58 protein-coding genes and 4 pseudogenes (1 of these 62 only partly in view) are annotated in these 56,466 nt (G+C 64.0%); 13 read left to right on the top strand and 49 right to left on the bottom strand.

Going from position 1 to position 56,466, the window contains the following annotated elements:
• From purU to putP, 6 genes are all read left to right on the top strand, one after another.
• Positions 1-701, top strand: the 3' portion of a protein-coding gene (gene purU, locus AC2W7L_RS14010) for a formyltetrahydrofolate deformylase (RefSeq protein ID WP_486004926.1). It extends 151 nt beyond the left edge of the window; 701 of the gene's 852 nt are visible here — the last part of the coding sequence; its start codon lies off the left edge, out of view; it ends in the stop codon at positions 699-701.
• A 204-nt stretch (positions 702-905) separates the two neighbouring features.
• On the top strand, positions 906-2,528 hold the full coding sequence (locus AC2W7L_RS14005) for a phenylacetate--CoA ligase family protein (protein WP_486004925.1): 1,623 nt from the start codon (positions 906-908) through the stop codon (positions 2,526-2,528).
• On the top strand, positions 2,515-2,937 hold the full coding sequence (locus AC2W7L_RS14000; protein WP_486004924.1) for a hypothetical protein: 423 nt from the start codon (positions 2,515-2,517) through the stop codon (positions 2,935-2,937). The genes AC2W7L_RS14005 and AC2W7L_RS14000 overlap by 14 nt, the downstream gene beginning before the upstream one ends.
• An 11-nt stretch (positions 2,938-2,948) precedes the next feature.
• The gene (locus AC2W7L_RS13995) at positions 2,949-4,100 is read left to right on the top strand and encodes a hypothetical protein (protein WP_486004923.1); all 1,152 of its coding nucleotides are present in this window, start codon (positions 2,949-2,951) and stop codon (positions 4,098-4,100) included.
• Positions 4,097-4,930: a hypothetical protein gene (locus tag AC2W7L_RS13990; protein WP_486004922.1), complete on the top strand. Its 834-nt coding sequence runs from the start codon at positions 4,097-4,099 to the stop codon at positions 4,928-4,930. Before AC2W7L_RS13995 ends, AC2W7L_RS13990 begins: the two co-directional genes overlap by 4 nt.
• A 445-nt stretch (positions 4,931-5,375) precedes the next feature.
• Positions 5,376-6,896 (top strand): sodium/proline symporter PutP, encoded by a 1,521-nt coding sequence (gene putP, locus AC2W7L_RS13985; RefSeq protein WP_486004921.1) that lies wholly within the window; start codon positions 5,376-5,378, stop codon positions 6,894-6,896.
• Positions 6,897-7,348: 452 nt separating this feature from the next.
• Here the strand turns inward: putP and rplQ are convergent, their stop codons facing one another.
• The 6 genes from rplQ to infA form a co-directional block, all read right to left on the bottom strand.
• Positions 7,349-7,900, bottom strand: coding sequence for a 50S ribosomal protein L17 (gene rplQ, locus AC2W7L_RS13980; RefSeq protein WP_486004920.1), 552 nt, complete (start codon positions 7,898-7,900; stop codon positions 7,349-7,351).
• A 23-nt stretch (positions 7,901-7,923) separates the two neighbouring features.
• Entirely contained in the window at positions 7,924-8,922 is a 999-nt protein-coding gene (locus tag AC2W7L_RS13975; RefSeq protein WP_025777903.1) for a DNA-directed RNA polymerase subunit alpha, read from the bottom strand.
• Positions 8,923-9,075: 153 nt separating this feature from the next.
• Complete coding sequence (gene rpsK, locus AC2W7L_RS13970; protein WP_025777904.1) at positions 9,076-9,480, bottom strand: 30S ribosomal protein S11; 405 nt, start codon at positions 9,478-9,480, stop codon at positions 9,076-9,078.
• A gap of 51 nt (positions 9,481-9,531) precedes the next feature.
• Positions 9,532-9,900, bottom strand: a complete 369-nt coding sequence (gene rpsM / locus AC2W7L_RS13965; protein ID WP_025777905.1) for a 30S ribosomal protein S13 — start codon at positions 9,898-9,900, stop codon at positions 9,532-9,534.
• 214 nt (positions 9,901-10,114) lie between these two features.
• Positions 10,115-10,228 carry a 50S ribosomal protein L36 gene (rpmJ, locus tag AC2W7L_RS13960; RefSeq protein WP_009884960.1) on the bottom strand — a complete coding sequence of 38 codons (114 nt, stop codon included), beginning with the start codon at positions 10,226-10,228 and terminating at the stop codon, positions 10,115-10,117.
• A 58-nt stretch (positions 10,229-10,286) separates the two neighbouring features.
• Positions 10,287-10,508, bottom strand: coding sequence for a translation initiation factor IF-1 (infA, locus tag AC2W7L_RS13955; protein WP_009379245.1), 222 nt, complete (start codon positions 10,506-10,508; stop codon positions 10,287-10,289).
• A 368-nt stretch (positions 10,509-10,876) separates the two neighbouring features.
• Between infA and AC2W7L_RS13950 the strand changes: the two genes are divergently transcribed.
• Positions 10,877-12,022, top strand: a complete 1,146-nt coding sequence (locus AC2W7L_RS13950) for a MalY/PatB family protein (RefSeq protein WP_486004919.1) — start codon at positions 10,877-10,879, stop codon at positions 12,020-12,022.
• A gap of 32 nt (positions 12,023-12,054) precedes the next feature.
• Here AC2W7L_RS13950 and AC2W7L_RS13945 read toward each other — a convergent pair whose 3' ends face one another.
• Both AC2W7L_RS13945 and AC2W7L_RS13940 read right to left on the bottom strand, forming a co-directional pair.
• Positions 12,055-12,396 (bottom strand): hypothetical protein, encoded by a 342-nt coding sequence (locus AC2W7L_RS13945; RefSeq protein ID WP_486004918.1) that lies wholly within the window; start codon positions 12,394-12,396, stop codon positions 12,055-12,057.
• Complete coding sequence (locus tag AC2W7L_RS13940; RefSeq protein ID WP_486004917.1) at positions 12,393-12,938, bottom strand: hypothetical protein; 546 nt, start codon at positions 12,936-12,938, stop codon at positions 12,393-12,395. The genes AC2W7L_RS13945 and AC2W7L_RS13940 overlap by 4 nt, the downstream gene beginning before the upstream one ends.
• Before the next feature lie 78 nt (positions 12,939-13,016).
• Between AC2W7L_RS13940 and AC2W7L_RS13935 the strand changes: the two genes are divergently transcribed.
• Positions 13,017-13,256, top strand: a complete 240-nt coding sequence (locus AC2W7L_RS13935; protein WP_486004916.1) for a hypothetical protein — start codon at positions 13,017-13,019, stop codon at positions 13,254-13,256.
• A gap of 36 nt (positions 13,257-13,292) precedes the next feature.
• Here the strand turns inward: AC2W7L_RS13935 and map are convergent, their stop codons facing one another.
• From map to rpsL, 27 genes and pseudogenes are all read right to left on the bottom strand, one after another.
• Complete coding sequence (gene map, locus AC2W7L_RS13930; protein ID WP_486004915.1) at positions 13,293-14,129, bottom strand: type I methionyl aminopeptidase; 837 nt, start codon at positions 14,127-14,129, stop codon at positions 13,293-13,295.
• A pseudogene (locus AC2W7L_RS13925) lies at positions 14,126-14,691 on the bottom strand (adenylate kinase). The gene map and the pseudogene AC2W7L_RS13925 overlap by 4 nt, the downstream one beginning before the upstream one ends.
• Before the next feature lie 49 nt (positions 14,692-14,740).
• Positions 14,741-16,042, bottom strand: coding sequence for a preprotein translocase subunit SecY (gene secY, locus AC2W7L_RS13920; RefSeq protein WP_167194671.1), 1,302 nt, complete (start codon positions 16,040-16,042; stop codon positions 14,741-14,743).
• Positions 16,043-16,357: 315 nt separating this feature from the next.
• Positions 16,358-16,810, bottom strand: a complete 453-nt coding sequence (gene rplO / locus AC2W7L_RS13915) for a 50S ribosomal protein L15 (protein WP_152348421.1) — start codon at positions 16,808-16,810, stop codon at positions 16,358-16,360.
• A 1-nt stretch (position 16,811) separates the two neighbouring features.
• Positions 16,812-16,994 carry a 50S ribosomal protein L30 gene (gene rpmD / locus AC2W7L_RS13910; protein ID WP_025777914.1) on the bottom strand — a complete coding sequence of 61 codons (183 nt, stop codon included), beginning with the start codon at positions 16,992-16,994 and terminating at the stop codon, positions 16,812-16,814.
• Positions 16,994-17,587 (bottom strand): annotated as a pseudogene (rpsE, locus tag AC2W7L_RS13905) (30S ribosomal protein S5); the annotation flags it as partial. The gene rpmD and the pseudogene rpsE, both read right to left, overlap by 1 nt.
• An 85-nt stretch (positions 17,588-17,672) precedes the next feature.
• Positions 17,673-18,053: a 50S ribosomal protein L18 gene (gene rplR / locus AC2W7L_RS13900; protein WP_025777916.1), complete on the bottom strand. Its 381-nt coding sequence runs from the start codon at positions 18,051-18,053 to the stop codon at positions 17,673-17,675.
• Between the two features lie 2 nt (positions 18,054-18,055).
• On the bottom strand, positions 18,056-18,592 hold the full coding sequence (rplF, locus tag AC2W7L_RS13895) for a 50S ribosomal protein L6 (RefSeq protein ID WP_025777917.1): 537 nt from the start codon (positions 18,590-18,592) through the stop codon (positions 18,056-18,058).
• A gap of 17 nt (positions 18,593-18,609) precedes the next feature.
• Complete coding sequence (gene rpsH, locus AC2W7L_RS13890; RefSeq protein ID WP_025777918.1) at positions 18,610-19,008, bottom strand: 30S ribosomal protein S8; 399 nt, start codon at positions 19,006-19,008, stop codon at positions 18,610-18,612.
• Positions 19,009-19,075: 67 nt separating this feature from the next.
• A complete protein-coding gene (rplE, locus tag AC2W7L_RS13885; RefSeq protein WP_039206325.1) occupies positions 19,076-19,645 on the bottom strand; it encodes a 50S ribosomal protein L5 in 570 nt (189 codons plus the stop codon).
• Entirely contained in the window at positions 19,645-20,013 is a 369-nt protein-coding gene (gene rplX, locus AC2W7L_RS13880) for a 50S ribosomal protein L24 (protein ID WP_092015649.1), read from the bottom strand. Before rplX ends, rplE begins: the two co-directional genes overlap by 1 nt.
• Positions 20,014-20,015: 2 nt before the next feature.
• On the bottom strand, positions 20,016-20,384 hold the full coding sequence (gene rplN / locus AC2W7L_RS13875; RefSeq protein ID WP_025777921.1) for a 50S ribosomal protein L14: 369 nt from the start codon (positions 20,382-20,384) through the stop codon (positions 20,016-20,018).
• Between the two features lie 145 nt (positions 20,385-20,529).
• Complete coding sequence (gene rpsQ, locus AC2W7L_RS13870; RefSeq protein WP_025777922.1) at positions 20,530-20,817, bottom strand: 30S ribosomal protein S17; 288 nt, start codon at positions 20,815-20,817, stop codon at positions 20,530-20,532.
• Positions 20,817-21,068, bottom strand: a complete 252-nt coding sequence (gene rpmC / locus AC2W7L_RS13865; RefSeq protein WP_025777923.1) for a 50S ribosomal protein L29 — start codon at positions 21,066-21,068, stop codon at positions 20,817-20,819. The genes rpsQ and rpmC overlap by 1 nt, the downstream gene beginning before the upstream one ends.
• Positions 21,069-21,070: 2 nt before the next feature.
• Positions 21,071-21,487 (bottom strand): 50S ribosomal protein L16, encoded by a 417-nt coding sequence (rplP, locus tag AC2W7L_RS13860; protein ID WP_025777924.1) that lies wholly within the window; start codon positions 21,485-21,487, stop codon positions 21,071-21,073.
• Between the two features lie 3 nt (positions 21,488-21,490).
• Positions 21,491-22,306, bottom strand: a complete 816-nt coding sequence (gene rpsC, locus AC2W7L_RS13855; RefSeq protein ID WP_139468552.1) for a 30S ribosomal protein S3 — start codon at positions 22,304-22,306, stop codon at positions 21,491-21,493.
• Positions 22,306-22,692: a 50S ribosomal protein L22 gene (rplV, locus tag AC2W7L_RS13850; RefSeq protein ID WP_025777926.1), complete on the bottom strand. Its 387-nt coding sequence runs from the start codon at positions 22,690-22,692 to the stop codon at positions 22,306-22,308. The genes rpsC and rplV overlap by 1 nt, the downstream gene beginning before the upstream one ends.
• Before the next feature lie 42 nt (positions 22,693-22,734).
• Positions 22,735-23,016 (bottom strand): 30S ribosomal protein S19, encoded by a 282-nt coding sequence (gene rpsS, locus AC2W7L_RS13845; RefSeq protein WP_025777927.1) that lies wholly within the window; start codon positions 23,014-23,016, stop codon positions 22,735-22,737.
• A gap of 15 nt (positions 23,017-23,031) precedes the next feature.
• Positions 23,032-23,868 (bottom strand): 50S ribosomal protein L2, encoded by an 837-nt coding sequence (gene rplB, locus AC2W7L_RS13840; RefSeq protein ID WP_169251730.1) that lies wholly within the window; start codon positions 23,866-23,868, stop codon positions 23,032-23,034.
• Positions 23,869-23,898: 30 nt separating this feature from the next.
• Positions 23,899-24,198, bottom strand: coding sequence for a 50S ribosomal protein L23 (rplW, locus tag AC2W7L_RS13835; protein ID WP_025777929.1), 300 nt, complete (start codon positions 24,196-24,198; stop codon positions 23,899-23,901).
• A complete protein-coding gene (rplD, locus tag AC2W7L_RS13830) occupies positions 24,195-24,848 on the bottom strand; it encodes a 50S ribosomal protein L4 (protein ID WP_025777930.1) in 654 nt (217 codons plus the stop codon). Before rplD ends, rplW begins: the two co-directional genes overlap by 4 nt.
• Before the next feature lie 5 nt (positions 24,849-24,853).
• Positions 24,854-25,528 carry a 50S ribosomal protein L3 gene (gene rplC / locus AC2W7L_RS13825; RefSeq protein WP_025777931.1) on the bottom strand — a complete coding sequence of 225 codons (675 nt, stop codon included), beginning with the start codon at positions 25,526-25,528 and terminating at the stop codon, positions 24,854-24,856.
• An 11-nt stretch (positions 25,529-25,539) separates the two neighbouring features.
• Complete coding sequence (gene rpsJ, locus AC2W7L_RS13820) at positions 25,540-25,848, bottom strand: 30S ribosomal protein S10 (RefSeq protein WP_009379191.1); 309 nt, start codon at positions 25,846-25,848, stop codon at positions 25,540-25,542.
• A 510-nt stretch (positions 25,849-26,358) separates the two neighbouring features.
• Positions 26,359-27,552, bottom strand: a complete 1,194-nt coding sequence (gene tuf, locus AC2W7L_RS13815; RefSeq protein WP_167194667.1) for an elongation factor Tu — start codon at positions 27,550-27,552, stop codon at positions 26,359-26,361.
• Between the two features lie 116 nt (positions 27,553-27,668).
• Positions 27,669-29,772: pseudogene (gene fusA, locus AC2W7L_RS13810) on the bottom strand (elongation factor G).
• Between the two features lie 99 nt (positions 29,773-29,871).
• Positions 29,872-30,342 carry a 30S ribosomal protein S7 gene (gene rpsG, locus AC2W7L_RS13805; RefSeq protein WP_039206341.1) on the bottom strand — a complete coding sequence of 157 codons (471 nt, stop codon included), beginning with the start codon at positions 30,340-30,342 and terminating at the stop codon, positions 29,872-29,874.
• On the bottom strand, positions 30,342-30,716 hold the full coding sequence (gene rpsL, locus AC2W7L_RS13800; RefSeq protein ID WP_025777935.1) for a 30S ribosomal protein S12: 375 nt from the start codon (positions 30,714-30,716) through the stop codon (positions 30,342-30,344). Before rpsL ends, rpsG begins: the two co-directional genes overlap by 1 nt.
• A gap of 556 nt (positions 30,717-31,272) precedes the next feature.
• Here rpsL and AC2W7L_RS13795 point away from each other — a divergent pair.
• Positions 31,273-31,749, top strand: coding sequence for a Fur family transcriptional regulator (locus AC2W7L_RS13795; RefSeq protein ID WP_486004914.1), 477 nt, complete (start codon positions 31,273-31,275; stop codon positions 31,747-31,749).
• A 144-nt stretch (positions 31,750-31,893) separates the two neighbouring features.
• The gene (katG, locus tag AC2W7L_RS13790; protein WP_486004927.1) at positions 31,894-34,077 is read left to right on the top strand and encodes a catalase/peroxidase HPI; all 2,184 of its coding nucleotides are present in this window, start codon (positions 31,894-31,896) and stop codon (positions 34,075-34,077) included.
• A gap of 98 nt (positions 34,078-34,175) precedes the next feature.
• On the opposite strand, the gene AC2W7L_RS13785 is transcribed toward katG, so the two are convergent.
• The 6 genes from AC2W7L_RS13785 to AC2W7L_RS13760 all read right to left on the bottom strand — a co-directional run bounded on the left by AC2W7L_RS13785 (position 34,176) and on the right by AC2W7L_RS13760 (position 40,697).
• Entirely contained in the window at positions 34,176-34,700 is a 525-nt protein-coding gene (locus AC2W7L_RS13785; RefSeq protein WP_486004913.1) for a hypothetical protein, read from the bottom strand.
• A gap of 414 nt (positions 34,701-35,114) precedes the next feature.
• On the bottom strand, positions 35,115-36,626 hold the full coding sequence (locus AC2W7L_RS13780; RefSeq protein ID WP_486004912.1) for a sensor histidine kinase: 1,512 nt from the start codon (positions 36,624-36,626) through the stop codon (positions 35,115-35,117).
• Positions 36,623-37,339: a response regulator transcription factor gene (locus AC2W7L_RS13775; protein WP_486004911.1), complete on the bottom strand. Its 717-nt coding sequence runs from the start codon at positions 37,337-37,339 to the stop codon at positions 36,623-36,625. The genes AC2W7L_RS13780 and AC2W7L_RS13775 overlap by 4 nt, the downstream gene beginning before the upstream one ends.
• Positions 37,340-37,354: 15 nt before the next feature.
• The gene (locus AC2W7L_RS13770; protein ID WP_486004910.1) at positions 37,355-38,311 is read right to left on the bottom strand and encodes a mannosyltransferase YkcB-related protein; all 957 of its coding nucleotides are present in this window, start codon (positions 38,309-38,311) and stop codon (positions 37,355-37,357) included.
• Positions 38,293-39,495, bottom strand: coding sequence for an ArnT family glycosyltransferase (locus AC2W7L_RS13765; protein ID WP_486004909.1), 1,203 nt, complete (start codon positions 39,493-39,495; stop codon positions 38,293-38,295). Before AC2W7L_RS13765 ends, AC2W7L_RS13770 begins: the two co-directional genes overlap by 19 nt.
• A complete protein-coding gene (locus AC2W7L_RS13760; RefSeq protein ID WP_486004908.1) occupies positions 39,492-40,697 on the bottom strand; it encodes a glycosyltransferase in 1,206 nt (401 codons plus the stop codon). Before AC2W7L_RS13760 ends, AC2W7L_RS13765 begins: the two co-directional genes overlap by 4 nt.
• Before the next feature lie 147 nt (positions 40,698-40,844).
• Between AC2W7L_RS13760 and AC2W7L_RS13755 the strand changes: the two genes are divergently transcribed.
• Together AC2W7L_RS13755 and AC2W7L_RS13750 are read left to right on the top strand one after the other, a co-directional pair.
• Positions 40,845-41,531 (top strand): DUF1707 SHOCT-like domain-containing protein, encoded by a 687-nt coding sequence (locus tag AC2W7L_RS13755; RefSeq protein WP_486004907.1) that lies wholly within the window; start codon positions 40,845-40,847, stop codon positions 41,529-41,531.
• Entirely contained in the window at positions 41,528-42,553 is a 1,026-nt protein-coding gene (locus tag AC2W7L_RS13750) for an ATP-dependent 6-phosphofructokinase (protein ID WP_486004906.1), read from the top strand. The genes AC2W7L_RS13755 and AC2W7L_RS13750 overlap by 4 nt, the downstream gene beginning before the upstream one ends.
• 120 nt (positions 42,554-42,673) lie before the next feature.
• On the opposite strand, the gene AC2W7L_RS13745 is transcribed toward AC2W7L_RS13750, so the two are convergent.
• The 3 genes from AC2W7L_RS13745 to AC2W7L_RS13735 form a co-directional block, all read right to left on the bottom strand.
• Positions 42,674-46,546 (bottom strand): DNA-directed RNA polymerase subunit beta', encoded by a 3,873-nt coding sequence (locus AC2W7L_RS13745; RefSeq protein WP_486004905.1) that lies wholly within the window; start codon positions 46,544-46,546, stop codon positions 42,674-42,676.
• A 68-nt stretch (positions 46,547-46,614) separates the two neighbouring features.
• Positions 46,615-50,094: a DNA-directed RNA polymerase subunit beta gene (gene rpoB, locus AC2W7L_RS13740; RefSeq protein WP_167194639.1), complete on the bottom strand. Its 3,480-nt coding sequence runs from the start codon at positions 50,092-50,094 to the stop codon at positions 46,615-46,617.
• A gap of 217 nt (positions 50,095-50,311) precedes the next feature.
• Positions 50,312-51,370: a GNAT family N-acetyltransferase gene (locus tag AC2W7L_RS13735; RefSeq protein ID WP_486004904.1), complete on the bottom strand. Its 1,059-nt coding sequence runs from the start codon at positions 51,368-51,370 to the stop codon at positions 50,312-50,314.
• A 99-nt stretch (positions 51,371-51,469) separates the two neighbouring features.
• On the opposite strand from AC2W7L_RS13735, the gene AC2W7L_RS13730 reads away from it, so the two are divergent.
• Complete coding sequence (locus AC2W7L_RS13730; RefSeq protein WP_486004903.1) at positions 51,470-52,270, top strand: MBL fold metallo-hydrolase; 801 nt, start codon at positions 51,470-51,472, stop codon at positions 52,268-52,270.
• Between the two features lie 28 nt (positions 52,271-52,298).
• Here AC2W7L_RS13730 and AC2W7L_RS13725 read toward each other — a convergent pair whose 3' ends face one another.
• The 5 genes and pseudogenes from AC2W7L_RS13725 to AC2W7L_RS13705 form a co-directional block, all read right to left on the bottom strand.
• Positions 52,299-53,516 carry a hypothetical protein gene (locus AC2W7L_RS13725; protein WP_167194629.1) on the bottom strand — a complete coding sequence of 406 codons (1,218 nt, stop codon included), beginning with the start codon at positions 53,514-53,516 and terminating at the stop codon, positions 52,299-52,301.
• Positions 53,513-54,322, bottom strand: coding sequence for a hypothetical protein (locus AC2W7L_RS13720; protein WP_486004902.1), 810 nt, complete (start codon positions 54,320-54,322; stop codon positions 53,513-53,515). The genes AC2W7L_RS13725 and AC2W7L_RS13720 overlap by 4 nt, the downstream gene beginning before the upstream one ends.
• Complete coding sequence (locus AC2W7L_RS13715; RefSeq protein ID WP_486004901.1) at positions 54,322-55,554, bottom strand: hypothetical protein; 1,233 nt, start codon at positions 55,552-55,554, stop codon at positions 54,322-54,324. Before AC2W7L_RS13715 ends, AC2W7L_RS13720 begins: the two co-directional genes overlap by 1 nt.
• 161 nt (positions 55,555-55,715) lie before the next feature.
• Positions 55,716-56,102: a 50S ribosomal protein L7/L12 gene (rplL, locus tag AC2W7L_RS13710; protein ID WP_039206363.1), complete on the bottom strand. Its 387-nt coding sequence runs from the start codon at positions 56,100-56,102 to the stop codon at positions 55,716-55,718.
• A gap of 59 nt (positions 56,103-56,161) precedes the next feature.
• Positions 56,162-56,466: pseudogene (locus AC2W7L_RS13705) on the bottom strand (50S ribosomal protein L10); the annotation flags it as partial.

Genomic DNA, 56,466 nt, shown 5'->3' with positions numbered 1-56,466 from the left:
AGTTCTCGACGTCCGCGGAGACCTCGGCCCGGACCGTGGAAGACGCCCTCGCCGAGGTGGCTCCCCGGTTCGCGATGACCGTGAGTCTGCAGCCGGTGGAGAAGAAGACTCGCACACTCATCATGGTGTCCAAGGCCGCCCACTGCCTCAACACTCTGCTGTTCAGGCATTCGGCCGGTCAGCTGCCCATCGACATCGTCGGCATCGCCGGCAACCATGACGATCTGCGACCGCTCGCCGAATTCCACGGCCACGACTTCCACCATATTCCGATCACCCGGGACACGAAGGCCGAAGCCGAGGCGAGGCTCTCCGCCCTCGTCGACGACCTCGATGTCGAACTCATCGTCTTGGCCCGGTACATGCAGATCCTCTCCCCCGAACTCTGCGACCGCCTCGAAGGTCGAGTCATCAACATCCACCATTCGTTCCTGCCGAGCTTCAAGGGCGCGAAGCCCTACCACCAGGCGCATGCCCGAGGTGTGAAGATCATCGGGGCGACCGCCCACTATGTCACCAGTGACCTCGACGAGGGTCCGATCATCGAACAGGATGTGGCCCGCGTCGATCACAATCAGGCGATCGCCGATTTCGTCCGTCACGGTCAGGACGTCGAGGCGGCCGTGCTCGCCCGGGCCGTTGCCTGGCACGCGGAGGGCCGTGTCCTCATGGACGGCCACCGCACGGTCGTCTTCGACTGACCCGTCACCTCCCCGAGGCGGCAGAACCGGTACCGGACCGCCTCGGTGAGAGGATCGACCGTTTCGGACCACCTCGCCGAGGTGATCCGTCGTTCGGTGGGCCGCCTCGGTGATGGTCGGGGTTCGCAACGTCGTGTGATGCGGTTCTGGCACATCTTCCGAATTTCCATATCAATGGCCCGAAGGCTGGGTTAGCCTCGAACCATGAGAGAGACCCACCTCACTCCAGAAGCCGAACTCCGTCGGCTGCCGATCCCCCGCGGTCCGGTGAACCTGGCCCGCCAAGCCGTGCTGCGATTGGCGAATGTCGGACTCACCGCCGCCTATGGCGCCTACCGAGCTCACCCGGCGATCTGGCGATTCACCGCACGCCATTACAACCCGAGACTCGAACCGTTCGCGAAGCTCAATGCGTGGATGATCTGCCAGCAGGCCTCCCTCGATGTGCCCGCATACCAGGACTACCTGGCGCGCTCCGGTTTCGAATTCCGGTGGTGGGACCTCGAGGCCTACACACCGACGTCGAAGGACGAGTTCGTCCGCCGCTACAGCGAGGAACATCGCTGCTGGGACGGTCGCATCGACCGCGTCGGCACCGTCGTCGACGAGTCCTCGGGTTCCTCGGGCACCCCGTTCAACTGGATGCGGTCGAAGAAGGAGCTCGACACCGTCCATAAGAACGTCGCCGGCTACGTCACGATGCTCTTCGACCACAAAGACCTGTTCTGCATCAACGCCTTCTCGATGGGGGCCTGGGCGACGGGAACGAATACGGGACTGGCCATGGCCAAAGTGGCAATGGTGAAGAACACGGGTCCGGACCTCGAGAAGATCCTCGACACGATGCAGCACTTCGGACCGAACCACACCTACCTCATCAGCGCCTATCCTCCGTTCCTCAAGCATCTCGTCGACCGGATGGACTCCGAACCCGAGAGATGGGCCGACTTCCGGCTCAATGGGTTCGTCGGCGGGGAGGCGATGACAGAGGGTCTGCGCGACTACCTCGAGGTGCGTTTCGACCGGGTGTACTCCGGGTACGGCGCCAGCGACCTGACGATCGGGATGGCCGGCGAATCCGACCTCTCGGTCGTCATCCGCCGGGCGCTGGCCCACGATCTCGACTTCCGTGCCGATGTCCTCGGTGCCGACGAGTCGCGTGTGCCGATGGTCTTCCAATACAACCCGTTGGAGACCTACCTGGAGACCACCGACGACGGTGAGCTGGTCGCCACGATCAACTCGGCTGCGGTGATGAGTCCGCGGCTGCGCTACAACATCGGCGACGAGGCCACGCTCATCGACTTCCCCACCATGGTCTCACTCACACGCCGCCATCCGGATCTGGCTCGGGCATGCTCGGCGGCATTCGCGGGCAACGGGATGAAGCTGCCGTTCGTGCTGCTGTTCGGGCGCGCGGATTCGACGATCTCGTATATGGGTGCCAACATCTATCCGCTCGACATCGAGAACGGACTCTACAGAGACAATCCCCAAGCCCACCTCATCGAGTCCTTCCGCATCGAACTGCGCGAGATCGCCGGCCATGAACAGCGCCCCGCCCTGCACATCCAACTGCGGGAAGAGGCTCCGACCATGGACGCAGCCGCACGGCAGAAGCTGGCCGGGACGATCCGTGCCGGGGTGCTCGGGCACCTGGCGTCGGTGTCGAGGGACTTCGCGCAGAGCCTGGAGGAGGACCCGTCGACCGCGGAGATCCACGTCGAGATCCACGACCACGCCACCGGGCCGTTCGAAACTGCGACCACGAAGATCAAGAACGTCTATGTTCAGAGAACACAGGAGGGTGACGATGCGATCGAATGATTTCTCCCAAGCTCCGCCCCAGGCCCGAGCCGAAGCGTTCTTCCTCGGAGCGAACCGCTACCGCAATCCGCTGGCGATGGTGGGCCAGCTGCGGCGGTGGCCGCGAGTGGCCAAGGGGCTGAAGGCCGCACCCGGATATCTGTGGCATCGCAGCTACTTCGAGTTCCCCGACCGGATCGGGCTGATGGTCGCCTTCACCACCCATGACGACCTTCTGGCATATGCGCGCACCCCCGAGCATCGGGAGATCATGAAGTGGCTCGTCGGCAGCGGCAAGGACTCTCCGGCCCGCGGCGGCTTCATCCGGATCCTCACGGCAGAGGAATGGGGATACACGAATGGCGAGTTCCGAGCCGAGGACGGCCGACTGGGCATGATCGACGAATTCACGAAGCTCAGTTCGGAATGAGACCGCGGCGGGTGAGCTCCCGGGCCGATCTCGCTGAGTTCATCGACCTGGGCCCACGCCTGGCGCGGGAGCGCGGCGAAGAGGACCATTATGTGCCTCTCTTCGCCGCCGATATCCGCGACTGGTTCGCAGGCCGAGGCTGGTTCGACGAACCTGTCGAGCTGTGGCTGTTCGACACCGACCAGGGAGAAGCGATCGCCCGAGTCATGTGTCACCGGTCGGCTGCCTTGGCAGCCGAACTGGACTCCAGTGGTGCGACCGCGCCGCCTCTCTTCTTCGGCGCAGCAGAAGCCGTCGACGCGGAGGCGCTGAGCGGGCTGATCACGTTCCTCGTCGAGCGAGCCGAGCAGGTGGGAGCGTCACGGATCTTCGGTCCGGTCTCTCCCCTGCCCAATGTCACCGGAGGTCTGCTCACCGACGGAGTCGATCGTCCCGGCTTCTTCGACACCGCATGGAATCCCGCCTTCTTCTGGCCGACTTTCGCCGCAGCCGGGTTCGATGTCTGGGGTCCCGCGCATACATGGGAGGTGCCCGTAAGATCCATTCCAGCGGCCCGAGCCACCGCGGTCACCTCCGCCGAATGGCATCGCCGGGGACTGCGTCGCCGACACGTCTCTCGATTCGGTCTGCGCCGCTTCGCCGACCGGCTGCTGCCGACTCTCAATGCGGCCTTTTCCGCTCTGCCCTATTACACAGCCATCTCGCCGGAACAGCTGCGCTCGCAGATGCAGGGCCTGTCCGCCCTGATGGACCCGGATCTCGTCATCGAGATCGCCGGTGCGGATGATCCCGCCGATGCCCCGCCTCGCTGCTTCGCACTCGTCGTCCCCGACCCGGTGCCGATCCTGCGCCGCCACGGCGGCCGCCTCGGTGTGCGAACCGTCCCCGACCTGCTCCGGCACCGTCGCACGATGAGGGACGCCGTGCTCATCATCCAGGGCACCGATCCCCGCCATCAGGGGTCGGGCCTGCTCAGCCTCGCAATCAGGGACCTCAACTCCGCGCTGATCGCCAAAGGATACCGACGGCTGCGGGTGACGTTCATCGCGGAGGACAATCCCGCCTCGGCGGCGGTTTTCGCCCGGTCCGGCGGCAGGGAGATGCACCGGCTCGTGTTCGTCGATCGAACCCTGGCTCCGCCCTCGCCGGAGGAGCACCGTTGACGCTGACCACCTCCCTCGTCGAGTCGCTCCTCACCGTCGCCGGCTCCGCCCCCTCTGCCCACAACACCCAGCCCTGGGTTCCCGAAGTCACGAACTGCACGCCCGAGGGCGCGGAGGTCCGGGTCGGCGTCGACCCTGCCCGCCTGCTGCCGCGCGGGGACCCGCGCAGCGAGGATCTTCACCTGGGCATGGGCTGCTGGCTGGAATCGCTGGCAATCGCCGCCGCCGAGGCGGGGGTGCACACCGAATCCGTCACCGTTCGAGGACGCGGTCCCACCTTGGACATCCACCTGCGCCTGACCACCACGGAATCCTCGGCCGACCCCACGGTGAGGGGCTCGGAGGCGACGGCACGGACCGCATGGCCCCGTTTCGGGGTCGCCGACCTGCACCATCGTCAGGTCGACCGCGGCCCCTTGGAACGGTCGGAAGCCAGTTTCGCGAAGGCCATGTTGGTCTGCCGCACCGCCATCGCCGAGACCGGGGTGTGCCTCGTGGAAGTCCCCGACCGCACATGGCGCGGATGGCTGCGCCGTGCAGCGCTGCATTCCTATGGCGACCGGGCGGTGTTTGCCGAGACTCTGCGCTGGCTGCGCTTCGATGCCGGCGACCCGCTCTACCACCAGGACGGACTCACCGCCGAGTGTCTGCGCATCTCCCCGCTCGGTGCCCGGGCCGCGGCGGTTCTCGATCGCCCATGGCTGCATTCCCTGATCACCGGCCTGGCCTCGGCGGGACTCGCACCCGTCGCTTCGGCAGACTCGGCGATACGGCGGTTGGCACGCTCGGGTCACGTCGCGACTCGCGCGCCCGTCACGTTCGCTGAATGACAGTCTTCCGCCAGCCTCTGCGGCGACGTTACCTTCAACGGCAGCTCGTCCCGAGGGACGGCGTCCGCACCATCTGATCCTGTCCGTCCCCGATCGGCCAGCACTGTCGGTCGCGGACGAAGTCGAGGTCGGACGAGTCCTGCTCCGAATCTGGCTGACGCTCGACCGGTACGGGCTGCGCGTCGACGTCCATTCCGAGCTCAAGGACAGCCCGACCGTCCGAAGCGAACTGGCGGCCTGCCTCCGCGGTCGGCCGATCGCCGCCTTCACGGTGGGAGCATCCATGACTCCGGTCCCCCGAGCGCCCCGATTGCCGATCTTCTAGTCCTGCCTCCGGAGGCAGATGGAGGTGTATCCTCACAGGAGATGGGCGCACAGGGAATTCACACCCGCGACCTCTTGTGCTGTAAGGTCGGCTCGGCCTATCAAAAGGAGCTGAGCTCAGATGTCGGAAACCACTTTCCGCACGATTGCGATCGTCCTCTACTTCATCGGCATGCTGGCCATCGGCTGGTTCGCGTACCGTAAGACGAAGAACAATCTCGATGACTATATGCTCGCCGGGCGCGGACTGCGACCCAGCGTTGCGGCCCTGAGCGCTGGTGCATCGGATATGTCCGGCTGGCTGCTGATGGGGCTGCCCGGGGCCATCTACGTCTCCGGCCTCATCGAGGCCTGGATCGCCATCGGCCTGACGGTCGGTGCCTGGGTCAATTGGAAGATCGTCGCTCCGAGGCTCCGCGCGTTCACGGAGAAGGCGGGCGACTCGATCACCATCCCCAGCTTCTTCGAACAGCGGCTGAAGGATCGGACACGACTGCTGCGCATCGTCTGCGGCATCATCATCCTCGTCTTCTTCACCTTCTACGTCTCGTCGGGCATGGTCGCGGCCGGCAAGTTCTTCGAGTCGAGCTTCGGGCTCAACTACCTCGGTGGAATGCTTCTCGTCGCCGCGATCACGATGATCTACACCCTCTTCGGCGGATTCCTCGGTGCGACCCTCACCGACGTCGCCCAAGGGCTGCTGATGTTCGCCGCTCTGGTGGCCGTGCCGATCGTCGCCGTCATCAACGCCGGTGGCCCCTCGACCGTGATCAGCAACGTCTCCGAGATCGATCCCGGACTGCTCAACCTCTTCGGCTCCGAAGGCTTCTGGACCTTCGCGACCATCACCTCCGTCGTCTCCGCCCTGGCGTGGGGACTCGGCTACTTCGGACAGCCGCACATCATCGTTCGCTTCATGGCTCTGCGCACTCCCGCCGACGCCACCGTCGCCAGACGCATCGGCGTCGGTTGGATGGCGATCTCCGCGCTCGGAGCCATCGCCACCGCCATCGTCGGCATCTCCTACTTCTCCCAGCACGCGAACATGGAACCCGCCGACGCCGAGACCATCTTCCTCGACCTCGCACAGATCCTCTTCCACCCGTTCATCGCCGGCCTCGTGCTGGCTGCGGTGCTGGCCGCGATCATGTCGACGATATCCTCGCAGCTCGTCGTCACCTCGTCGGCTCTCATCGAGGACCTGTTCAAGATCGTCGCGCGGCGCACCGGATCCACGCGGACTTTCCAGGACAAGACCTACGTGCTGCTCGGCCGCCTCGGTGTGCTCGTCGTCGCCGTCATCGCAGTGGTCCTCGCGATCTCACCGTCGAACAGCATCCTCGACCTCGTCGCCTTCGCATGGGCAGGCTTCGGCGCCTCGTTCGGCCCGATTGTCCTGCTCACCCTGTTCTGGAAGCGCCTGAGCAACTGGGGCGCCCTGTTCGGTCTGCTCTCCGGTGCCGTCGTGGCCTTCGTCTGGGGACAGGTGAGCACTCCGCTGACGGACGCGATCTACGAGATCATCCCCGGCTTCGCAGTCAACCTCCTCGTCGCGGTCGTCGTCAGCCGCTTCACCTATAAGCACGACGAGGCCTCTGACATCGAGTTCGACGAATCCGTGGCGCTCTCCCGCGTGAAGTGAGACGCAACTCCACCAGCACACGCTGAGCGAAGGCCGGGGCATGATTGCGCCCCGGCCTTCGTCATATCGAGACGTCAGTCTGACCCATGGCTTACCCACCGTCGGTGCGCTGAACGGATCGCGGTACATCCGCAGATGCCCGCCCCAGAAGAGAGGACGCCGGTCACTCATGCGGTGACATTACGTTGAGAGCCACAGGTTGCGTACCGGAACAATCGCTTTTCGTCCCAATCATCTGGATCGAAACCGATGATTGGAACGAAAAGCAAGTGAGCACGCCGAGGTGGCCGGACAGGTGCGTGGTAACCGACCCCGCCGAGGCGGCCCGATAGGTTCGTACATCGGCACCCAGAGGCACCGGTGAATACACTTCAGCGGCACCTGTGTGGGTGCCCGCCTGAAGTGTGTGACGTCGGGCTTCGGAGTACCGAGCCGGATGTCGGTCGAGAAGCTTACTTCTCCTCGACAGCCTCGGAGGACTCTTCAGCGGTCTCGGCATCGGCCTCGACAGCGTCAGCCTCGACAGCGGCGTCTTCGGCCGGAGCCTCGTCGACGACCTCGGCCTCAGCCGGTGCCTCTTCTGCCGGAGCGGCAGCAGCGGCGGTAGCCTGCTCGGCTTCCTTCACGGTTGCCTGCTTGGGCGAGTAGGGCTCGAGGACCAGTTCGATGACGGCCATCGGGGCGTTGTCGCCGGGGCGAGGACCGATCTTGGTGATACGGGTGTATCCACCGGGACGCTCGGCCATCGTTTCGGCGATCGAGGTGAAGAGCTCGTGCACGATCGACTTGTCGGAGATCTGGCCGAGCACGCGACGACGTGCGGCCAGGTCACCCTTCTTGGCGTTCGTGATCATGCGCTCGGCAACCGGGCGCAGGCGCTTGGCCTTCGTCACGGTCGTCTTGATCTGCTTGTGCTCGAACAGCTGGGCTGCCAGGTTGTTGAGCATCATGCGCTCGTGTGTGGGCGATCCGCCGAGGCGGGGACCCTTGGTTGGGGTTGGCATTGTCAGTTACTCCTAGGTCTTAATCAGTACTGTTCGTCTTCGACGTAGGACTGGTCCTCATCAACGAGGCCGGCTTCGAATCCGGCAGGACTGTCCTTGAGGCTCAGGCCGAGCTCGTTGAGCTTCGCCTTGACCTCGTCGATCGACTTCGAACCAAAGTTGCGGATATCCATCAGGTCGGCTTCGCTGCGAGCAACGAGCTCACCGACGGTGTGGATGCCTTCGCGCTTGAGGCAGTTGTAGGAGCGCACGGTCAGGTCGAGGTCTTCGATCGCCAGCGCCAGATCGGCGGCGAGTGCCGCGTCCACAGGCGAGGGTCCGATCTCGATGCCTTCAGCTTCGACGTTGAGCTCTCGAGCCAGGCCGAAGAGCTCGACCAGCGTCTTACCCGCAGATGCGATGGCATCGCGCGGGGTCATCGAGGGCTTGGTTTCGACGTCGAGGACCAGACGATCGAAGTCGGTGCGCTGTTCGACACGCGTGGCTTCGACCTTGTAGGTGACCTTGAGAACCGGGGAGTAGATCGAATCGACCGGGATCCGGCCGATCTCTGCATCCGCGTTCTTGTTCTGAGCGCTCGAAACGTATCCGCGTCCGCGTTCGATGGTCAGTTCCATATCCAGACGACCCTCACCATTCAGCGTGGCGATGTGCAGGTCCGGGTTGTGGATCTCGACTCCGGCAGGAGCAGACACATCGGCAGCGGTCACGGTGCCAGGTCCCTGCTTGCGCAGGTAGGCGACGACCGGTTCGTCGAATTCGGACGATACGACCAGGGACTTCAGGTTGAGGATGAACTCGGTGACATCCTCCTTGACTCCCGGCACGGTGCTGAACTCGTGGAGCACTCCGTCGATCCGGATGGACGTGACGGCGGCACCAGGGATCGAGGACAGCAGGGTCCGGCGAAGCGAGTTGCCGAGGGTGTAGCCGAATCCGGGCTCGAGCGGTTCGATGGCGAACCGTGAGCGGTTATCGGAGACGACTTCTTCCGTGAGCGTTGGGCGCTGTGCAATGAGCACGTGGGCTTCCTTTCAGCGAACATCCGCTATATGACGTTCGCACTGCACGTCATGGCCGTAAGGGCCATGAAGAACGGTTCGGGTTATCTGGGAATCCGTTCTGCGACCGATGTCGGGCTCATACCCGCCATCCGTTGCAGTTCCACGGAAGGATCAGCCGCGGCGGCGCTTGGGGGGACGGCAGCCGTTGAACGGAACGGGGGTGACATCCTGGATGGTTCCCAGTTCCAGGCCGGCAGCCTGCAGCGAACGGATAGCCGTCTCGCGGCCCGAGCCCGGTCCCTTGACGAACACGTCGACCTTCTTCAGGCCGTGTTCCTGCGCCCGGCGCGCAGCCGATTCAGCAGCCATCTGAGCGGCGTACGGGGTCGACTTGCGCGAACCCTTGAAGCCGATCTCACCTGAGGAGGCCCAGGAGATGACAGCACCGGTCGGATCGGTGATCGACACGATGGTGTTGTTGAAGGTTGATTTGATGTGAGCCTGGCCGGCAACGATATTCTTCTTCAGCTTGCGGCGAGGCTTGCGCACTGTAGCGGCGCGTGACTTGGGAGGCATATGTCCTACTCCTGATCGAGGTGGTTGGCGTCGGCCAACCGGGTGAGCGTGTTACTTCTTCTTACCGGCCACGGTGCGCTTGGGGCCCTTGCGGGTACGCGCATTCGTCTTGGTCCGCTGACCGCGAACCGGCAGACCGCGGCGGTGACGCAGGCCTTCATAGCTTCCGATTTCGACCTTGCGGCGGATATCGGCGGCCACCTCACGACGGAGGTCACCCTCAACCTGGAATGTGCCCTCGATGTAGTCACGCAGCTGGACGAGCTCTGCGTCGCTCAAGTCCTTCACACGGGTATCAGGGCTGATTCCCGTTTCGGTCAGGGTCTGGCGCGCACGGGTGCGGCCCACACCATAGATGTAAGTCAAGGCGACTTCCACGCGCTTTTCACGCGGGATGTCGACTCCGGCAAGTCGTGCCATAGGTACTGTCTCCTGTTGTTGTTTCGGAGGTGCTGATGCAAACCTGTCCTTGGTCGCCCAAGGTCTCCGGCCCCCGACCGGAGGTATCGTCCCGTATCCGCTCCACCGAAGTTCTCACTTCTCGTGGTCTCGGACGCAGATGGCGAGGTTTGCGCGGGTGTGGTGCTGCTGAAGCCCCTCTCTGAGGAGCTTCGATCTGCTCAGAACGAGCTGCTCAGCCCTGGCGCTGCTTGTGGCGCGGGTTGGAGCAGATGACGATGACCCGGCCGTGACGGCGGGTAATCTGGCAGTTCTCGCAGATCTTCTTGACGCTGGGCTTAACCTTCATCGTTTTTCCTTCTTTCGGTCTCTGCCCGGCAGGACAGGACGCGAATGATCGAAGATCCTTACTTGTAGCGGTAAACGATTCGTCCACGCGAGAGATCGTATGGAGACAGCTCCACAATGACCCGGTCCTCGGGAAGGATGCGGATATAGTGCTGACGCATCTTTCCGGAGATATGTGCGAGCACCTTGTGCCCGTTGCTCAGCTCAACCCGGAACGATGCGTTCGGCAGAGCCTCGACAACGGTGCCTTCGATCTCAATGACCCCTTCTTTTTTGGCCATATCGTTCGCTAACCTCGTATTCCCGCGAAACCTTCGCGTTCGACGTAATCGTGTATCACCGACTCAATGCCGGTGACCCCTCGGCCTGCAGTCCTCGTCACCACATGAAAAGAAGTGGATGGCAGAAGCCGCCCACATCTGGAAAAGGGTGAGTTGAATGAGAACAGACCAATCATCAACCCTACACTACGGAGAAAGATTCTTCCACACGGTGTTCGCTTCTCAGCGTGAAGTCCCTTACAATCCCATCTTCGCCGAGGCGGCCCTCCATTCCCATGACCTCCGACGACGGACGCACCCCACCGTCCGCGCCCCGACTGCTAGCGTGAGAACCGCACCCGACGCAGTCCCCGAAGAGGAGAACCGAGATGTCCGATTTCGATGCCATCACCGAGGAATCCCTGGTCGCGAAGGGCGGCCGCAAGTGGTCGTCGTTCCCCGGCTCCATCGGCGCCTTCATCGCCGAGATGGACTTCGGGGTCGCCCCCGCTGTGCGTCAGGCGCTGCAGACCGTCGACGAGCGCGACCTCTACGGCTATGCTCCCGCCGATGCCGTCGCCGATCTGCGAACCGCGACTTCGAGCTTCTGCTCCGAGCGCTACGGCTGGCGGATCCCCGTCGGCCACATCGAACCGGCCAGCGATGTCCTCGCCGCGTTCCTCGGCGTGCTCACCCATCTCACCCCGGCCGACACTCCGATCGTGCTGCCGACACCGGCCTATATGCCGTTCTTCGACGTCGCGCGCGTGACGGGACGCGAGCTCATCGAAGTCCCGATGCTGCGGTCGGAGACCGGATGGTCCCTCGACCTCGATGCCATCGCCGCTGCCTTGACTCCCGGCGCGACGTTCGTCCTGTGCAACCCGCATAATCCCATCGGCAAGGTCTACACGGAGGCCGAGCTGATCGCCCTCGCCGACGTCATCGAGGCGGCCGGCGCCCGGGTGTTCTCCGATGAGATCCACGCGCCCGTCATCTATGCCCCCGCGCGGCACATGCCCTATGCCACACTCACCGAGGCGACCGCCGCCCACACCGCCACCGCGACGGCTGCGTCGAAGGCCTTCAACATCCCGGGTCTCAAATGCGCTCAGCTCATCCTCACTTCCCCCGCTGACCGCGAGATCTGGGCGAAGAAGGGACAGTTCGTCTCCGGTGCGGCCTCGAACCCGGGGATCCTGGCGACCACGGCAGCGTATACCCGTGGCGGCGACTGGCTGAGCGAGGTCAACGGCTACCTCAAGGGCAATCGCGACCACTTCACGGATCTCGTCGGCTCACTGCTGCCGAACGCCGCCTATATCGAACCGGAAGGCACCTATCTGGCGTGGTTGGATCTGCGCGGCTACGGTTTGGAGTCCGGTCTGTCCGATCACATCCGATCCCGCGCCGAGGTGGCCGTGACCGAAGGGCGGCTGTGCGGTGAGGTCGGGGCCGGTCATATCCGGTTCAACTTCGCCCTCCCCCGTCCCCTGCTCACCGAAGCGGTAACGAGGATCGCCCGGATCCTCTGAGCTACTGCCCGAGTCCGTCTCCTTTCGGCGGCTCAGCGCTCCGGCAGCCACTCGACGAGGTCGAACGACGAGCTGGCTCCCGCGCACTCACGGATCTGCTGATCGAACCGCAGATAGTATTCGAGGTTGCACTGCTGCATCAGAGCACGGAACCGCACGGCCGGCTGACTGCCCTCGACAAGGGCCTCGGGCAGCAGCGGGTGGCTCATCACAGCGCGGGCGACATCGAAGTACAAATCGAAGAAGCCTCTCAGGCTCAGCCCTGGGCATCCGGCGCCCGGGGCTGATCCGCCGGAACTCAATGCGTTCATGCGCTGCTCGATCGGAGGCAGCTGGGCGAGGGCGGCGTCGAGCTCGAACGCACGCGTCGTCATTCTGCGGCGGCCGCGATGGAATCAGGTGTCAGCTCTCCCGCCTCAGACCAGCAGGAACCGGGCATCTCTGGCAGACGCGCCGTGAGGTGAGTGCTTCGGTCAGCGAAGCCGATGAGTATTCCCGGTCGGAGCTGCCTGTATCCCAGGCTCCGGGCGATGTACTGCAGTCGGTCCCGCAGCCCACGCTCGGCTTCCGGAACGGAATACACAACGGTGTGGAAGCGACCTTCATACTCGGGAAAGACATGATCACCGGCGATATCGCCGAAATCCGAGAGGATGTGTTCGCTCAGCCGGTAGACGGAGACCCGCCCGACTCGTTCGCTGCTGATGATGCCTCGTTGGACCATCCGCACGAGCTGATTGTGCACGCTGGAGGACGAATACCCGTGTTCAGCAAGCACACGGACGATGACGGGCCCCGGCAGTCCGCTCGCCTGCAGACACCCGAAAGCGGAGATCACGTCGAAGGCGATCCGTGTCATCCGATACCGATCGCCCACATCTGTCCGACGTTTCGGGACATCGTGGACACTCGTCATGGCCAGATCCTACCGTGAAAACACAAGGATCGGTGCCGACAGGACCGAGATCGCAGCGACGCGACGAGGAGCCACGACATGGATGACGAGAAGCACTCGATCGATCAGCGCGCGTACCAGATGTCCCGCACATCCGGACTGCTAGCGGGAGCCATCACGGCCTTCATCGCCTTCTGCGCATTCCAGATCTTCGGATTCACCATCGCCGAGACCGCGACGTGGATGTTCGCACTCGGGCTGATGGCGGCATCCGGAACATTCGCCGCAGTCTACTTCGTCGGCAGATCTGCCCTGAGACGGCAGATGTCGGCGACCTGAGCTCTCCCCCTCGGGCGCATCCCCCGGGTGCTCCCCTCAGACGCCCTTCGGAGGCACGGGAGTGATTCCGAACGGCGCCAGCCCGGCCGCTCCCCCGTCGGCGGCTGTGAGTACCCAGACTCCCCCTTCGTGGCGAGCCACGCTGTGTTCCCAGTGGCTCGCCCGTGAGCCATCCGCTGTGACGACCGTCCAGTCGTCGGAGAGCGTGCGTGTGTCCGCTCCTCCAGTGGTGAGCATCGGTTCGATCGCCAGGCACATTCCGGGCTTGATCTTCGGGCCGTTCGAGCGTGCACGGTAGTTGAGCACCTCGGGAGCCATATGCATGGAGGTGCCGATGCCGTGGCCGGTGAACTCTTCGACGAGGCCCAGATGAGGGTAGGACTCGGAGACGAAGTCATCGATGGCGTCTCCGATATCGCTGACCTTCGCACCAATTGCGAATGCGGCGATGCCGGCCCACATCGCCGCCTCGGTAGCGGATGAGAGTTCACGGTCGGCGGCAGTGCCGGCGTCGTCGCCCCCGACGATCATCGTCAGAGCCGAGTCCCCGTGGAATCCTTCGACGATTGCGCCGCCGTCGATCGAGACCATGTCGCCGGCTTCGAGGACACGGGCACCCGGGATGCCATGGACGATCTCCTCGTTCACGGAGATGCACACGACAGCGGGGAATCCCTGATAGCCCTTGAAGTTCGAGCGGGCGCCGGCGGCGTCGATGACGGCTTCTGCGGCGGCGTCCACCTCGGCGGTGGTGGCCCCGGGAACGGCCGCGGACCGGGCCGCTGAGAGCACATTTCGTGTCAGCTGCCCGGCCCGATGCATGAGCTCAAGCTCCGCGGGAGTCTTCAGCTCGATACGTGGTCCGAAGATCATCGAATGGTCGACAGGATGCGTTCGGTGATGTCGTTGACTTCGCCCAGTCCGTCGACCTGACGCAGCAGTCCGCGGCTGCGGTAGATATCGGTCAGCGGCTGCGTCTGCTCTTCGTAGACATCGAGGCGGTGGCGGATGACGTCTTCGCTGTCATCGCTGCGCCCCTCGGTCTGAGCACGGGCGAGCAGACGAGCGACGACCTCGTCGGTGTCGGCCGTGAGTTCGACGACGTGTTCGATGGCTTTGTCCTCGGCCGCGAGGATCCGGTCGAGCTCATCGACCTGGGCGCTGGTGCGAGGGTATCCGTCGAGGAGGAAACCAACGGCAGCATCATCCTGTGCCAGACGGTCGGCAACCATGGAGTTCGTGACCTCGTCGGGAACGTACTCTCCGGCGTCCATATAGCGTTTGGCCAGTTTGCCCAGTTCGGTCTCGCCCTTCACGTTCGCCCGGAAGATGTCTCCGGTCGAGATGGCCGGGACGCCGAGCGCCTCGGACAGGCGTGCGGCCTGGGTGCCCTTGCGGCGCCGGGAGGGCCGATCAGGATGATGCGTGAACTCATAAGGTGTCCTTCCAATGGGATGTCCGCTGTACGTCAGCGTCCGGTCGAATCAGCGCAGCAGGCCCTCATAGTGGCGCTGCTGCATCTGCGCGTCGATCTGCTTGACCGTTTCGAGGCCGACGCCGACGACAATGAGCAGGGAGGTGCCGCCGAACGGGAAGTTCTGGTTGGCGTTGATGAGCACCAGTGCGATCAGCGGGATGAGGGCCACGAAGGCAAGGTAGAGCGAGCCGGGGAAGTTGATGCGGCTGAGTACGAAGCTGAGGTATTCGGCAGTCGGGCGACCGGCACGGATGCCGGGAATGAAGCCGCCGTACTTCTTCATATTGTCCGCGACCTCTTCAGGATTGAAGGTGATGGCCACGTAGAAGTAAGCGAAGAAGATCGTCAGCAGTGCGTACACGGTGATGTAGATCGGGTGATCACCGCGGGTGAAGTAGGTGTTGATCCATTCGACCCACTTCGACTCGGGATCGAAGAACTGCGAGATCAGGCTCGGCAGGTAGAGAACCGAAGAGGCGAAGATGACGGGGATGACACCGGCCATGTTCACCTTGATCGGGATATAGGTCGAGGTTCCGCCGAACATCCGACGGCCCACCATGCGCTTAGCGTACTGGACGGGAATCCTGCGTTGCGACTGCTCGACGAAGACGACGAGAGCGACGAGAACGAGACCGACGGCCATGACAATGAGGAAGATGTCGACGCCCTGCTCACGGAAGATCGCGCCGAGCGAGGACGGGAACGCCGATGCGACGGAGGTGAAGATGAGCAGCGACATTCCGTTGCCGACGCCGTGCTCGGTGATCTGTTCGCCCAGCCACATGATCAGGCCGGTGCCTGCGGTCAGCGTGAGGACGAGGACGGCGATGCCCCACCAGGTGTCGTTGGCGATGAGGTCCTGGCAGCCTTCGACATTGCCGAACAGTGCGCCGGAGCGGACGGTCGCAACGAGAGTCGTCGAGTTGAGGACCGCGAGGCCGATGGTGAGGTAGCGAGTGTACTGAGTCAGCTTCGCCTGCCCGGAGGCGCCTTCCTTGTGGAGCGCTTCGAAGCGAGGAATGACCACTCGCAGGAGCTGGACGATGATGCTCGCGGTGATGTAGGGCATGATGCCCAGAGCAAAGATCGACAGCTGCAGCAGCGCACCGCCGCTGAAGAGGTTGATCATGGCGAATCCGCCCTCATTGAGCTGAGGCGAAGCCACGCATTCCTGCACCTTGGTGTAATCGATACCAGGCGAGGGAATGAACGAGCCGAGTCGGAAGATGACAAGAATGCCCAGGGTGAAGAGGAGTTTCTTCCTCAAGTCGGGCGTTCTGAAGGCCCTCCGGATTGCGCCGATCAAGCGTCCTCCTCGTTGGGGGATGAAAAGTCAGAGTCGTGGTCGCGACCTGGCGATTGAGACAAATACCTGCAAAAGACTACCAGGGTATGCCCTCCAGGCCGAAACCGGCGAAGCCCGATGCGGAGACCTCTCAGGCCGTGTTCCGGGCGACATCGCAGCGGTCGCGGGCGGTGGTCGAAGTGTCATCGGAGCGGTCTCGGACTGCTCACGGATGATCTCTGTCTCAGTTCCTCGGGATGCAGAAAGGGGGCGGCCACCGAAGTGACCGCCCCCTTTCCAGCATTGAAGCCGGGAAACCCTTCCGAATGGAACGGATCAGGCCTCGTTGGCGCTTCCGCCTGCAGCCTTGATCTTCTCGGCTGCTGAGCCGGAGAACTTGTCTGCAGTGATGTTCAGAGCCACGGTGATCTCACCGGTGCCGAGAACCTTGACGGGCTGCTTTGCGCGCACAGCGCCCTTCTCCACGAGATCGGCGACGGTGACGTCTCCGCCCTCGGGGAACAGGCTGGACAGCTTGTCGAGGTTGACAACCTGGAACTCCACCTTGGCGGGGTTCTTGAATCCACGCAGCTTCGGCAGTCGCATGTGCATCGGCGTCTGGCCACCCTCGAAGCCGTGCGGAACCTGGTAACGGGCCTTCGTGCCCTTGGTTCCGCGTCCGGCGGTCTTACCCTTCGAAGCCTCACCGCGACCCACGCGGGTCTTGGAGGTCTTGGCTCCGGGAGCAGGGCGCAGATCGTGCAGCTTCAGCGAGTCGTTGTTCGACATATCAATCGACCTCTTCCACAGTCACGATGTGGCGGACAGCGTTGATCATTCCCCGGATCTCGGGGCGATCTTCCTGCACCACAACGTCGTTGGTCCGCTTGAGACCGAGCGAACGCAGCGTGTCGCGCTGGCTCTGACGGTATCCGATTGCGGACTTGCGCTGAGTAATCTTGAGCTTTGCCATCAGGACTTCGCCCCACTTTCAGCAGCTGCTCGCAGCAGTGCGTGCGGAGCAACCTCGTCGACGGGCAGGCCACGGCGAGCCGCAACCTCTTCCGGACGCTCAAGGCCCTTCAGTGCGGTGATCGCGGCGTGCACGATGTTGATCGCGTTCGCCGAGCCCAGCGACTTGGACAGAACGTCCTGGACGCCTGCCGCATCGAGGACCGCACGAACGGGTCCACCGGCGATGACACCGGTACCGGGAGCAGCCGGACGCAGCAGGACGACGCCTGCGGCTTCCTCGCCCTGGACCGGGTGCGGAATGGTCTTCTGGATGCGGGGAACGCGGAAGAAGTTCTTCTTCGCTTCCTCGACACCCTTGGCGATGGCGGCAGGAACTTCCTTCGCCTTGCCGTAGCCCATGCCGACCATACCGTCGCCGTCACCGACCACGACGAGAGCCGTGAAGGAGAACCGACGTCCACCCTTGACGACCTTCGACACACGGTTGATCGTGATGACGTGTTCGATGAACTGGTTCTTGTCTTCACGGTCGTTGCGACCGCCGCGTCCACGGCCTTCGCCGCGTCCGCGACCCTGACCGCCCTGTCCACCCTGGCCGCGGCACGGGAGGAACGGTCACCGCTGTTGTCGGTGCGGGTTTCAGCAGCTGCCTGCTGTTCCTTGTTCTCTTCAGTGCTCATAGGGCCAATCCTCCTTCACGGGCACCTTCGGCGATTGCCTGCACACGGCCGTGGTAGGCATTGCCTCCGCGGTCGAAGACGACGGATTCGATACCGGCGTCCTTTGCACGCTGAGCAACCAGCTCGCCCACCTTGCGGGCCTTGCCGGTCTTATCGCCTTCGAATGTCCGCAGATCGGCTTCCATGGTGGAGGCCGAGACCAGGGTCTTGCCGACGGTGTCGTCGATGACCTGGACGAAGACGTGGCGCGTAGAGCGAGTCACTGACAGGCGCGGGCGCTCGGTCGTACCGCTGACATGCTTGCGCAGTCGAGCGTGACGACGCTTGCGAGCAGCTGCCCTGCCCTTGCCGTAGCTTTCCTTCTTGCCAAAGGCCATCTTTACTTACCAGCCTTTCCGACCTTGCGACGGACGATTTCGCCGGCGTAGCGCACACCCTTGCCCTTGTAAGGCTCAGGCTTGCGCAGCTTCCGGATGTTCGCAGCGGTCTCACCGACGAGCTGCTTGTCGATTCCGTGTACAGCGACCTTGGTCTGACCGTCGACGCTGAAGGAGATTCCCTCCGGCGGTTCGACGACGATCGGGTGGCTGTAGCCGAGGGCGAACTCGAGGTTCGATCCCTTGGCCAGGACACGGTAACCGGTTCCGACGATCTCGAGGGCCTTGGAGTAGCCATCGGTCACACCGACGATCATGTTGTTGATGAGCGTGCGGGACAGTCCGTGCAGCGAACGCGATTCGCGCTCTTCGTCCGGACGGGCCACTGTGATGACACCGTCTTCGAGCGATACGGTGATCGGCTCGGCGATGGTGACGGACAGTTCGCCCTTAGGTCCCTTGACGGCGACATCCTGGCCGTCGACCTTGACCTCGACGCCGCTGGGAACGGAGATCGGGTTCTTGCCAATACGTGACATGTTCTTCTCTCCTTCCTTTACCAGACGTAGGCGAGGACTTCCCCACCCACACCCTTCTTGGCGGCCTGACGGTCCGTCAGGAGACCTGACGAGGTCGACAGGATGGCGATGCCGAGGCCGCCGAGAACCTTGGGCAGGTTCGTGGACTTCGCGTAGACGCGCAGTCCCGGCTTCGACACACGGCGCAGGCCGGCGATCGAACGTTCCCGGTTGGGTCCGAACTTCAGGTCCAGGAGCAGCGTCTTGCCGACTTCGGCGTCTTCGACGCTCCAGCCGGTGATGTAGCCCTCGGTCTTGAGGATCTCGGCGATGTTCGACTTGAGCTTCGAGAACGGCATGCTGACGTCCTCGTGATAAGCCGAGTTGGCGTTGCGCAGACGCGTAAGCATATCTGCGACTGGATCAGTCATTGTCATTTGGGCACTTGCCCTTCCTCGTTACGGTTTCCGCCCACATACTGTGCTTGGACCTGCAACGTAGCGATTATTTTTGCTTGAACGGGAACCCGAGGTGACGCAGCAGTGCACGTCCCTCATCGTCGGTTGCCGCGGTGGTGACGACGGTGATATCCATACCGCGGACGCGGTCGATCCGGTCCTGGTCGATCTCATGGAACATGGACTGCTCCGTGAGGCCGAAGGTGTAGTTACCGTTTCCGTCGAACTGACGATCCGAGAGTCCGCGGAAGTCGCGGATACGCGGCAGTGCCAGAGTGATGACGCGGTCGATGAACTCCCACATCCGGGCTCCGCGCATGGTGACGTGAGCGCCGATGGGCTGACCCTCGCGCAGCTTGAACTGCGCGATGGACTTGCGGGCACGGGTCACGACGGGCTTCTGACCGGTGATCAGAGTCAGGTCGTTGATCGCGCCTTCGATCATCTTGGAATCGCGTGCTGCGTCACCCACACCCATGTTCACGACGACCTTGGTCAATCCGGGAACCTGCATGGGGTTGGCGTAGTTGAACTCTTCCTGCAGCTTCGCAACGATCTCTTCGCGGTAAATCTGCTTGAGACGCGGTGCGGGACGGCTGGTGGTTGTTTCCGTCATCAGATCTCCTCCCCGGTGCGACGCGAGAAGCGAACCCGAATGGTCTTGGTGCGACCGTCGCGTTCGACGCTCTCCTCGCGGTATCCGACGCGGGTGGGCTTGTTGTCCTTGGGATCAACGAGCGCCACGTTGGACACGTGGATGGGGGCTTCGTGGGTCTCACGGCCACCAGCGGTGCCGCCGGCCTGAGTCTGCGTAGCCTTCTTGTGCTTGATCACGCGGTTGACGCCCTCAACGAGGACGCGGTTGCGTTCGGGGTAGACGGCAAGGACCTTGCCCTGCTTCCCACGATCGCCACCACGGGACTGCCGAGCGCCGGCGATGACCTGGACGAGGTCGCCCTTCTTGATATTGAGCTTGTTCGCCATGCTCACAACACCTCCGGTGCCAGGGAGACGATCTTCATGAACTTCTTGTCGCGGAGTTCGCGTCCCACGGGTCCGAAGATACGGGTGCCGCGCGGCTCCTCATCGTTCTTGAGGATGACAGCTGCATTCTCATCGAACTTGATGTAGGAGCCGTCGGGACGACGACGTTCCTTGGCAGTGCGAACGATGACGGCCTTGACGACGTCACCCTTCTTCACGTTGCCGCCCGGGATTGCATCCTTGACGGTTGCCACGATGGTGTCACCGATCGAGGCGTAGCGCCGACCGGAGCCACCCAGGATCCTGATTGCCAGGATCTGCTTGGCGCCAGTGTTGTCGGCGACTTTGAGTCGCGACTCTTGCTGAATCACTATTTTCTCCTGTCGTCGCGCTGGTTCTCACGCCTTGAGCGCGAGCCTTGCGGAACGGATTCATTGACATTTCACCCCGTTCCCGGTAGCCGCCCGCGGCCTGCAGGAGGCCGCGGGCGGGACCGGGTGGGTGGGGTGGCGTTGACTACTTGGCGCGTTCGACGATTTCGACGAGCCGCCAACGCTTCGCGGCCGAAAGGGGCCGCGTCTCGGCCACGAGGACGAGGTCGCCGATACCGGCGGTGTTCTCTTCGTCGTGAACCTTGTACTTGACCGACTTGCGCATGACCTTGCCGTAGAGGCGGTGCTTCATGCGCTCCTCAACCTCGACGACGATGGTCTTGTCCATCTTGTCGGATACAACGTAACCACGTGCGGTCTTGCGGGAGTTGCGTTCCGCAGCAGTGGCCTCGGTATTCGTGGTCTCCGCCATCACTTGCTCTCTTCCTTGGCATCAGCGGGGTTCGGACGGATGTCCAGCTCCCGTTCGTTGAGCACGGTGTAGATACGAGCGATGTCGCGACGCACGGCCTTGAGGCGACCGTGACTCTCCAGCTGACCGGTGGCCGACTGGAAACGCAGGTTGAACAGCTCGGCCTTGGCCTTCTTGAGCTCTTCTTGCAGACGCTCGTTGTCGTAACCGTCCAGCGCGTCGATGGAAAGGTTCTTCGAACCGATAGCCATTCTCACTCACCACCTTCGCGGGCCACGATACGGGCCTTCAGCGGAAGCTTGTGGATCGCCAGGCGCAGAGCCTCGCGAGCAACTTCCTCGGACACACCGCCGAGTTCGAACATGACTCGACCGGGTTTGACATTGGCGATCCACCACTCCGGCGAACCCTTACCGGAACCCATGCGGGTCTCGGCAGGCTTCTTCGTCAGCGGGTGATCAGGGTAGATGTTGATCCACACCTTGCCGCCGCGCTTGATGTAGCGCGTCATGGCAATACGTGCGGCCTCGATCTGACGGTTGGTGACATAGGCCGGCTCGAGAGCCTGGATGCCGTAGTCACCGAAGGACACCGTCGTGCCTCCCTTGGCGGCGCCGCCCCGGTTGGGGTGGTGCTGCTTGCGGAATTTCACTCGACGAGGGATCAGCATATCTCAGCCCTCCGATCCGGCCTCAGCCGCGGGGGCTTCGGCACTGTTCTCAGTATTACGGGCCTGGTCGCCGCGGCGCGGTGCGCCTTCCTGACCACGTCCGCGGCCTCCACGACCGCGCCCACGGCCACGCGGGCCACGAGCAGCAGGAGCCTTGGCCTGCTCGGCGGCAAGCTCCTTATCGGTCATGTCGCCCTTGTAGATCCACACCTTGACGCCGATGCGTCCGAAAGTGGTGTGGGCTTCGTGAACGCCGAAGTCGATGTTCGCGCGCAGCGTGTGCAGGGGCACACGTCCTTCGCGGTAGAACTCGGAACGGCTCATCTCAGCACCGCCGAGACGGCCGGAGCACTGCACGCGGATGCCCTTGGCACCTGCGCGCTGGGCGCTCTGGATCGCCTTGCGCATCGCACGGCGGAAGGCCACGCGGCTGGCGAGCTGCTCGGCAACGCCCTGGGCGACAAGCTGTGCGTCGACCTCGGGATTCTTCACCTCAAGGATGTTGAGCTGAATCTGCTTGCCGGTGAGCTTTTCGAGCTGACCGCGGATACGGTCTGCTTCGGCTCCGCGACGGCCGATGACGATGCCCGGGCGTGCGGTGTGGATGTCGACGCGGACACGGTCACGCGTGCGCTCGATGTTGACCTTCGAGATGCCGGCCCGTTCGAGGCCGGTGTTCATCATCTGGCGGATCTTGACATCTTCGAGCACGTAGTCACGGTAGCGCTGCCCCGGCTTGGTCGAGTCAGCGAACCACTTCGACTTGTGATCCGTGGTGATTCCGAGTCGGAATCCATTCGGATTGATCTTCTGGCCCATTAGCGGTTCCCCTTCCGGCTCTTGCGCTGAGGCAGGTCGTCACCGCTGGCCAGGACCACTGTCACGTGGCTGGTGCGCTTCTCGATGCGGAATGCACGACCCTGGGCACGCGGACGGAACCGCTTCATGGTCGGCCCCTCATCCACGAAGGCTTCGGAGATGACCAGTTCGTTCTCGTCGAACGCAACGCCTTCCTCGTCGGCCCGGACACGCGCATTGGCGATGCCGGAGGCCACGAGCTTGTAAATCGGATCTGATGCCGACTGTTCTGCAAACTTCAACACTGCAAGTGCTTCGGTCGCCTGCTGACCACGAATGAGGTCGATGACGCGCCGAGCCTTGCGAGGCGTAACGCGCAGGTACCGCGCCTTAGCCTTGGCTTCCATCGCTTCCTTCTCTCTTCTCTAGGATCGAAAGAGTGCCCCGCCTCAGCGGCGGCGCCCCTTGCGATCGTCCTTTTCGTGGCCACGGAACGTCCGTGTCGGTGCGAACTCGCCGAGCTTGTGTCCGACCATCGACTCAGTGATGAAGACGGGGACATGCTTGCGTCCGTCATGTACTGCGATGGTGTGTCCCAGGAAATCCGGGATGATCATCGAGCGACGAGACCATGTTTTGATGACATTTTTGGTGTTCTTCTCGTTCTGACGAGCCACCTTCTGGAAGAGGTGTTCGTCGACGAAAGGACCCTTTTTGAGGCTACGAGGCATAAGTCAGTACTCCAATCAGCGCTTCTTGCCGGTCCGGCGACGGCGCACGATGTACTTGTCGCTCTCCTTGTTCGGCCGGCGTGTGCGGCCCTCCAACTGACCCCACGGGCTGACTGGGTGACGACCACCCGAAGTACGGCCCTCGCCACCACCATGCGGGTGGTCGATCGGGTTCATCACGACACCGCGGACGGTCGGGCGCTTGCCCTTCCAACGCATGCGGCCTGCTTTGCCCCAGCTGATGTTCGACTGCTCGGCATTGCCGACCTCGCCGACCGTTGCACGGCAGCGCGCATCGACGTTGCGGATTTCGCCCGAAGGCATCCGCAGCTGTGCGAAACGGCCGTACTTCGCCACGAGCTGCACGGACGAACCGGCAGAACGAGCGATCTTGGCACCGCCACCGGGACGCATTTCAACTGCGTGCACCACGGTGCCGACTGGGATGTTGCGCAGGGCAAGGTTGTTGCCCGGCTTGATGTCTGCACCCGGACCGGCTTCCACCTGTGCGCCCTGCTTGAGGTTCTGCGGAGCGATGATGTAGCGCTTCTCTCCGTCTGCATAGTGCAGCAGAGCGATGCGAGCCGTACGGTTCGGGTCATATTCGATGTGTGCGACCTTCGCCGGAACGCCATCTTTGTCATGGCGGCGGAAGTCGATGACACGGTACTGACGCTTGTGACCGCCACCCTGGTGGCGGGTGGTCACGCGTCCCTGGCTGTTGCGGCCGCCGCGCTTGGGCAGCGGGCGCAGAAGCGACTTCTCCGGTGTAGACCGGGTCACTTCGACGAAGTCGGCGACCGACGAGCCACGGCGGCCCGGGGTCGTCGGCTTGTGCTTACGGATTCCCATGAGTCTTGTCCTTCTTTGACGAAGGATCGCTTAGAGCGATCCACCGAAGATGTCGATCGATCCGTCCTTGAGGGCGACAATGGCACGCTTGGTGTCCTTGCGCTTTCCCCAACCGGTGCGGGTGCGGCGGCGTTTGCCCTGACGGTTCAGGGTGTTCACCTTGGCGACCTGCACATCGAAGATCGTTTCAATGGCTTGCTTGATCTCGGTCTTGTTCGAGTCCTGGTCGACGAGGAAGGTGTACTTGCCTTCGTCCATCAGGCTGTAGGTCTTCTCCGAGACGACCGGAGCGACGATGATGTCGCGCGGGTCCTTGAAGTTCAGACTCATGATGCGTCCTCCGATTTGCGGTTTCCGCTCAGGAACGCGGCCAGAGCTGCCTCGGTGAACACGATGTCATCGGCGAGCAGCACATCATAGGTGTTGAGCTGATCGGAGGTGAGCACGTGAACGTGGGGCAGGTTGCGCACGCTCAGGTAGGTGAGCTCGTCGTCACGCTCGAGCACCACGAGAGTGTTCTTGCGCTCGGACAGGCCGGCCAGTGCGGCCTTCGCCTGCTTGGTCGACGGGGCGTCGCCGGTGACCAGGTTCTTCATCACGAAGACCTGATCGAGGCGTGCACGATCAGACAGGGCTCCGCGCAGGGCGGCGGCCTTCATCTTCTTGGGGGTCCGCTGCGAGTAGTCGCGCGGGACCGGTCCGTGCACGATTCCACCGCCGTTGTACTGAGGAGCGCGGATCGAACCCTGACGGGCGTTGCCGGTTCCCTTCTGACGGTAGGGCTTGCGACCGCCACCGCGAACTTCGGAGCGGGTCTTCGTCTTGTGCGTACCCTGACGGGCCGCAGCCAGCTGTGCAACGACGACCTGGTGGATCAGGGGCACGTTGGTCGGCACGCCGAAGACCTCGGCGGGCAGATCAACCGAGCCGGCCTTGGCACCAGCGGCATCGATGACGTCGACTGTCTTGACATCAGTCATTACGTTCAGGCCTCCTTCACGGCCGAGCGAACGAGGACGACTCCACCCTTGGGGCCGGGAACGGCACCCTTGATGAGCAGGAAGTTGTTCTCGTTGTCCACGGCGTGGATCGTGAGGTTCTGGGTGGTGTGCTTGACAGCGCCCATACGGCCGGCCATGCGCATACCCTTGAACACGCGACCAGGTGTCGCGGCTCCGCCGATCGAACCTGGCTTGCGGTGGTTGCGGTGCTGACCGTGGGAGGCGCCGACACCGGCGAAGCCGTGACGCTTCATAACACCGGCTGTGCCCTTGCCCTTGGTCTTCGCGGTCACATCGACCTTGATTCCGGCTTCGAACGTGTCGACGCCGAGTTCCTGGCCGAGCTCGTAGTCAGCAGCGTCTGCAGTGCGCAGTTCGACGAGGTGACGGCGTGGGGTCACGCCGGCCTTCTCGAAGTGGCCTGCGGTCGGCTTGTTGACCTTGCGAGGATCGATCTCGCCGAACGCGATCTGCACAGCGGGGTAACCATCGGTTTCCTCGTTGCGGACCTGAGTTACGACGTTGTTTCCGGTGGCCACAACGGTCACCGGCACGAGGTTGTTCTGCTCATCCCAGACCTGGGTCATGCCCAGTTTGGTTCCCAGCAGGCCCTTGACCTTGCTGGTGGTCGGGAGAGCGGATGAACGAGTGTTCGCCATTGCTGCCTCCCTTAGAGCTTGATCTCGATGTTGACGTCGTCAGCGAGGTCGAGACGCATCAGCGAGTCGACTGCCTTCGGCGTCGGGTCGACGATGTCGATCAGACGCTTGTGCGTGCGCATTTCGAAATGCTCACGGCTGTCCTTGTACTTGTGCGGCGAACGGATGACGCAGTAAACGTTCTTCTCCGTTGGCAACGGCACGGGGCCCACAACAGTCGCACCTGCGCGAGTGACGGTGTCCACGATCTTGCGTGCAGCACTGTCAATCACAGCGTGGTCGTACGACTTGAGCCGAATGCGGATCTTCTGTCCCGCCATGGCGTCGTCTCTTTCTTTAGTTGCTTCCGGCCATCAACTCGCAGAGACCTGAAAGCCCTCTGCCGTCTGTGCCGGCTGACCATGACCGACCCCCGAGGTCGGGCGTGTCGGCTAATCCTGGCGGAGAAATTCTCACTTCTCCCCCAGCGCCGACGGCGCTTCTACTCATTGGCTGCTCGGTCCGAACCCGCATGGTGCAGATTCATCGATCCGATAGTGTTTCGGGCTGTTCGCGGTATCACTACCGCAGTGCAGGGGTCAACGCCCAAAACGCAACTTCACTATCTTGTCATAGAGCACTTCACCCACGCAATTCCGGGAACGGTGCCTGTGAGGGAACTCTCAAGGACGGCGCGAACCCGATTCATGCCGGCCCTCAATCAGACGGCGCAGCGCAACTCCCCCAAACAGCATCATCTGACCGGTCGTCGGCAAGTGCGTCCCGAACATGCGGAAGGGCCGCAGTTCCGAAGAACTGCGGCCCTAGCCGGTGGTGCTCAGTGAGTCAGATCAGGCGTTGATCTTGGTGACTCGACCGGCGCCGACGGTGCGTCCACCTTCGCGGATAGCGAAGCGGAGGCCGTCCTCCATAGCGATCGGCTGGATGAGCTCGACCGACATGTCGGTGTTGTCGCCGGGCATGACCATCTCGGTGCCCTCGGGCAGCGTGATGACGCCGGTGACGTCCGTGGTCCGGAAGTAGAACTGCGGACGGTAGTTCGAGTAGAACGGGTTGTGACGTCCGCCCTCGTCCTTGCTCAGGATGTAGACCTGAGCTTCGAACTTGGTGTGCGGGGTGATCGAACCCGGCTTCACGATGACCTGACCGCGCTCCACGTCTTCGCGCTTGGTTCCGCGAAGCAGCAGACCGACGTTCTCACCTGCACGGGCATCCGGCAGGGTCTTGCGGAACATCTCGATAGCGGTGACGGTCGTCTTGGACGACTTCTCCTTGATGCCGACGATTTCGATTTCGTCGTTCGGCAGGAGGACGCCGCGCTCGACACGACCGGTGACGACGGTTCCACGACCGGTGATCGTGAAGACGTCCTCAACGGGCATGAGGAACGGCTTGTCGACGTCGCGCTCCGGCTCCGGAACGTTCTCATCGACGGCAGCCATGAGATCCTGGACGCTCTTGACCCACTTCTCGTCGCCTTCCAGCGCCTTGAGAGCGGACACAGGAATGACCGGAGCGTTATCTCCGTCGAATTCCTGGCTCGAGAGCAGATCGCGAACCTCGAACTCCACGAGCTCGAGGAGCTCTTCGTCGTCGACCATGTCGGACTTGTTCAGCGCGCACACGATGTAGGGAACGCCGACCTGACGGGCGAGCAGGACGTGCTCACGCGTCTGGGGCATCGGACCGTCGGTGGCGGCGACAACGAGGATCGCACCGTCCATCTGAGCGGCACCCGTGATCATGTTCTTCACGTAGTCGGCGTGACCCGGTGCGTCGACGTGAGCGTAGTGACGCTTCTCCGTCTGGTACTCAACGTGCGAGACGTTGATGGTGATGCCGCGCTCCTTCTCCTCAGGTGCGTTGTCGACCTGGTCGAAGGCGCGAGCCTCATTGAGATCCGGGTACTGATCCGCCAGGACCTTGGTGATCGCAGCGGTCAGGGTGGTCTTTCCGTGGTCAACGTGGCCGATGGTGCCGATGTTGACGTGCGGCTTAGTCCGTTCGAAACTAGCCTTTGCCACTGGGTTCCTCCTCGTGGTTGTCAAAAGATATGCGGTTCATATCTTAGACCTTTTGTTGGTTATCTTTCATTCCGGCGACCATGTTCTTGATCACCGGGGCGACCGGAATTCGGAGATTACTCTCCGCCGCGCACCTTCTGGATGATCTCCTCGGCAACAGCCTTCGGGACCTCCGCATAGCTGGAGAAGGTCATCGAGTACACCGCGCGGCCCTGGGTCTTCGACCGCAGGTCACCGATGTAACCGAACATCTCCGAGAGCGGGACTACAGCCTTGACGACCTTCACACCGGAAGCATCGTCCATCGACTGGATCTGTCCACGCCGGGAATTCAGGTCGCCGATGACGTCACCCATATATTCCTCAGGGGTACGCACCTCGACGTCCATGACCGGTTCGAGAAGAACCGGGTTCGCCCGCTGGACGGCCTCCTTGAAGACCATCGAACCGGCGATCTTGAATGCCATCTCCGAAGAGTCGACATCGTGGTAGGCGCCGTCGACCAGGGTGGCCTTGACACCGACCATCGGGTAACCGGCCAGGGCACCGAGCTGCATGGCGTCCTGGATGCCGGCGTCGACGCTCGGAATGTACTCGCGCGGAACGCGTCCGCCCGTGATGGCATTCTCGAACTCGTAAATCGTATCGCCTTCGACCTCGAGAGGCTCGAAGGTGACCTGGACCTTCGCGAACTGTCCCGATCCACCCGTCTGCTTCTTGTGGGTGTAGTCGTACTTCTCGACAGTGCGACGGATGGTCTCACGGTAGGCGACCTGCGGCTTGCCGACGTTGGCCTCAACCTTGAACTCGCGACGCATCCGGTCGACGAGGATGTCGAGGTGCAGCTCGCCCATTCCGCGGATGACTGTCTGACCGGTCTCCTCGTCAAGCTCGACCTGGTAGGTCGGGTCTTCCTTGACGAACTTCTGGATGGCCGAGGACAGCTTCTCCTGGTCGCTCTTGGTCTTCGGCTCGATGGCCACGGAGATCACAGGCTCCGGGAAGGTCATCGATTCGAGAGCGATCGGGTTGGCCGGGTCGCTGAGCGTATCGCCAGTCGTGGTCTCCTTGAGACCGATGAAGGCGTAGATATGACCGGCGAAGGCCTCTTCGACAGGGTTCTCCTTGTTGGAGTGCATCTGGAAGAGCTTGCCGACGCGTTCCTTCTTGCCTGAAGTCGTGTTGAGCACCTGCTCACCGGACTTCACGTGACCGGAGTACACGCGCACATAGGTCAGCGAGCCGAAGAACGGGTGGGAGGCGACCTTGAAGGCCAGAGCCGAGAACGGCTCGTCCGTCGAAGGCTTGCGGGTCAGTTCCTCTTCTTCGTTGCTCGGGTTGTGTCCGATCATCGGAGGCACGTCGAGCGGCGAAGGGAGGTAGTCGATGACCGCGTCGAGCATGGGCTGCACGCCCTTGTTCTTGTACGCGGAACCGCACATGACCGGGAAGGCCTCGGACTTGATGACGAGTTCGCGGATGCCGGCCTTGACGTCAGCTATCGTGAGCTCTTCGCCCTCGAGGTACTTCTCCATGAGCTCTTCCGAGCTCTCGGCGACGTCCTCGACGAGCTGCGCACGGTACTGAACAGCCTTGTCCTTGAGATCCTCGGGGATCTCGATCTCGGTGATGTCCTGACCCATCTTGGTCTCATCGGGCCAGACATAGGCCTTCATCTCAAGCAGGTCGACGATACCGGCGAAGTCGCTTTCGGCACCGATCGGCAGCTGGATGACCAGCGGCTTCGCGCCGAGGCGCTCCTTGATGGTGTCGACGGTGAAGTAGAAGTCAGCACCGAGCTTGTCCATCTTGTTGACGAAGCAGACGCGCGGAACATCGTACTTGTCGGCCTGACGCCACACGGTCTCGGACTGGGGCTCAACGCCCTCCTTGCCGTCGAACACAGCGACGCGCCGTCGAGGACGCGCAGCGAACGCTCCACCTCGACCGTGAAGTCAACGTGACCGGGGGTGTCGATGATGTTGATCTGGTTGTTGTCCCAGTAGCAGGTCGTCGCGGCCGACGTGATCGTGATGCCGCGTTCCTTCTCCTGGTCCATCCAGTCCATGGTGCCGGCGCGTCGTGGGTCTCGCCCATCTTGTAGTTCACGCCGGTGTAGAAGAGGATGCGTTCGGTCGTAGTTGTCTTACCGGCATCGATGTGGGCCATGATGCCGATATTACGGACCTTGTTCAGGTCGCTGAGCACGTCAAGTGCCACGGTGTCTCTCTCTCAATCGATGATTTGCTCGACTCCCCTGCGCTACCGGCCGACAGAACTCGCGGACGAGGTCCGCCGACCGGCGCACAGGGCAGGCGATTACCAGCGGTAGTGGGCGAAGGCCTTGTTGGACTCGGCCATCTTGTGAGTGTCCTCGCGGCGCTTGACTGCTGCGCCGAGGCCGTTGCCGGCGTCCAGGATCTCATTCATGAGTCGTTCGGTCATGGTCTTCTCACGGCGCTGGCGGGAGTATCCCACGAGCCACCGCAGAGCCAGGGTGGTCGAACGAGCCGGACGAACATCAATCGGCACCTGGTAGGTCGCGCCGCCGACACGGCGGGAGCGGACCTCGAGGGACGGACGGATGTTGTCGAGAGCCTTCTTCAGGTTGACAACGGGGTCGTTGCCGTTCTTCTCGCGGGTGCCTTCGAGGGCACCGTAGACGATCCGCTCTGCGGTCGAGCGCTTGCCGTCGAGCAGGATCTTGTTGATCAGCTGCGTGACGAGCGGTGAGCTGAAGACCGGGTCAACGACGATCGGTCGCTTGGGTGCAGGACCTTTACGTGGCATTACTTCTTCTCCCTCTTCGCACCGTACTTGCTGCGGGCCTGCTGGCGACCCTTGACGCCCTGGGTGTCGAGCGAACCGCGGACGATCCGGTAGCGGACACCGGGCAGATCCTTGACGCGGCCACCGCGCACGAGCACGATCGAGTGCTCCTGCAGGTTGTGTCCCTCGCCCGGGATGTATGCGGTCACTTCGATCTGGCTCGAAAGCTTGACACGAGCGACCTTGCGAAGAGCCGAGTTCGGCTTCTTGGGGGTAGTGGTGTACACACGGGTGCACACTCCACGACGCTGCGGGCTGCCCTTGAGGGCAGGAGCGTCCGATCCTGCTGTATTGACATGCCGTCCCTTGCGGACGAGCTGTTGGATAGTCGGCACTAAGCGTTCTCCATTTGCTTCTCGATAGACCTAATTCCCAATTTCGGCCACGACCGCAGTCGTCTCTGTGAACCGTGGGACATATCCGACCGGACACCGGGTGAAGCTCGGCTCCCGATGCCAGTAACCACGCGAGTCATCGACCCCTGCGCCCGGGTGTGTCGCAAGGACACGGTAGCGCAGCGACGACTTCTCGGCGGCCTGCAGCGACGACTTCTCTCAAGGATTCCGGGTCTCACAGAACGCCCGGCAGGATCGATCGACGACGCAGATAACACAATCAGTCGCCTCCCAGAATATCTCTCTCGAGCACGTCTGGTCAAAATGGCGATCATCCATCCTACCGCGCCCTGCCGCGGAAATCACGCGGCACCGCCCATGCCCGAGAAACCACCCGTCTCACCTCGGGCGACGCGCACCCGAGGCGGGCCCCGCAACCGCCGTCGGATAGCAGCGGCCACGCAACCGCACACCCGGCGGCTCGGGTCGGCCGCCTCGGCGAGGGTTCACCGAATCTTTCCTTGACTCATTCAAAAGAAGCAGGCATTCTGGTGCTGTGAACGGGACGAAGCATGAACACGACGAAGACGCTGCCGCGGCTCTGCGGCAGACGTCGCTGCGTGTGACGAAACAGCGGGTCGCAGTGCTCGATGCCGTGCGGGACCATCCGCATGCGAACACCGACACCGTGATCCGTTCCGTCCGCGAATCGCTGCCGGCGGTCTCCCACCAGGCCGTCTACGATTCGCTCCACACTCTCACCGAGGTGGGGCTCGTCCGCTGCATCCAGCCTTCGGGCTCTGTGGCTCGGTACGAGCGTCGCATCGGGGACAACCATCACCATATGGTGTGCCGATCGTGCAGTCTCATCGTCGATGTCGACTGCACTGTCGGACAGGCGCCGTGCCTGACTCCGTCTCACGATGCCGGCTTCATCATCGAACAGGCCGAAGTGACGTTCTGGGGCCTGTGCCCCGACTGCGCGACCGCCGGTGCTCAGCCGACCGGCGACGATCAGTTCTCGGCCGTGTGATTCCCGGCTTCCGTTCACCACCACCCGTCTTCTCCCGAGGACACGACTATGCCCTTTCTGCGAGGGTTGCCCATCCCGTCATCCGAGTCGTCGAATGCGACTCGACTGTGAAAGGAACACGATGACCCAGACGACCACCGGCGGCTGCCCGGTCGCCCACACTTCCACGGAGCCGTCGACGCGCCGGATTCCGACCAGCTGGTCAACCCCGTCCAGGGTGATGCCAACGCTCAGTGGTGGCCCAACCGCCTCAACCTCAAGATCCTTGCCAAGGGTCAGCCGGCACGTGACCCCATGGATCCCGACTTCGACTACGACGCGGAGTTCAACAGCCTCGACTACTACCAGCTCAAGGCCGACATCGAAGCCCTGCAGAAGGACAACCAGGGCTGGTGGTCCGCTGACTTCGGACACTATGGTCCGTTCATGATCCGCATGGCCTGGCACTCGGCCGGCACCTACCGTGTGCAGGACGGCCGCGGAGGCGGCGGCGAAGGTCAGCAGCGCTTCGCTCCGCTGAACTCCTGGCCCGACAACGTCTCGCTCGACAAGGCCCGCCGCCTGCTGTGGCCGGTGAAGAAGAAGTACGGCAAGAAGATCTCCTGGGCAGACCTCTTCATCCTCGCCGGAAACGTCGCACTCGAGTCGATGGGCTTCAAGACCTTCGGCTTCGCCGGCGGTCGCAAGGACGTCTGGGAACCCGACAACGACGTGTACTGGGGCTCCGAAAGCGAGTGGCTGGGCACCGACAAGCGCTACGTGGGCAACCGCGAGCTGCAGAAGCCCCTGGCTGCGACCACCATGGGACTCATCTACGTCAACCCCGAAGGCCCCGAAGGCGAGCCCGATCCGCTCAAGGCCGCGATCGACATCCGCGAAACCTTCGGACGGATGGCCATGAACGACGAGGAGACCGTCGCTCTCATCGCCGGTGGACACACCTTCGGCAAGACGCACGGTGCCGGCCCCGAATCGCATAAGGGCGCCGATCCGGAGGCCGCCCCGCTCGAAGAGCAGGGCCTGGGCTGGAAGTCCGACTTCGGCACGGGACAGGGCAACGACTCGATCGGCTCGGGCATCGAGGTCACCTGGACCTACCACCCGACCCGGTGGGACAACGAGTTCTTCCACATCCTCTTCGCCTACGAGTGGGAGGTCTTCGAGAACGAGGGCGGTCACCTGCAGTGGCGTCCCAAGGACGGCGGCGGGGACGACATGGTCCCGATGGCCCAGGGCGACGGACGCCGCGAGCCCCGCATGCTCACCACCGACCTGTCGCTGCGCTTCGATCCCATCTACGAGAAGATCTCCCGCCGCTTCAAGGACGACCAGAAGGCATTCGAGGACGCCTTCGCCCGCGCCTGGTTCAAACTCACCCACCGCGATATGGGCCCGGCGACCCGTTACCTCGGCCCCGAGGCTCCGACCGAGGAGCTCATCTGGCAGGACCCGGTCCCGGCCGGCACCCCGCTCGATGACGCCGGCCTCGAAGCCGTCAAGGCCGCTGTCCGTGAGTCCGGTCTGACCGTCTCGCAGCTCGTATCGACCACCTGGGCCGCCGCGTCGTCCCACCGCGTCTCGGATATGCGCGGCGGAGTCAACGGCGGTCGTCTGCGCCTCGAACCGCAGCGCAGCTGGGAGGCCAACGAGCCTGCCAAGCTCGCCGAGGTGCTCCCGGTACTCGAGGGCATCGCCGAGTCCACCGGAGCATCGTTTGCCGATGTGCTGGCGATCGCCGGTGCCGTCGGCATTGAGTCCGCTGCCGCTGCGGCCGGTCACCCGGTTACGGTTCCGGTCTCCACGGGTCGCGGCGACGCCACCCAGGAGCAGACCGATGTCGACTCGTTCAGCTACCTCGAGCCGACCCACGACGGCTTCCGGAACTACCTCACCGAGGGCCTTCCGCTCAAGGCCGAGTACCTCCTGCTCGACAAGGCCAGCCTGCTGGGTCTGACCCCGCCCGAGCTCACGGTCCTCATCGGCGGACTCCGCGTCCTCGGTGTGAACTACGAGGACTCCGAGCTCGGTGTCTTCACCGACCGGCCCGGAGAGCTGACGAACGACTTCTTCGTCAATCTGCTCGAGCTCGGCAACGTCTGGAAGCCCGTCGGACCGTCCGAGACCGCCAACGTCTACGAGTGCTACTCCCCCGAGGGCGAGAAGCTGTGGACCGGCAGCCGAATCGACCTGCTGTTCGGCGCGAACTCCGAGCTGCGCGCGATCGCCGAAGTCTACGGCTCCGACGACGCGAACGGAAAGTTCGTCGCCGACTTCGTCAAGGCCTGGACGAAGCTCGTCGAAGCCGACCGCTTCGACCTCAGGCGCTGATCCCGCGACGGTCGCCAAGGTGACCGACGCGTCAGCAATGACGATGCCCCCACCGATCGGTGGGGGCATCGTCATTGCTGCGCTGATATCAGCAGCGTTCACTCGTCCCGGTTGAGCACGGCGAATCCGGTGAAGATCTGGTCGAAGTGCGTGACGGCTGCGTTCTCGATCGTCGTCTCGTCGGTGCCTGCGGAGGTGGTGTCAGCGCTCGCGTCCGATCCGTCGGAGTCGGAGGCGCTGCCGTCCGAGCTGGATCCATCGGAGCTGGACCCGTCGGAGGAGTCCCCGGAGTCGGTGCTGCCGTTCTGGTTTCCCGGCATTCCGTTGGACTGTCCGCCGGGCATGCCTCCGCCGTCGGACTGTCCGCCGCCGTCCTGAGCACCGCCTTGCTGGCCGCCCATTCCGCCGGGTCCGTTCTGACCTCCCGGGCCCTGGCTCGTCCCCGAATCATTCGACGCTGTTGCCGCCGATACCCCGATCGCTCCCCCGGCGAGACCGCCGACGACGAACAGGGCCGAACCGGCGAGCACCGCCGGGACGAGCGGGACTCTCCGCTTCTGCTTCCGCGGTCCTGCGGTGCTGCCGAACTGTGTACTCTGCGCAGACTGTTCGTAGGGGTTCACCCACGGCCGCGGTCCGGCCGAACTCTCCGGCTGTGGAACGGCTGCCGAGCGATTGGTTCGGTCGGACCATCCGTTCGCACTGCCCTGGACGGTCGGATCCGATTGCATTGCCAGCTGGGGCCGGCGTGGGGGCCTGTCGCGCCCTGGACATTCCCCTGAGACCCGCTTGGCTTTCCGTGTGGTGCATCGCCTCGCATGTTCCTCTGCGCGGCGGTGCTGGCCGCGGGGTCCGCAGCCGTTGTGGGGTCCGGAGACGGCGTCGTACTCCCCGCGCTGTCGTGGTCCCGGGTGGCGTCGCGGTCGGGGCTGTGGTTCTCGGTCATGGAATCTCCTCTGGTTGTCAGTGATTCCACTTTCGGTCCCTGCGCTGTAGCCCTTCCCAGTCGTGCCTGTGGCCAGCCTGTGCGATTCGGCTCAGGCAACGGGCAGGCGCAGTTCGAAGGTCGTTCCTGCCTCCGTGCTCGACATCGAAATGCTGCCGTGCATGAGATCGACGAGACCAGCGGCGATCGCCAGCCCCAGCCCAGAGGAACCTCCCTTGGCTCCGTCGTGCCGTGCCCGCGAGGGATCCCCACGCACGAAGCGGTCGAAGACTCGGTCTCGAATCTCGGGCGGAATGCCCTGACCGTCGTCACTGATGCGGATCGCCACGACGTCGCTCGGCAGCTGCCCCGACACCGGTTTCCGCATCGCCTGCGCCTCGACGTACACGGTGGTGCCCGGGGGCGTATGCACGCAGGCGTTCGTGAGCACGATCGACACGACCCGACGGACCTGGTCAGCCGCTCCGCGTACCTCGAGGGCCTCCGGTGGCACGTCGAGGGAGATCCTGTGGTCGGGATTGACAACGTGGGCATCCTCGACGAGTTCGACGAGCAGCGATGACACATCGACCGTATCCTCGCTCGTCGGCTGACGACCGGCCTCGAGTCGGGCGAGGAGAAGGAGATCGTCGACGAGGGAGGACATCCGCATCGCTCCGGAATCGATCTTGCCCAAGGAGGTGGTCACCTCGTCGGGCAGATCATCACGGTACGGCCGGGTGAGGTCGGCCCAGCCGCGGATCGTCGCGATCGGCGTGCGCAGCTCGTGGGAGGCATCAGCGACGAAGCGGCGCATCTGCTCCGTGCCCCGGTAGCGCTCGTCGAGGGCGGTCCCGACATGGTCGAGCATCCGATTGACCGCGGCCCCGACGTCGCCGACCTCGGTCCCGGGAATCGCGAGTTCCGACGGTACGCGCAGCGCGAGCTCGGGCTTTCCGGCACTGAGCTCGAGGTCCGTGACCTCACGCGCGGTGCGGGCGACGTCCCTGAGATCACGCAGCTGGCGGTGGATGATCACGGCCATGAGACCGGCGGTGATGAGGACGCCGATGAGAACGACGACCGAGGTCGTCCAAGCGGTGCGATCCAAGGCAGCATCGACGCTGCCCTGTGGAACCCCGTAGACGGTCCTCGTTCCGCTTTCTTCGAAGGCCACGACTCGATAGACGCCGAAGCCGGGCACACGCACGGATTCGTGGCTGGCCTCGCTGGTCCCGGGCTCGACCGACAGCAGAGCCTCGATCGCATCCGACGACAGAGACCGGGGACGGTTCAGCCCCGCCTCGGCGATGAGCCCCTCTCCCCCGCCGCCGGAGTCGACGACGGCGAGCGCGCCGTCACCGACTCCCGGCTGGAAGAGGAAACGCAGAGCCGAGTCGACCGCCGACGTCGATTCGGTGCCAGGGCCCGCGCCCGGACCCGAACCAGGTCCACCGCTGCGCGCATGCGAGGCCATCGACGTCAGCTGCTCGTCGAGGTCGGACATCAGAGAGGTGCGCACACTCACCCACGAGGCTGCGCCGATTCCGGCACCGACGAGCAGAAGCACGAGGCCGGCGAGGACGATGAGCCTCGTCTGCAGCCGCCACCGCCGCAGTCTCACTGTTCCGCCCGCAGGATGTAGCCCGCCCCGCGCTTCGTGTGGAAGAGGTTCGGCAGGTGCGGGAACGGCGCCTCGATCTTCTTCCGCAGGTAGGACACGTAGAGCTCGACGATATTTCCGTTGCCGCCGAAGTCGTAGTCCCAGACTCGGTCGAGGATCTGCGCCTTCGACAGGACCGCCCGAGGATTGCGCATGAACAGAAGCAGCACCTCGTATTCACGGGCGGTGAGCTCGATCGGCTGGCCGGCACGGGTGACTTCATGCGAACGCTCGTCGAGTTCGAGGTCGCCGACGCGCAGCACATCCTCGTCGTCAGCCGGTCCCGCCGGGACGCTGCGCCGCAGCCGAGCTTCGATCCGTGCGATGACCTCGTCGAGGTTGAACGGCTTCGTCACATAGTCGTCCCCGCCGAGGCGGAGGCCGGTGAGGCGGTCATCGACCTCATCCCTTGCGGAGAGGAAGACCACCGGGGTGTCGATGCCCTCTCCCCTGACCTTCTCGATGACGGCGAAACCGTCGAGGTCGGGCAGCATCACGTCGAGGACGATCGCGTCGAAGTGCTCGCTGCGAGCCAGCGCCACTGCCTCACGTCCCGTACCGACCCCATCGGCCTCCCACCCGCGAACCCTGCAGGCCATGACGAGGAGCTCGGCGAGGTTCGCTTCGTCGTCGACGATGAGGATGCGTGCCGGCGGGTTCTCTGTCGGAGTCATAGATCGATTATCCCCTCAACCTGCGCTGAGATCGTAGAGCGAAACGGAGTCGACGGTCGTCGCCTCATAGTTCGACTCGACCCAGGCCGCGATCTGAGACGAGGCGGAGTCCGAGTCTCCTCCGCCGGGGCCCTGACCACCGCCGGAACCCGATCCGATGTAGTAGTGGATCTTGCCTTCGGACACGAGCTGCTTGAACTCGGCGAGGGTCGGCGAAGGATCGGTGCCGTTGAAGCCGCCGATCGCCATCACGGGTTCTTCGAGCGAGAGCTGGTATCCCGCTGCCTGGTTCGCTCCCGTCGTCGCAGCCACCCAGGTATAGTCCGAAGCATCCTGCTCGAGCAGCTGTGTGAGTTCGTCCGAGGGGTCGGAGGCGCCCAGCAGACCGCCCATTCCGCCTCCGCCGCCGGCGCCGCCGGGCACGCCGTCAGTCGTCCCATTCGCGCCGCCGGAGCCTCCGCCGGGCATCTCGCCCCCTCCGGGCGTTCCGCTACCGCCGGGCATTCCGCCGCCGGGTCCTCCGCCCATGCCTGAACCTGTACCGGCGATAGTGACGATCGATCCCTGTGTCGACCCGGCGATCGTGCGCACGGTCAGCTGAGCCGGGATCGCGGCACTGCCGAGAACGGCGAGCGCGACGAGCACGGAGGCGAACAGGGTGCCGAACCGTCGGTGAGCAGTGATGATAAGGGCCAGAGCACCGAGGATCGAGACGATGAGCACACTCCACCGCAGGATGCCCGGAATCCCCGTCATCTGCGAGCTGATGATGAACTGCCACGCCCCGGTCAGGGCCCAAGCCACCGCCAGCAGCAGACGCGGGAGGAATCCCGGGCGGGCAAGCAGCACAGCGGCGCCGAGTCCGATGACGACGGCGATCGCAGGAATGAGCGCGACGGTGTAGTACTCGTGGACGATACCGTTCATATTCGACAGCACGAGCCAGGTGACGATCAGCCACGCACCCCACATGAGCAGCCCCGCGCCGAGGCTGCCGGTGCCGTGTGAGCGGGACGCGCGGACCGCCCGGTCGTCGTCAGTGACGGCATTCGGCTTCCGTGTCCTGCTCGGAGTGCTCCCGACCGTGACGGACCGGTCGTGTCTGGAGGGACACGGCGACGACGGGCCGCCTCGGCGAGGATGAGGAGAACGACCGTGACGGCCAGCAGGAACAGGGCGGTGGGCAGGAACCACGAGACCTGCTGGCTGAAGCTGCCGGTGAACAGCCGGGTGATGCCCGTTTCGCCCCATCCGCCGCCCTGACCGCCGCCTCCGCCGCCGACTGACCCGGTCTCATTGCCGGTCAGCCGCCCGAACCCGTTGTAGCCGAAGGTGAGTTCGAGGAACGAGTTCGTCTGCGAGCCGCCGACATAGGGCCGGGAGTCGGCGGGGATGAGTTCGACGAGAGCGATCCACCAACCGGCGCTGAGCACCATCGCTGCGATGGGAACGAGCAGCCACAGCAGGCGGCGCAGCCAGGAGGTGCGTGCGAAGAGCACCCAGGCCAAAGCGAGGCCGGGGACGATGAGGAGGACCTGGAACTGCTTGGTGAGGAACCCCAAGCCGAGGCAGACACCGGCGAGGACGAGCCAAAGTGCCACCGTGCGTGCGGATCCGGGGGCACCGGTCTCGGCCGAGTTCCCGCCGCGGCGCCTGTGCACCGCCCGCAGGGCATGCTGGGTCGCCACGACCGCGCCGATCATCAGGGTCACGAGCAGCGCGTCCGGGTTGTTGAACCGGAACATCAGCGCCACTACCGGGGAGACCGCGAAGATCACGCCGGCCACCAGCGCGGCAGCCTTCTCGAGGCGCGATCCGACGTGGGATCTCAGGCTCAGTCGCACCGAATGGACGATGAGGAGCACGCTCACCCCAGCCAGGAGCACCTGCGGCAGGAGCATCGAGAACGAGGAGAAGCCGAAGACGCGAGCGCTCAGCGCCATGAGCCACAGAGCGGCCGGGGGTTTGTCGACGGTGATCGCGTTCGCCGAGTCGAGCGAGCCGAAGAGGAAGGCTTCCCAATTCTCCGAACCGGCTTGGACTGCCGCCGCGTAGAAGGAGTTCGCCCACCCGTTGGAACTGAGGTTGACGAGGTAGGCGGCGATCGTGCCGAGAGTGAGGACGGTGATTGTGATCGGATACCAGTATCGCCTCATGCCGAGACCTCCTGACGGGTTCGGCGTGCGAACACCCATGTGCGCATGAGTGCGAAACGGACCACAGTCGCGGCGAGGTTCGCCACCGTGAGCACGGCGAGTGTCCCGAGACTCGCCCACGCGCCGGTGAAGCTCTCGGCCACAGCCAGCCCTGCCGATGTGAAAGCCAGGCACAAGCCGAAGGCCGCCAGTCCCTTGAGCTGGGAGGTCAGGCGTCGGTGCGGGGACCGGACTCCGAAGGTGTGACTGCGGTTGAGCGCCGTATTGGCCACCGTCGACAAGAGCAGGGCGATGACGTTCGCCGCGGCGGCGGAGACGACCTGCGAGCTGAAGAGGTAGATCGTCGCGTAGAGGATGGTGCTGATGAGTCCGACGTCGATGAAGTGGAGGATCTGGGCTCCGGTGTTCGGTGCCGGCGGCTCGGTCGAAGCCGGGACCCGGCCGCCACGGCGCAGACGCACGATGCCCTTGATGTCCTTCCACGCCGTGCTGACCACATCGACTGAGGAATCCGGGTCGTCGATCCAGTCTGTGCCGAACTCGTGGATGCGGTACCCCGCCCACTCGGCGCGAGCGAGCAGCTCCGTGTCGAAGAACCACTCGTTGTTCTCCACCTGCGGAAGCAGCTCCCTAGCCGCACGCTGCGACATCGCTTTGAATCCGCACTGGGCGTCGCTGAAGCCGACACCGAGACTGAGCTTGAGCAGTCGGTTGTAGCAGCGGGAGATGATCTCGCGTCTGATGCCGCGTTCGATCTCGAGACCCGGCTGCAGGCGCGACGCGATGGCGACATCAGCCAGTCCCGAACGGATCACCTCGACCATCGGTTCGAGGACTCGGATGTCGGTGGCGAGATCGACATCTGTGTAGGCGACGATATCCGCCGTCGAGGACTGCCACACCCGGGACAGTGCGCGCCCGCGGCCTTTCTGCTCGAGCCGCACGTATTCGACGTTCGGGTGTTCGGCCGCCAGGGTCGCGGCGATGATGGGAGTCTTATCGGTGCTCGCATTGTCGGCGATGATGATCGTGACCTCGGTGCCTCGGGAGGTTTCGACAGCCAGGAGGGTCTCGATCGAGGCGGCCAGCGAAGCCTCCTCGTCATAGACCGGGACGACGAGGTCGACGGTCGTGGCCGTTTGGAGGGACGGGGACTCTGGGTGCGCTGCGGGCTGGTTTCCGGCGCTGCTCTCGTATCTCATGGGGACCACGTTCGCGTCTCTGCTTAGGGCCAGCATCGGTCGCAGCTGTGGCCCGGCTGTGGACGGGACGACACGACACAGTGCCCTGTCCGACCGCCTCGGCGGAAGGTCCGGTCCGGGCGGGTGATTCCCGCTACACTGGGGGCCATGGCCGATGATGACTCCCCTGCCCCGAAGCGCCGGATCCGTGCCTCCGACAAGGACCGTGACGAGGTCCTCTCCGTGATCACGGAGGCGGTGACGAACGGACGCCTCGCCCCCGAGGAGACCGCGCAGCGGCAGGATGATGCCATCTCCGCGAAGTTCCTCGATGACCTCATGCCGCTGATCGACGATCTGCCGGAGGGCCACCGACTCCACCAGAGGCTTGCCCGCCAGACCGGGCATGGTCAGGAATCGGGTCCGGGGGCGGCTCTGCAGCGACAAGGTTCGACCGAGCTCAGCCCGGCCGTCGATCCGGGTTCCGCCCCGCCCACGAACTCGGTGGCCATCTTGTCCGGCCGTGAGATCGACGTGGCGCCAGGGACCGGACAGGTCACCACCTATGCGCTCATGGGCGGGGACAATATCGATTTGTGCGCGGTCATGGGACCGGGTGTGACTGTCGAGCTGGTTTCCTACTCGATGTGGGGCGGCAACGATATCTACGTCCCGCCGGGTGTGCGCATCCGTGACGAGACGATCAACATCATGGCGGGCAATGAGGTCCGTCAGTCCGCGCGGGGAGACGGATCGAACGGCACCGTCGTCCTCAAGGGCTTCTCACTCATGGCCGGACACGATGTCCATCTGGCAAAAGGCTACCGAGCAAAGGATCAGGGTCAACTGGAATGAAGATCGGTGTACTGACGTCGGGCGGAGACTGCCCGGGACTCAATGCTGTCATCCGCGGCATCGTCCGCAAGGGAATCCGCACGCACAACGCCTCGTTCGTCGGCATCCGCGACGGTTGGCGTGGCCTGCTCCACGACGACATGTTCGATATGACCATGCTCGATGTCCGAGGCCTCTCCGGCCGTGGCGGCACCATCCTCGGCACCTCCCGCACTCACCCCTATGAGGACGGCGGTCCCGAGCGCATGCGCGAAGTCATGGCCTCCCACGGAATCGATTCGCTCATCGCCATCGGCGGCGAAGGCACCCTCGCGGGGGCGTCGCGTCTGGTCAACGAGGAGGGTCTGCACATCGTGGGCGTGCCGAAGACCATCGACAACGACCTCGGCAACACCGACTACACCTTCGGCTTCGACACCGCCCAGTCCATCGCCACGGAAGCGATCGACCGCCTGCGCACCACAGCCGAATCCCATCACCGCTGCATGGTCATCGAGGTCATGGGACGCAACGTCGGCTGGATCGCCCTCCACGCAGGAATGGCGGCCGGCGCCCACGCGATCCTCATGCCCGAGTTCCCTGTCTCATTCGACCAGATCGCCGAATGGGTGACCTCGGCGAAGGATCGCGGGCGTGCCCCCATCGTCGTCGTCGCCGAGGGCTTCGTTCCCGAGGGCTTCGACTCTCAGGTCGCCGACCACGGCGTGGACAACCACGGCCGAGTCCGCCTCGGCGGAATCGCGAACTACCTCGCCCCGAAGATCGAAGAGATCACCGGAATCGAATCCCGCGCCACGATCCTCGGGCACCTGCAGCGAGGTGGCTCCCCCACCGCGTACGACCGTGTGCTGTCCACCCGGCTGGGAATGGCGTCCGTCGACCTCGCCCAGCACGGGCACTGGGGCAAGATGGCCAGCCTCAAGGGCACGGACATCGTCTCCGTGGAGATGTCCTCGGCCGTGCACAGCCTCAAGTCGGTGCCGCTGCATCGCTGGGAAGAGGCGCAGGTGCTCTTCGGCTGAGGGAACGCACCGTGTTTCGACAGTCCACCCGTTTCTCGATGTCTGAGTGAATGACAGGAGGGGCACCCACCAGATGGTGGGTGCCCCTCCTGTCTGCCTTACGGCTGACGCATCAGCGGATCAGCTGAACGCTCCGTAGTCGTAGTCCTCCAGCGGGATGGCGGAACCGGAATCGGCTCCGATGCCCGCGTAGAAGTCGCCGTAGCTGTTCGTGAACATCTCGGCCTTGGCCTCTTCGGTCGGCTCCACCACGAGGTTGCGGTGGGTCTGCAGGCCGGTGCCGGCAGGGATGAGTTTACCGAGGATGACGTTCTCCTTCAGGCCCATGAGCGTATCGGACTTGCCTTCCATGGCCGCCTCGGTGAGGACGCGGGTGGTCTCCTGGAAGGATGCGGCCGACAGCCACGACTCGGTGGCCAGCGAAGCCTTCGTGATGCCCATCAGCTCGTCACGAGCCGATGCCGGCTGGCCGCCTTCGGCGACCACACGACGGTTCTCTGCCTGGTAGCGGCCGCGGTCGACGAGCTCACCGGGCAGCAGGTTCGTATCGCCCGACTCGATCACGGTCACGCGACGCAGCATCTGCCGCACGATGACCTCGATGTGCTTGTCGTGGATGCCCACACCCTGCGACCGGTAGACCTTCTGGACTTCCTCCACGAGGAAGCGCTCGGCCTCACGGCGACCGCGGATGCGCAGCACCTGCTTCGGATCGACGGCACCGACGATGAGCTGCTCGCCGGCCTTGACGTGCTGGCCGTCTTCGACCATGAGACGGGCACGCTTGGACACTGCGTGCTCGATCTCATCGCTGCCGTCATCGGGGGTGATGATGACGAAGCGGGTCTTGCGGCTGTCGTCGATCTTGGCCCGTCCGGTCGCCTCGGCGATGGGGGCGAAGCCCTTCGGCGTGCGAGCTTCGAAGAGCTCGGTCACACGCGGCAGACCCTGCGTGATATCGCCGGTGGATGCGGCGGCGCCACCGGTGTGGAACGTACGCATCGTCAGCTGGGTACCGGGCTCACCGATCGACTGGGCAGCGACGGTGCCGATGGCCTCGCCGATGTCGACGAGCTGGCCGGTCGCCATCGAGCGACCGTAGTGCTCGGCGGAGATCTGCGCATCGGAATCGGCAGTCAGCACGGAGTGGACCTTGAGCTCTTCGATGCCGTTGGCCACAAGCATGTCCACCACGGCGCCGGTGACATCGGACTTCGCCGGCAGGAGCACATTGCCCTCGGCGTCGGTGACGTCCGAGACGGTGAGGCGACCGTAGACGGTGGTCTCGGCATACTCGTGCGGAACCAGGTTGCCCTCGTGATCGCGTTCGGCGATCGGCAGGGTGATGCCCTTGTTCGACTCGGCCTCTGCCGCGCGGATGATGACATCCTGCGAGACGTCGACGAGACGACGGGTCAGGTAACCGGAGTCAGCGGTACGCAGAGCGGTATCGGCCAGGCCCTTACGTGCACCGTGCGAGGCGATGAAGTACTCGAGCACTGCGAGTCCCTCACGGTAGTTCGACACGATCGGACGCGGAATGATCTCACCCTGCGGGTTCGTCACCAGACCACGCATACCGGCCAGCTGACGCACCTGCATCCAGTTACCGGATGCACCGGACTCAACTAGACGCAGCACCGAGTTCTCCTCGGGGAAGTTCGTGCGCATGATCTGGTCGACCTTCTCGGTCGTCTCGGTCCACAGCTTGACGAGCTCGTTGCGGCGCTCGTCATCGGTCAGGGCACCGAGTTCGTACTGCTGCTGAACCTTCGTGTCGATGACTTCGGCGTTGTCGATGATCTCGGTCTTCGCCTCGGGTGAGACGACGTCCGACATCGCAATGGTGATGCCCGAGCGGGTGGCCCAGTAGAAGCCGCCGGCCTTGAAGTTGTCCAGCGTCTGTGCGACCTCGACCTTCGGGTACTCCTCGGCGAGGTGGTTGACGATCCGGCTCAGTGCCTTCTTGTCGATCGTCGAGTTCACGAACGCATAGTCGGCAGGCAGGTACTCGTTGAACGTCGCGCGGCCCAGAGTGGTCTGCACGTCCAGCGGGTCGCCGGCCTCCCAGCCTTCGGGAAGCTCCATGTCGCCGTTGGGAACGACATCATCGAGGCGGATGGTGATCGGCGAACCGAGGTCGAGCTCTCCGCGGTCGAAGGCCATGATGGCTTCGCCCATTCCGGAGAACGCGCGTCCCTCGCCAGGCAGTCCCTTGCGCTCGGAGGTGAGGTGGAACAGACCGATGATCATATCCTGCGAAGGCATGGTCACGGGCTTGCCGTCCGAGGGCTTGAGGATGTTGTTGGCCGAGAGCATGAGAATGCGGGCCTCGGCCTGCGCCTCGGGGCTCAGCGGCAGGTGCACAGCCATCTGGTCACCGTCGAAGTCAGCGTTGAACGCCGAGCAGACGAGGGGGTGCAGCTGGATGGCCTTACCCTCGATGAGCTGCGGCTCGAACGCCTGGATGCCCAGACGGTGCAGGGTCGGTGCGCGGTTGAGCAGCACGGGGTGTTCGGTGATGACCTCTTCGAGGACATCCCACACCTGAGGGTGCTGACGCTCGACCATGCGCTTGGCCGACTTGATGTTCTGAGCGTGGTTGAGATCGACCAGACGCTTCATCACGAAGGGCTTGAACAGCTCCAGGGCCATGGTCTTGGGCAGACCGCACTGGTGCAGGTGCAGCTGCGGACCGACGACGATGACCGAACGGCCCGAGTAGTCCACACGCTTACCGAGCAGGTTCTGACGGAAACGTCCCTGCTTGCCCTTGAGCATGTCCGACAGCGACTTCAGCGGGCGGTTGCCCGGTCCGGTCACCGGACGTCCGCGACGTCCGTTGTCGAACAGCGAGTCCACAGCCTCCTGCAGCATCCGCTTCTCGTTGTTGACGATGATCTCGGGAGCACCGAGGTCGAGCAGACGCTTGAGGCGGTTGTTGCGGTTGATGACGCGACGGTAGAGGTCGTTGAGGTCCGAGGTCGCGAAGCGTCCACCATCGAGCTGCACCATCGGGCGCAGCTCCGGCGGGATCACCGGGACAACGTCGAGGACCATGCCCTCGGGGTTGTTGTCGGTGGTCAGGAACGCGTTGACGACCTTGAGGCGCTTGAGCGCACGGGTCTTGCGCTGTCCCTTGCCGGTGGCGATGAGCTCACGCAGCTTCTCGGCTTCGCCTTCGAGGTCGAATTCGATGAGGCGCTTCTGGATGGCCTCGGCCCCCATGGCACCGGTGAAGTACAGGCCGAAGCGGTGGAACATCTCGCGGTACAGGCTCTCGTCACCTTCGAGGTCGTTGACCTTGAGGTTCTTGAACCGGTCCCACACCTGCTCGATACGGTCGACCTCGCGGTCGGCGTTCTTGCGCAGCTTGTCCATTTCCTTCTCGGCGGTGTCGCGCAGCTTCTTCTTGGCCTGGGCGGTTCCGCCTTCGGCCTCGAGCGCGGCGAGATCCTCTTCGAGCTTCTTGGCACGACGGTCGATGTCGGCGTCACGGCGGGTGCCGATCTGCTGCTTCTCGACGTCGATCTTGTTCTGCAGGCTGGGCAGATCACGGTGACGGGAATCCTCGTCGACCGAGGTGATCATGTAGGCCGCGAAGTAGATGACCTTCTCGAGGTCCTTCGGAGCCAGATCCAGCAGGTAGCCCAAACGTGAGGGCACACCCTTGAAGTACCAGATGTGGGTCACAGGAGCGGCGAGCTCGAGGTGGCCCATGCGCTCACGACGCACCTTGGCACGGGTCACCTCGACGCCGCAGCGTTCGCAGATGATGCCCTTGAACCGGACTCGCTTGTACTTTCCGCAGGCGCACTCCCAGTCGCGGGTGGGGCCGAAGATCTTCTCGCAGAAGAGTCCGTCCTTCTCCGGCTTCAGGGTGCGGTAGTTGATGGTCTCAGGCTTTTTCACCTCACCGTGTGACCAGCCGCGGATGTTCTCCGTGGTGGCAAGACCGATGCGCAGTTCATCAAAGAAATTGACGTCAGGCACGTAAATCCTCTTTCCTGGCGATGAACGAATCGTTCATCAAAAAGTTGTGTCGGTTGAAGTGGAAGTCCTCAGACTTCTTCTACGGTCTGTGCTTCGCGGCGGGAGAGGTCGATGCCGAGTTCCTCGGCGGCGCGGTAGACCTCGTCCTCCGACTCGCCCATCTCGACATGGCCTCCGTCGGAAGACAGAACTTCGACGTTGAGGCACAGGGACTGCATCTCCTTGATGAGGACCTTGAACGATTCCGGGATTCCCGGATCGGGCAGGTTCTCACCCTTGACGATGGCTTCGTAGACCTTCACACGGCCCGGGATGTCATCGGACTTGATCGTCAGAAGCTCCTGCAGGGTGTAGGCGGCGCCGTAGGCCTCGAGAGCCCAGACTTCCATCTCACCGAAGCGCTGACCACCGAACTGCGCCTTACCACCGAGCGGCTGCTGGGTGATCATCGAGTACGGTCCGGTCGAACGCGCGTGGATCTTGTCGTCGACGAGGTGGTGGAGCTTGAGCATGTACATGTAGCCGACCGAGATCGGGTACGGGAACGGCTCACCGGAGCGACCGTCGAACAGCTGGGCCTTGCCCGAGGAGTCGATGAGGCGGTCCCCATCGCGGTTCGGGGTCGTCGAATCCAGCAGTCCGCGCAGCTCCTGCTCGTGCGCACCGTCGAAGACCGGGGTGGCCAAGTTGGTGCCGGCCTCGGCTTCGCGAGCGGCCTCGGGCAGCTCGGCGGCCCACTCGGGGTTGCCCTCGATCTTCCAGCCCTGCTTCGAGATCCATCCGAGGTGGACTTCGAAGACCTGGCCGATGTTCATACGACGGGGAACACCGTGCGGGTTGAGGATGACGTCGACGGGGGTGCCGTCGGCGAGGAACGGCATGTCCTCGACCGGCAGGATCGTCGAGATGACGCCCTTGTTTCCGTGACGGCCGGCCATCTTGTCACCGATGGTGATCTTGCGGCGCTGGGCCACATAGACGCGGACCATCTGGTTGACGCCGGGCGAGAGCTCGTCGTCGTCCTCACGGTCGAAGACGCGCACACCGATGACGGTGCCGATCTCGCCGTGGGGAACGCGCAGCGAGGTGTCGCGGACCTCACGGGACTTCTCACCGAAGATGGCGCGCAGCAGGCGCTCTTCCGGTGTCAGCTCGGTCTCACCCTTCGGGGTGACCTTGCCGACGAGGATGTCGCCGTCGGTGACCTCGGCGCCGATGCGGATGATTCCGCGATCGTCGAGGTCGGCCAGGGCGTCGGGCGAGATGTTCGGGATGTCCCGAGTGATCTCTTCGGCACCGAGCTTGGTGTCGCGCGCATCGACTTCGTGCTCTTCGATGTGGATCGAGGAGAGCACATCGTCCTGGACGAGGCGCTGGGAGAGGATGATCGCATCCTCGTAGTTGTAGCCTTCCCAGGACATGAACGCCACGAGGAGGTTCTTGCCCAGAGCCATCTCACCGTTCTCGGTGGACGGACCGTCGGCGAGGACGGTGCCGGCTTCGACACGGTCGCCTTCGTCGACGAGGATGCGCTGGTTGTACGAGGTGCCGTGGTTCGAACGCTTGAACTTCGCAGCCTTGTAGGTCAGCTGGGTTCCGTCGTCGGCGAGCACCGTGACGAAGTCGGCCGAAACCTCGGTGATGACACCGGACTTCTCAGCGGTGATGACATCGCCGGCGTCGACGGCGGCACGGTATTCCATGCCGGTGCCCACGACCGGGGATTCGGCCATCACCAGCGGCACGGCCTGACGCTGCATGTTCGCACCCATGAGGGCGCGGTTGGCATCGTCGTGCTCGAGGAACGGAATCAGAGCCGAAGCCACCGACACCATCTGGCGAGCGGAGACGTCCATGAAGTCGATCTGGTCGTGCTGAACCAGTTCGGCTTCACCGCCGCCGCCCTTCGGACGGGCCAGGACCTCGACCTCAGCGAAACGCTGGTCTTCGGTCAGCGGCGCGTTGGCCTGGGCGATGTTGAACTCGAGTTCGTCATCGGCGGTCAGGTACTGCGTCTCATCGGTCACGACACCGTCGACGACCTTGCGGTAAGGCGTCTCGATGAAACCGAAGGGGTTGATGCGGGCGTAGGACGCCAGCGAACCGATCAGACCGATGTTCGGACCTTCGGGGGTCTCGATCGGGCACATGCGGCCGTAGTGCGAGGGGTGCACGTCACGGACTTCCATGGCGGCACGGTCACGCGAGAGACCGCCCGGTCCCAGTGCGGAGAGGCGGCGCTTGTGGGTCAGCCCCGCGAGCGGGTTGTTCTGATCCATGAACTGCGAGAGCTGCGAGGTGCCGAAGAACTCCTTGATCGCAGCCACCACGGGGCGGATGTTGATCAGGGTCTGCGGGGTGATCGCTTCGACGTCCTGGGTGGTCATGCGCTCACGTACGACGCGCTCCATCCGGGACAGGCCGGTGCGGATCTGGTTCTCGATGAGCTCGCCGACGGCGCGGATGCGACGGTTGCCGAAGTGATCGATGTCATCGAGCTTGACGCTGATCTCAGCCTCTTCACCGTCGCGGGTGCCCTTGGCCGTGTCCACTCCGGCGTGCAGCGACACGAGGTAGCGGATGGTGGCGACGACGTCTTCGGTGGAGAGCACCGAGTCCGACAGCGGGGCTTCGACGCCGAGCTTGCGGTTGACCTTGTAGCGGCCGACCTTGGCCAGGTCGTAGCGCTTCGGGTTGAAGTAGAGGTTGTTGAGCAGGTTGCGGGCGGCCTCAGCGGTCGCGGGCTCTGCCGGACGCAGCTTCTTGTAGATATCGAGCAGCGCTTCGTCCTGCGTGGTCACGGTGTCCTTGGCCATCGTCTCGCGGATCGATTCGAACTCGCCGAACTCTTCGAGGATCTTCGCTTCGGACCAGCCGAGGGCCTTGAGCAGAACGGTCACGGACTGCTTGCGCTTGCGGTCGAGGCGAACGCCGACCTGGTCGCGCTTGTCGACCTCGAACTCCAGCCAGGCACCGCGGGAGGGGATGATCTTCGCTGTGAAGATGTCCTTGTCCGTGGTCTTGTCGACGCTGGATTCGAAGTAGGCGCCGGGCGAACGCACGAGCTGGGAGACGACGACGCGCTCGGTGCCGTTGACGATGAACGTGCCCTTGTCTGTCATGAGGGGGAAGTCACCCATGAACACGGTCTGGCTCTTGATCTCGCCTGTGTTGTTGTTCATGAACTCGGCGGTGACGTACAGCGGCGCCGAGTAGGTCATATCGCGTTCCTTGCACTCGTCGATCGAGTACTTGGGAGCTTCGAACCGGTGCTCGCGGAACGACAGCGACATGGATCCGCCGAAGTCTTCGATCGGCGAGATCTCTTCGAAGATGTCTTCGAGTCCCGAGGTGGTTGCGACGGAGTCGTCCCCGACCTCGATGGCTTCGGCGACGCGGTCCTGCCACGCCTCCGATCCGATCAGCCAGTCGAAGCTGTCCGTCTGCAGACCGAGCAGATCGGGAACCTCGAGGGGCTCGCGAATCTTCGCGAAGGAAATTCTCTTGGGGGGATTAGCGGTCCTGGTGTTGTCGTTGGCGGCGGCCAATTGGTTCCTTCCGAGTGCTTCACCATCTGATACTTCGTCTGCCCACTCGTTCCGGCGACGTCCGGACCACCACGGGGTGTGTCAGATTTCGACTCCCGGCGTCGGCATGGTTCACTTGAGTGGAAATGCTGTGCCCACCGCTATATGAAGGCACACCACAGGCAGAACGATGCAAATATCAAGCTTATAGCATCTGGTCAAGTCTGGCAAGACGGTTTCAGCGCAGATTCTTCGTCCACATTCCCACCCATGCCCAGGTGGCGAAACCCGCCCGATCGTTGATCGCGAGCATCCACGAATTCTCCACGGCATTCCACGTGTACACGCGCTCGACCGCCGTATGCTCGTCGAGGCTGCGGTGGTTGGCGATCTTGAGTCGAGCCCCGAGATTGTGGCCCCGATGCTCTCTGCGCACCAGGGTTCCTCCCTGCCAGCCCACGGTCGGTCTGTCGGCCGAATGCCCGATCTGTGTGAAGCCCGCCGGCTCCCCGTCGAGGAGTGCCAGCGCAGTGGCCATCTCTTCGCCTCTCACCTTCTTCTCTGCGTCGAGGGCTCTCACCCGCTCACCGTCCCAGCTTTCCTCTCCCCCGAATTTCTCCGCTCCGGGCGTGTCCGTGCTCATCCGGCCCTTGAGCAGTGCGATGTGCTCCAGTCGCTGCTCCGGGACGGGACCTCGCCAGGTCTCGATGACGTAGTCGTCGGCGTCTGCACCGAGGTCGAGGCCGGCCGCGACTGCAGTTGGAGCGACCGAGCACCGTTCGATCTGGGCGAATCCGTAACCGCGGCTGCTGAGGAACGACACTTCCGGCACAGAGACCGGCAGCGCCCCGGTACCGGTCTCGGCTGCCAGATGGGCACCGCGGAGATCGGCGGTCCTGACCGATTCCGGGATATCGCAGTAGCTCGACAGTGCTGTGCGCCCCTCTGCGCGCAGTTCGTCCTCCATAACCGTCAGCAGAGCGGCACCCAGTCCGCCACGACGGTGGTCCGGGTGGACCCCGCACCAGACCTGAGCAGTGTCAGTGTTGCTGGACAGGCGGAGTTCGGCCACGCCTTTGGCCACGATCACCCCGTCGATGCGACCGAGCCAGGTGAGGTGCGTCCGGTACCTGCTGGTCGAGGTCAGCGAGTGCCGCAGGTCCTCAGGGTTCGGATCGAAGTCCTCCCCCAGCCCTGATGCTCGGTTGATGACGGCGTCGAAGCCGAGCAGCTCGGGCATCAGTGCCTCGATCGCCGCCGGGTCGCCGTGTCCGGATCTGATCCGGGTGATCTCCATCTGTGGCCTCTGTCGTCGCAGGTGTCCGCCTCGCGCTGCGATGCCTCCTTCGCGCATCGTCGCGCTGACAGCCGGTGGGAGACATTCTAGACTGCGACCATGACACGAGTGAGAATTCTCAGCTTCGATCCTGCCGCGATCAACTGCGGAATCATCGTCGGCACCGATCGCACTCTGCTCGTCGATGCGGGCCCCGGCCCCGCGGCCGCCGCGCACCTGGTGGAGCGGGCGGGCCGCCTCGGCGAGGAGATCGGGGGCGACCGTCCGCGCACGGTCGAACTCGCGATCACCCATGATCATTGGGATCACTTCTTCGGTGCCGCCGCTGCGGTATCCGCCGGGGTCACCGCCGTGTACGCGTCGTCGTCATTCGCCTCCGATCAGGAGGCCACGGCCTGGATCGCTCTCGACGGTGTCGCCGGCGGCGACTTCCCGGATGACTACCGGTCGAGCCTGCCCGCCGAGCCCGGCGACCTCATCGTCGACGTCTCCCCCGTCGATCCGACACCCGGCGATGTGTGGCACCTCGACCTCGGCGACTGCCCGGTCGAATTCCATGTCCTCGGCGGTCATTCGACGGCAGATCTCATCGTCCGCCTGCCCGAGCTCGGCATCGTCTTCGCCGGTGACCTCGTCGAGGAGGCGGCTCCTCCTCAGGCCGGTGCCGATGCTGCCCTGAGCGAATGGGCAGCGAGCCTGCACACCCTGCTGTCGTTTCCCGAGGCGAAGACGTTCGTTCCCGGACACGGGGTTCCGGTCGATCGTGACTTCCTGACTCGTCAGCTCGCCGATATCGAGGGGCTGATGGTCGATCAGGGAGACGCCGAGGTGGCTCTGCCGGCCCGCTCCATGCCGGGTGACCATGATCGGACAATCCCGCGGGAGCACAGTCTGGTCTGACCGGATGGTGCGAGTCACCAGCGCGGAACTAGGATCCCTGCCGATGCAGGGCGGTGACGAGATCGCCGCCGATGGCACCGAACAGAGTCTGCGCCCAGACGCTGCGACCCTCGACGTAGGGTCGGTCGCCGTCGAAGATCCACTGCAGTTCGCGGCCGGATTGCAGATCGGATTGGCAGCTGCCGCAGACGGGCACGCGGACGCTCTTTCCCGCCAGGTGGCCCTTGCGCTCCGTGCTCACCAGCCGGTTCGTCCGTGCTTCCCCGTGCAGCGGATTGACCGTGCACAGGCTCTCTGGGAGTCCCCGGGTCTTCGCCGATTTCGTCGAGGAGGTGGCCCGTGCGACGTCGGACTTCCGTGACTTTGTCCCGCGCTTGGCCGACTTATGCAGCTTCACCTCGGCGATCTCACGTCCGGCCTGCCGCAGCAGAACCATTGCCCCGGCGAGGTCGATGCGTTCTGCCTCGCCGTCGTCGACGATGGCTCTGGCCATCTGGTAGGCGTCGAGCGCCCGTTCCACGCCTTCGGCGTCAGTGGTGCTCAGCTCTTGGGTCTGCAGCTGTGTGATCTCGTCGGCCAGCTCCGTCGTGTCCTCGCTCAGTCCTTCCCGCAGGGTCTTCCGCTGCAGGTCATCGACGCGGTCGAGCAGTCGTGCGGGCAGTTCGAAGCGGCGCCGGGTGCGCGTGGCTTTCGCTCGTTCCCGCCGGGACCGGGCGAACCAGATGACGGCGATGACGAGTGCCAGAACCAGAACCGCTCCCCCGAGGAACAGCGTGGCAGTCGAACTCGACCCCTCGACCGTCTCCACTTCGCTGCCCGGGGCCTCCTGACCGGTTTCGTACTCCGGGGCTTCCTGCGGGTCGGCGTAGAGGTCGAGGAGCATGTTCAGCTTCGTCTGCGACGGAGTGCTGTGGCTCCATTGGTCGCGTCCGACGGACATCTGCTCCATCACCTGCATCTGCAGGTCGTGCTGGTCCTCGAAGGTGTAATCGACGGCGAGGTCGGTGTTCGTGTCGATCATGATGAACGCACCCTCACCGCCGTTGAAGACCTTGACCTGCTCAAGCAGGTCCCGGTCGGCTCCCTGGTCCCCGGAGACGATGACGAAGACATCGAAATCGAGGTTGTCGATCTTCGTCTCCGCCTTCTGCAGCAGCGCTTCGTTGATCTCCCCCTTCGCGCTGCTCGTCACGTAGACGGGATCGGTGTTGAGCGCCTCGGCGATGGTCTGGGCCTGTTGAGTCACTGCTTGGCTGTCCGTTTCTTCAGAGCGCGGCGGATGAAGTGGATTCCGACTCCGGCACCCCCGCCGACGAGGATGCCGAAGATGGCTCCGGCGACCGCGCCGCCGGTGCTGTACGAAAGCGTGTGCGGATCCTTCGTCGAGTCCTCGTCGATCACCTCCGGGTTGCCGTCGTCATCGTGGCGATGCGAGTAGCTCGACTCGACGTCCTCGGTCTCGGCGGAGCTGATCTCGCGCACTGCCGCGAGTGCGGCGCGGGAGTCGCTGTCATCGGAGTCCCCCGTCAGACTCAGCACTGAGGGTCGGGTGACGCCCTTCTCTGCCAGTCCCATGAGTCCGGTGGCGTCGACCGTGAGCACTGCGGCCTCGGGGTCGTCCATCTCTGTGACGATCCGGGCCGCCAGGAGATCGAGGTCGCCATCGGCGTCGTCGAGATCCGATGCATTGAGGAACGCCACATAGATGGGGCTGTCGGCGTCGGCGATCTCGGCGCGGATGGAGTCGGTGTCGCCCTCGTCGATGTCGAACTCGGGGTATCCGTCAAAGTACACGGGGTCGGCGGCGAAGGACTTCGCGATGGCCTGGTAGCGGTCTGTTGCGTAGTTCGGATCGTGGGCGCCTTCGATGCGGTCGTCGTAGATCGAGTCGACGACGATCGCGTCGCTGTCGGCTGCGGTGATCCTCTCGGCTCTCGCTTCATCGAACAGATGTGTGCTCAGCAGAGTGGCGCCGATCGACACTGCAGCGACCGCGACGACGGCGATGAGCCAGTCGAGTGGGGTGATCGAACGTGCGGTTCCGACGGCCATCATCGTTTCCTTCCGGCGGCGGAGCGCTGTGGGCTCATTTCGTCCAGCACCGCCTCGTCGAGGGGCTGGAAGCTTCCGAAACCGGAGAGTGCGTAGGCGTCGTCACGGTGAAAGTACGGGACTGCGCGGGTGGAACCCGGGCGTTTGGGCACCATGAGGCGTTCCGGGTCGTGACCGGCTGCCAGCTCCTCACGACAGTCGGCACACAGACCTACGGTGAGGATGCGGCCGGACTGTTTGAGCACGTGGTCTTCGATGTCCTTGCGGTGGTGCGGGACGAGGAAGCAGAAGCGCGGTTCGTCTTCGGCCCTGCCGGAGCGTCTGCGCAGCTGTCGGCGTACCCATCTGTCGAGGGTGATGAGGACGAACACGCCGTTGCGGTGGGCGAAGTCGACCGATTCTGCCCAATCCGGGTGAGCCGCGGTCAGGACTGCCAGAGCATCCTGGATTCGTCGGCCTCGGTCATACAGGGCCCACGTCTCGTCATCGGGATGGTCGGGTTCGGGGATCGGGGCGGCCGCCTCGGTGACGGCCTTCTTCAGCTTGTGCGACGCGACCAGCTCCGGCTTCGTGGTCAGACCCGTGCGCCAGGAATAGCGATTGCGGCGACGGAGCAACCGCAGGGCCGCGCCGAGGGCGGCGACGGTCGTTGCACCGAAAACCAACGTATCGGGGTCGGAGTTGTCGAGGCCGAAGCGTTCGATGTAGTCCTCATTGCGGTCGCCGACGTCGCGGGTGTCGAAATCCGGTGCCTGGGGAGGTTCGGTGCCTTTGGCGGCGGCGACGAGGACCTGCAGGTAGTAGGGGACGGCGAGTTCGACGGGGATGAAGTCGTCGCTGCTGGACTTCATCAGTTCGGGGGCGCCGGTGGGGACGACGGGGCCGTTGTCGGTGACGAGGTAGGCGAATGAACGGGCGGAGGTCTCGCCCTCGCTGAAGAGGACGAGGGTCTGCTTCTGCCCCGACATTTCGTGCATGTCGAATGCGAACTCGGAGGTGAATTTCGCCCAATCGCCGTAGCCCCTGACCCGGAGGCCGGGGATGATGGCGACGAAGTGCGTGAGGCCGGTGTCTTCGGTCGCCTGCGAGGCCTGCCGGATGGCCGTGATCTGATTCTCGGTGAGTCCGGACCTGATGATCTCGTCGATATAGAGGGGCTGCTGCGCCCAGGTTCCGCGGATGCGGTCGCGCAGCTGCTGCTGGGCCCGGGCGTAGCTCGTCGTCTCAGTCACCAGTCAAGGATAAGTCAGGTTGAGACCGGCCTCTGTCGATCGGTGTTCCGAATCGGTCACATGGCGGCGGGGCGGCATCCTCGGCGGGGACGCAAAGAACCCCCACAGCGGACTGTGGGGGTTCGAAGCCTCAGGCAGCAGTCAGGCTGCTGCCCAGAAGATCACTTGAGGGTGACGGTGGCGCCGGCAGCCTCGAGGGTCTCCTTGGCCTTCTCGGCATCTTCCTTCGAAGCGCCTTCGAGGACGGCCTTGGGAGCTCCGTCGACGAGGTCCTTGGCTTCCTTGAGTCCGAGGGAGGTGAGTCCACGAACTTCCTTGATGACGGGAACCTTCTTCTCGCCGGCCGATTCGAGGATGACGTCGAATTCGGTCTGCTCTTCAGCAGCAGCGGCCTCTCCGCCACCGGCGGCAGGGGCAGCGGCAACGGCGGCCGGAGCGGCAGCCTCGACGTCGAACTCTTCTTCGAACTTCTTGACGAACTCGGACAGTTCGACGAGGGTGAGCTCCTTGAAAGCTTCGAGGAGCTCGTCGGTGGTGAGCTTAGCCATGGTGGCTAGTCCTTCCTGTTTTGGTCACGATCAGCGACCGGTTCGGTTTGGGGTGATGCTCAGGCGTCGGAAGCAGGAGCGTCGTCCTGCTTCTCGCGGAGGGCATCGACAGTGCGCACGGCCTTGACCAGCGGAGCGGTGAAGAGGTAAGCCGCCTGGTGGAGGCTTGCCTTCATGGCACCTGCTGCCTTTGCAAGCAGCACTTCGCGGGATTCGAGGTCGGCGAGCTGGTTGACCTGCTCGGAGCTGAGTGCGGTTCCATCGAAGTAACCGCCCTTCACCACGAGCTTGTCGTTCGCATTGGCAAAGTTACGCAGAGCCTTGGCAGCCTCAGGGGTTCGCCGGTGACGAACGCGATCGCGGT

Source organism: Brevibacterium sp. LAARM3_SD1, from assembly GCF_057364765.1.
Note: the sequence above shows the minus strand (reverse complement) of the source record. Positions and strands in the feature narration are given on the sequence as shown.

Coding starts and splice junctions, on each gene's coding strand:
- AC2W7L_RS14005 (WP_486004925.1), top strand. CDS start 906: ATGAGAGAGACCCACCTCACTCCAGAAGCCGAACTCCGTCGGCTGCCG.
- AC2W7L_RS14000 (WP_486004924.1), top strand. CDS start 2,515: ATGCGATCGAATGATTTCTCCCAAGCTCCGCCCCAGGCCCGAGCCGAA.
- putP (WP_486004921.1), top strand. CDS start 5,376: ATGTCGGAAACCACTTTCCGCACGATTGCGATCGTCCTCTACTTCATC.
- rplQ (WP_486004920.1), bottom strand. CDS start 7,900: ATGCCAACCCCAACCAAGGGTCCCCGCCTCGGCGGATCGCCCACACAC.
- rpsK (WP_025777904.1), bottom strand. CDS start 9,480: ATGCCTCCCAAGTCACGCGCCGCTACAGTGCGCAAGCCTCGCCGCAAG.
- rpsM (WP_025777905.1), bottom strand. CDS start 9,900: ATGGCACGACTTGCCGGAGTCGACATCCCGCGTGAAAAGCGCGTGGAA.
- rpmJ (WP_009884960.1), bottom strand. CDS start 10,228: ATGAAGGTTAAGCCCAGCGTCAAGAAGATCTGCGAGAACTGCCAGATT.
- infA (WP_009379245.1), bottom strand. CDS start 10,508: ATGGCCAAAAAAGAAGGGGTCATTGAGATCGAAGGCACCGTTGTCGAG.
- AC2W7L_RS13950 (WP_486004919.1), top strand. CDS start 10,877: ATGTCCGATTTCGATGCCATCACCGAGGAATCCCTGGTCGCGAAGGGC.
- AC2W7L_RS13945 (WP_486004918.1), bottom strand. CDS start 12,396: ATGACGACGCGTGCGTTCGAGCTCGACGCCGCCCTCGCCCAGCTGCCT.
- AC2W7L_RS13940 (WP_486004917.1), bottom strand. CDS start 12,938: ATGACGAGTGTCCACGATGTCCCGAAACGTCGGACAGATGTGGGCGAT.
- AC2W7L_RS13935 (WP_486004916.1), top strand. CDS start 13,017: ATGGATGACGAGAAGCACTCGATCGATCAGCGCGCGTACCAGATGTCC.
- map (WP_486004915.1), bottom strand. CDS start 14,129: ATGATCTTCGGACCACGTATCGAGCTGAAGACTCCCGCGGAGCTTGAG.
- rplO (WP_152348421.1), bottom strand. CDS start 16,810: ATGTCGAACAACGACTCGCTGAAGCTGCACGATCTGCGCCCTGCTCCC.
- rpmD (WP_025777914.1), bottom strand. CDS start 16,994: ATGGCAAAGCTCAAGATTACTCAGCGCAAGTCCGCAATCGGATACCGT.
- rplR (WP_025777916.1), bottom strand. CDS start 18,053: ATGGCCTTTGGCAAGAAGGAAAGCTACGGCAAGGGCAGGGCAGCTGCT.
- rplF (WP_025777917.1), bottom strand. CDS start 18,592: ATGTCACGTATTGGCAAGAACCCGATCTCCGTTCCCAGCGGCGTCGAG.
- rpsH (WP_025777918.1), bottom strand. CDS start 19,008: ATGACAATGACTGATCCAGTCGCAGATATGCTTACGCGTCTGCGCAAC.
- rplE (WP_039206325.1), bottom strand. CDS start 19,645: ATGACGGAAACAACCACCAGCCGTCCCGCACCGCGTCTCAAGCAGATT.
- rplX (WP_092015649.1), bottom strand. CDS start 20,013: ATGGCGAACAAGCTCAATATCAAGAAGGGCGACCTCGTCCAGGTCATC.
- rpsQ (WP_025777922.1), bottom strand. CDS start 20,817: ATGGCGGAGACCACGAATACCGAGGCCACTGCTGCGGAACGCAACTCC.
- rpmC (WP_025777923.1), bottom strand. CDS start 21,068: ATGGCTATCGGTTCGAAGAACCTTTCCATCGACGCGCTGGACGGTTAC.
- rplP (WP_025777924.1), bottom strand. CDS start 21,487: ATGCTGATCCCTCGTCGAGTGAAATTCCGCAAGCAGCACCACCCCAAC.
- rpsC (WP_139468552.1), bottom strand. CDS start 22,306: ATGGGCCAGAAGATCAATCCGAATGGATTCCGACTCGGAATCACCACG.
- rplV (WP_025777926.1), bottom strand. CDS start 22,692: ATGGAAGCCAAGGCTAAGGCGCGGTACCTGCGCGTTACGCCTCGCAAG.
- rpsS (WP_025777927.1), bottom strand. CDS start 23,016: ATGCCTCGTAGCCTCAAAAAGGGTCCTTTCGTCGACGAACACCTCTTC.
- rplB (WP_169251730.1), bottom strand. CDS start 23,868: ATGGGAATCCGTAAGCACAAGCCGACGACCCCGGGCCGCCGTGGCTCG.
- rplW (WP_025777929.1), bottom strand. CDS start 24,198: ATGAGTCTGAACTTCAAGGACCCGCGCGACATCATCGTCGCTCCGGTC.
- rplD (WP_025777930.1), bottom strand. CDS start 24,848: ATGACTGATGTCAAGACAGTCGACGTCATCGATGCCGCTGGTGCCAAG.
- rplC (WP_025777931.1), bottom strand. CDS start 25,528: ATGGCGAACACTCGTTCATCCGCTCTCCCGACCACCAGCAAGGTCAAG.
- rpsJ (WP_009379191.1), bottom strand. CDS start 25,848: ATGGCGGGACAGAAGATCCGCATTCGGCTCAAGTCGTACGACCACGCT.
- rpsG (WP_039206341.1), bottom strand. CDS start 30,342: ATGCCACGTAAAGGTCCTGCACCCAAGCGACCGATCGTCGTTGACCCG.
- AC2W7L_RS13775 (WP_486004911.1), bottom strand. CDS start 37,339: ATGACTCCGACAGAGAACCCGCCGGCACGCATCCTCATCGTCGACGAC.
- AC2W7L_RS13770 (WP_486004910.1), bottom strand. CDS start 38,311: ATGTGGGGTGCGTGGCTGATCGTCACCTGGCTCGTGCTGTCGAATATG.
- AC2W7L_RS13765 (WP_486004909.1), bottom strand. CDS start 39,495: ATGAGGCGATACTGGTATCCGATCACAATCACCGTCCTCACTCTCGGC.
- AC2W7L_RS13760 (WP_486004908.1), bottom strand. CDS start 40,697: ATGAGATACGAGAGCAGCGCCGGAAACCAGCCCGCAGCGCACCCAGAG.
- AC2W7L_RS13755 (WP_486004907.1), top strand. CDS start 40,845: ATGGCCGATGATGACTCCCCTGCCCCGAAGCGCCGGATCCGTGCCTCC.
- AC2W7L_RS13750 (WP_486004906.1), top strand. CDS start 41,528: ATGAAGATCGGTGTACTGACGTCGGGCGGAGACTGCCCGGGACTCAAT.
- AC2W7L_RS13735 (WP_486004904.1), bottom strand. CDS start 51,370: ATGGAGATCACCCGGATCAGATCCGGACACGGCGACCCGGCGGCGATC.
- AC2W7L_RS13730 (WP_486004903.1), top strand. CDS start 51,470: ATGACACGAGTGAGAATTCTCAGCTTCGATCCTGCCGCGATCAACTGC.
- AC2W7L_RS13720 (WP_486004902.1), bottom strand. CDS start 54,322: ATGGCCGTCGGAACCGCACGTTCGATCACCCCACTCGACTGGCTCATC.
- rplL (WP_039206363.1), bottom strand. CDS start 56,102: ATGGCTAAGCTCACCACCGACGAGCTCCTCGAAGCTTTCAAGGAGCTC.